Source organism: Vibrio sp. LQ2, from assembly GCF_023920125.1.
GTDB lineage: Bacteria > Pseudomonadota > Gammaproteobacteria > Enterobacterales > Vibrionaceae > Vibrio > Vibrio fluvialis.
Genome location: NZ_CP085308.1, coordinates 514,662 through 572,332, shown reverse-complemented (window position 1 = coordinate 572,332; position 57,671 = coordinate 514,662). Strand labels below are relative to the sequence as shown.

The window sequence follows — 57,671 nt, the reverse complement described above, 5'->3', positions numbered from 1 at the left end:
AATCCGGCCCGCACGTAGCCACCGTGAGCGCCGACTTACTGCCCGCGCAGTTCCGGCAGGAAAGCATTAAGTCACTGATTCAGCAGTGGAAAAAAAATGTCGGACCGTTCGCCGACGTCTTGTCACTCAAATTTACCGACAAAGAGCGTGGTGTTGCCGGCAACGGCATCGACATCCGTATTCAGGGCCCCAACCCAGAAACACTCTATGCAGTGAGCCTAAACTTAGGTAAATGGCTCAAACAATTTGACGGCGTGTTTAACCTTTCCTCCGATTTACGCTATGGCCGGGAAGAAATTGTCGTTTCTCTCAAAGATCAGGCTGGGGTACTCGGTGTCACCGCCAGTACAGTGGCTCAAACACTGCGCAATGCATTTAAAGGCAACAATGAGTTGAATGTCTATCAGAACGGTGAAATTCTCGACATCCGCGTTCGTCAGCGCGATTTTCAACACCACGCGACGCTGGAAGAGATGAAGGATCTGATGATCACCGCCAGCAACGGCCGGCTGATACCGCTGGTCAGTGTGGCCAATTTTACCCAGCACCGCACATTTTCCCGCCTGAACCTGGTGAATGGCCTGCCGACTGTAACCGTACAAGGCAATATCAACACCCAAGTTGCGAATGCCTTTGACATCATGCAGCAGTTCTACAAAGTCTACGTTCCAGAGCTGAACAAGAAGTACCCGGATGTGACGTTTGTTTCCCAAGGCCAGGATAAAGAAAGCGCAGATACCGGTGCATCGCTGCTGCACTATTTTCTGATGGGCGTTATCGGCGTGTATCTGGTACTGGTATTGTTGTTTCGTAGTTTCACTCAGCCGCTGGCCGTATTGATTGCGATCCCGATGGCGTGGATTGGCGTGGTATGGGGACATTTGGCACTCAACCTAGATCTGACCATTCCAAGCCTGGTCGGCTTTGCCACACTGGCCGGGATCGTGGTCAACGATAACATCCTATTGGTCACATTCATCAAAGAGAAAGTGGCTGGCGGAGCGGATCTGAAACAGGCCTGTACGTTGGCAGTTCGCGACCGTTTCCGCGCGATAATGATTACCTCACTCACCACGTTCGCCGGCCTGCTACCGCTGCTGACTGAAACCAGCACGCAGGCACAGTTTCTGATCCCGTTAATCGCCAGCATCGCGTTTGGATTAATCAGTGCCACTTTGCTCGCCGCTGTGGTCGTCGCCTGCGTATTGCTGATCCTGAATGATATCAATCCGGCACTGTGCGGAGAAAAGTTAAACGCTTGATGTCGTGCTTTTCACCCCTGTAAAAGTCGCCGCACGGCGACTTTTTATTGCCCTTTAGCCTATCCCGCCCTTGACGAGGGTTGCAGGGTTAAGAATACGTTCCAGCTCAGCGCGGCTGAGTGCGGTGTTCTCCAGCGCAACATCAATTATCGGTCGCCCCTGTTGATAAGCCAGTTTGGCAATTTCCGCCGCTTTGAGATAGCCAATCACCGGATTGAGCGCAGTGACCAGAATCGGATTCTTGCCCAGCGCAATATTGATATGATCTTCACGTACGATGAATCCCGTGATCGCTTTGTCCGCCAATGCTCTTGCGCTGTTGGCGAGCAACTCAATGCTCTCCAGAATGTTATGCGCAATCACGGGCAACATCACGTTAAGCTGGAAATTCCCCGCCTGCCCGGCCACGGTGATGGTGGTGTCATTGCCGATGACCTGCGCGCACGCCATCGCAGCCGCTTCCGGGATCACCGGATTCACTTTCCCCGGCATGATGGAGCTGCCTGGTTGCAATGCTGGCAATTCAATGTCACCAATGCCCGCCAGTGGGCCAGAGTTCATCCAGCGCAGATCGTTGGCGATTTTCATCATCGCCACCGCCGCGGTTTTCAATTGGCCAGACAACCCCACAATCGCATCCTGACTGCTGAGGTTAAAAAAGAAGTTCTCACTTGGCACAAACGATAAACGCGTGGCCTGAGATAAATTGTCTGCAAACGCTGCGGCGAAACGCGGATCCGCATTGATGCCAGTCCCCACCGCCGTGCCGCCCTGTGCGAGCGCTTTCACCGCTTTCATTGCGTGAACAATACTGTTTCTCGCGTGGTCAATCTGCGCCTGCCATCCCCCCAATTCTTGCTCAAAGGTAATCGGCATCGCATCCATCAAGTGCGTGCGCCCTGTTTTCACCACGTTCGCTAAACTCTGTTTTTTTGCGGCCAGTTGTGTGCTGAGATGTTCCAGCGCGGGCAATAAGCGCTGCTCCACTTCCATAGTGCAGCTCACCTGAATGGCGGTGGGCACCACATCGTTGCTGCTTTGCCCCATATTGACGTGATCATTTGGACTTACCGTGCTGTGCAAATGCTGGGAAGCCAATGTCGCAATCACTTCGTTAGCGTTCATATTGGAACTGGTGCCAGAACCAGTCTGGAATACATCAATGGGAAACTGGTCTAGATGCTGCCCATCAATGATGCTTTGTGCAGCCTCATCGATCGCCGATGCGATATCCCCTTCGAGTAAGCCCAACTGGGCATTGGTCACCGCCGCGGCTTGCTTAATGTACGCTAGTGCCTGAACAAATGACGGCGGCATGCTGTAACGGCTGATGGCGAAATTATCCACCGCCCGCTGCGTTTGCGCCTGATACAGGGCATCTTTAGGAACCAGCACCTCGCCCATGCTGTCTTTTTCGGTCCGAAATTCTCGTGTCATGTCAGATTCCTTAACTTCTCGTGAAGGCGATTTATCGTCATTTAATGATAATAGCTATCATTTAAATAAAATAAGAGCAAGCACTTAGAATCTGTATCCATTCGGTTTGTAAAGCAAAAAAGCCACTGGGCTTCCCCAAGTGGCTTTTCATTGAAATCTCGTCGTGTTTACGCGAAGAACACCAGGAGCATCAGCACCGGACATACCAGGCGCACGTACACTGGCCAGATTTTCCAGAACCAGCTGTTTTCGATTTCCGGACAGCCTTGTTTCAGCTCATTCAGAATCTGGTTGCGGTTCCAAATCCAACCAACGATCAGAGTAATCAGCAGTGCAATGATCGGTTGCGAGTAAACGGTTGTGAACTGAATCACCAGGCCAAACAGGCTTGAGAAGTTCATCACGATAACAGCGGATACAATCGTAACCAGGCCACCGATCCACAACACGGCTGTCGTGCGACTCTGTTTTAGCTCTTCTGTTGCACACGCAACAGGCACTTCAAGCATTGAGATGGACGACGTCAGCGCCGCAATAATCATCAGCAGGAAGAACACCAGGCCAATCACCGCCCCCATGGCACCCATGGTATCAAACATCGCCGGCAATACCGTAAACACCAGCGTGTCAGAGTTCAGCAGTTCACCGCTGTCAGAGAAGATCTGAACGCCATTGTGTTTAGCAACAAACATAGCTGGCAGAATCATCAGACCTGCGATGAACGCAACACCCGTGTCGATCAGTGCGACCTGAGCGGCAGTTTTAGGCAGGTTGGTATCTTTCTTCAGGTAAGAACCGTACGTCGTCATTACGCACACACCCAGAGACAGAGAGAAGAACGCTTGCCCCATTGCACTGACGATAAGTTTTGGTGTCAGGTGAGAAATATCCGGGATCAGATACATCTTCAGGCCTTCCCATGCACCTTCTTGAGTGAATATGTACACCGTCAGCAGGCCAAACAGCACGAACAGTAACGGCATCAAACGGGTTGACCACTTCTCGATGCCGTTCGCTACGCCATTGCGCACCACGAACATTGTCAGTGCCATGAAAGCAATCATCAGCACGAGATTACGTTCAGTACCGAATGTTGTCAGCCAGTGGCCTGCACTATTTAAGCCAAGCAGATCCAGACCGCTACTAAAGAAGGAGCCGACCAACCAGCCAGCAACAATCGCGTAGAAGCTCAGGATCAGTGACACCACGATCATACCGACCACGCCAAGCAGAATCGCACCCGCTTTACCTTTTGGCCATGCAGCGTGGAATGAGCGGATTGGGTTTGACTGCCCATAACGGCCGATCGTCAGTTCCGCCACCAGCATTGGAAATGCCAGCAGGAACACCATCAGCAGATAAACGATCAAAAAGACTGCACCACCGTTACTAGCAGCCTGAGTTGGGAAACCCCAAACGTTACCAAGACCTACAGCGGAACCCGCTGCTGCCATAATAAAGCCAAATCGGGACGTGAATTGACTTCGTGAACTACTCGCCATGTTACTTATACCAATATGTTGTGTTTACCTGAGTGGCGTCCAAAAGTGAGTGTAAATTAATTTGTACACACATTAAAAATTAGAGTGACACCAAGAGTGTGGCAAGTAGACCAGTTTGAGAATAAAATTGGAAGCCCGAACAGTCCATTTTGCGGCTATAAATCTATTTTTGTAGATTATCTGATGCTTTTTTAAGCTCACCATCACCATAAACCCCCACATTTACACTTAATTAACAACTATTCTGCGGTTTTTGTTTCATATTATTTTCCGCCGTTCCCTTTCTTCCCTTATGCTTTCGATTTACTATCCCAAAAGATGTTTTCTACTGTAGTTGGCGCATGGATAAGGTTTATCACTTCTTAACGCTCGCGAGCATCGCGATCTATTGGTTCTTGGTAGCAGGTGTGACACTTCGCGTCGTATTGAAGCGACGTGCAGTCAGTGTTTCTCTCGCCTGGCTGATGGTTATCTATATTCTTCCCATTGTTGGCGTCATTTGTTACTTCCTGTTTGGCGAGCTCAACTTAGGTCGCAAACGCGCCGAACGTGCCAAAGAGATGTTTAAACCCTTCGGTACTTGGTTCCGTTCACTCAATGATTGCCAGGCACACATGCCAGAAGGTATGGGCGCGCACATCTACAAAATTGACGAACTGTGCAACCATCGCATGGGCATTCCCGCATTAAGCGGCAATACCCTGTCGCTGCAAAACTCACCGAATGAAATCCTGCACTCGATCATCGAAGACATCGAACAGGCGCAGGAAAGCATTCGCATGGTGTTCTACATCTGGCATCCGGGTGGACTGGCCGATTCCGTCGCGTCCTCACTAATTCAGGCGGCAAAGCGTGGCGTTGATGTGAAGCTGCTGCTCGATTCAGCGGGCAGCCCGAGATTCTTTCGCAGCCACTGGCTGAAGATGATGCAAGATGCAGGCATTCATGTGGTTCAGGCACTGGAAGTGAGTCCGTGGCGTATTTTCCTACGTCGCCTCGATCTGCGTCAGCATCGAAAGATTATCGTGATTGATGATGCGATTGCGTATACCGGTTCGATGAACATGGTCGATCCCGCCTACTTCAAGCAAGATTCCGGGGTCGGTCAGTGGATTGATATTATGGTGCGTATTACCGGTCCGTCGGTCAACGTGCTGTCGGCAATTCATTGCTGGGACTGGGAGTTTGAAACCGGAGAGCGTCAGATGCCGACCGTGCCGGAATGCCGTTTGGATGCAAACGCGCCGCAGCATCCGATTCAGGTGGTCCCGTCTGGCCCTGGCATGCCGGAAAACTTAATCTCACAGGTACTGACTCTGGCTATCAACCAAGCCAATGAGTCGGTTCGCATAACCACGCCGTATTTTGTGCCAAGTGCCGATCTGCTGGCGACGCTTAAAATGACCGCGCAACGGGGTATCAACGTTGAGCTGATCATCCCGCAGAAGAACGATTCTTTTATGGTGCAATGGGCATCTAGGGCGTTCTATGGTGAACTGCTTGAGGCGGGAGTGAAGATTCACGAATTTTATGGCGGCCTTTTGCATACTAAATCGGTCGTGATTGACCGTCAGTTCTGTCTGGTGGGTACCGTCAACCTCGACATGCGCAGCCTGTGGCTCAACTTCGAAGTGACGCTCGCGGTTGACGATCAGGAGTTCACCCAACAGCTTTACTGGCAGCAACAGAACTACATTGAACAGTCACGCTCTGTTGATTATGACATCTGGGAAACGCGCTCGCTCGGTCATCGTTTTATGGAACGCTTGTTCTACCTTTTCAATCCGCTTCTGTAATCTTTTTGTGACCATGGGGTTGCATTTAAATGCAGCTCCATGTTTTAAATAGGGCATTCGTATTTCCAGACAAGGATCGCAAATGTCAGAAGGCAAAAAGACCAAACTCATTACCGCCGGCCGCAACAAAAAATGGACGAACGGCGTGGTCAACCCGCCCGTGCAACGGGCTTCAACCGTCGTATTTGATACGGTAGCGCAAAAAAATCACGCTGCTGTTAACCGCGCAAACAAGACGCTGTTCTACGGACGTCGCGGCACAACGACTCACTTTGCCTTTCAGGAAGCCATGGTTGAGATTGAAGGTGGTGCTGGTTGCGCACTCTACCCATGTGGTACCGCTGCCATCAGTAACGCGATTCTTTCATTCGTTGAATCAGGCGATCACCTGTTAATGGTCGATACCTGTTATGAACCTACCCGCGACTTTTGTGACAAAATTCTGAAGAAATTTGGCGTTGAGACGACGTATTACGACCCGATGATCGGTGAAGATATCCGCTCGTTAATCAAACCCAATACCAAGATACTGTTTACCGAATCTCCCGGCTCGATCACGATGGAAGTGCAGGATGTGCCGACGCTGGCACGCATCGCCCATGAGCACGACATCATTGTGATGCTGGATAACACCTGGGGTGCGGGGGTGAACTTCTCTCCATTTGAGCACGGTGTGGATATTTCGATTCAGGCCGCGACCAAATATATCGTCGGCCACTCTGATGTCATGCTGGGTACTGCTGTCGCCAGTGAGAAATACTGGGATCAACTGCGTGAGCAAAGCTATCTGATGGGTCAGTGTGTGTCGCCGGATGATGCTTATCTGGGTCTGCGTGGTATTCGTACACTCGACGTGCGCCTGCGTCAGCACGCTGAAAACAGCCTCAAAGTGGCCCAGTGGCTGGCAACACGTCCTGAGGTGGATCATGTTCGCCACCCTGCTCTGCCAACCTGCCCGGGCCACGAAATCTTCAAACGTGATTTCACCGGCGGTAACGGCCTGTTCTCATTCGTGTTAAAAAGCAGCTATCCGAAAGCAACCACGGCGCTGCTCGATGGCATGCAGCATTTCAGTATGGGTTACTCTTGGGGAGGGTTTGAAAGCCTGATCCTGGCCAATGAACCAAAGAGTTTTAACAGCCTGCGTACCATCGCTAATCCAAATTTTGAAGGTACACTGATTCGCCTCCACATTGGTCTTGAAGACGTCAACGACCTGATTGCCGACCTGGAAGCAGGCCTTGCGCGCTACAACGCGGTCATTCTGGAACACGAAGCAACGGCGTAATACGGCGCTGTAACATTGCTTTAGCATACGAAAAAGCCCTGAATAATCAGGGCTTCTTTATTACTTCTAAGCTAGGAACCCAATTTGGCTTTGATCAGCTCTTCGAGCTGTTCGAGTGGCAGATAACCGGGAATGACATCATCACCAATCAGCATCGCGGGTGTTCCACGCATACCCAATTCACTAAACAGCAGATAGTTTTCCTCTATCTGTGCCGCGCTTTTCGGCTGGGCGTTCACCGCATTTAAGGTGTTCGTTTTCTTCGCTACCTGCACCAGAGACATCGGATTATGTGCCCCCGGTTTGGCAACCAACAGTGACTCGACTTGGGTAAATTTATCCGGCGCAGTATGCCACACATTGAGGGCAAAACTGGCCGAGTTACTCTCCGCAGCTAACTCTTTGAGTGGAACCAAAACAGAAACCACTTTGATTTGTGGATACTTCTCACTCAGTTGGCGCAGTACCGGATCCAATTTCTTACACCACGGACAGCTGTAGTCAGTGAAAAATATGATCGTCAGTGCAGGTTTATCGGCCCCAAAACTCGGATGATCAGGGTTGAAAAACAAATATTGTTGGTTCTCACTCAGGACACGGTCAAAACGCGTCTGCTGCTGCTCATAGCGCAGCAAAGTGGCATAGAGATTCTCAATCAACTGCGGGTTGTTCTTCAGCATAGTATTGATTTCATCGAGCTGTTGGACCTGCCCGGCATTCAGTTGTGCTTGTGCACTCCCCACCACGATAAGTAGTACCAGGATAAACCTGTGTACAGTGCGTTTGATACGTTGTGGTACATTCTTCATAGTCATCGAAATTTCCTTATGCCAGCCACAGGCGGGCCAGCAGTCCCCACGGCGTAGTAAAGCCACTGGTCACTGATTGAATTTGCCCGTTGCGGACAATCATGAAAGTCGGGGTGTAGCGAATCTGCCAATCTCGCCCCAGTTGATTACGTTCGTCGTTCACGGTACGAAACGTGATGTCGTGTGCTGTCATATAGCGCTGCACTCGATCATTGTTGCCAGAAGTGAGCGCGATGCTAAGCACGGTATGGTCGCCACTCACCCATTCAACGATCGGTGTCGTCACCCGGCAGACGCCGCACCAAGTGGCCCAGACATACACCAGAACGGGCTTATCCTGACTCATCTCAACCAAATCGACCGTCTGCCCCTGCAAGTCATACAGCGTCGGTGTAAAAACTTGGCTCTTCAGCGCTTCGGGTTGGCGCCACCAATCAAGAGCGGTAGCAATTACAAGCATCAGCAATGCGAATACCACACCTTCTTTCAACCCTCTTGTCATCCTTGCTCTCCCCTTGCCTGCTGTATGGCTTCCATCACCGCGCGATCGCTTAAAATTACCGGTAATGCAATGCCATCCGGCGCTCCCGGTCCATAAACAATATTAAACGGAACACCAAATCGACCGTTCTGTTGCAGATATTGCGTCACACTGGCATTTGGTAAGCTCCAGTCTCCCCGTACACGTACCACATCGTCATCCTGCAACGCCTGATAGACGGGTTGCTGTAGCAACACACCAATTTTGTTGGCTTTACAGGTAATGCACCACTCAGCAGTGACATCGACAAACACCACTTTTCCCTGCGCAGCGCTCTCATCGATGATTGTTGCGTTCAGTGGCTGCCAGCTCAGCTCTTGCGGCAACGGTGTCGACCATTTCTCCGCCGTCAGACTACCCACAACTAACACAGCCGAAAGCCCCAAGAGACTGACACAGGCCACTATCCCTATCTGACGTCCTCCATAAACACGGGCGCCACGCCACAACAGCAGGAGTGCTGCCGTCAGCAGATAAGCGAAAATACCCCACGTCGGCCAGTGCGCGGTCAACAATGTTGCGAGCCAAACCGTGGTTGCCAACATCATTGCACCAAACAACAACTTAGTCCGATTCATCCATTGCCCGGGAGCCGGCAGTTTGGTCGCTAAACTCGGAAACAGAGCGATGATTAGCCAAGGCAGCGCAAATCCGACACCCAACCCGCTGAAAATCACCCACAACGTAACGTTATCGGCGGCCAGTGCAAAGGCCACTGCGGTACCAAGAAACGGGGCCGAACATGGGGTGGCCAGCAGAGTGGCAAACAGCCCTTGTACATAATGCCCGACGTAACCATTACCGCCGCGCGCAGCTAACCAAGTATTGAGAGTTGAGGGCAAACGCAACTCAAACAGCCCGAGCATGTTGGCGCCAAAAAGCGTCGTTACCAACAGCATAAGCGCTAGAAATCCGTCGCTTTGAAACTGAATGCCCCATCCCACCGCTTCGCCACTCGCTTTGAGGATCATCAACCCCAGCGCGATCATCCAAAAAGCACTGATAATCCCAGCGCTCGATGCGAGAAACTGCGCTCGGACTTTGCGCCGCTCTCGATGTGGTGTGTTCACGATTGAGGCGAGCTTCATCCCCAGCACAGGCAACACGCACGGCATCAGATTCAGTATCAATCCGCCAATAAGCGCCATCAGCAACATCGTCACCAACGGCCACTGGGCTTGGGGCGAAATGGTACCGTCGGTAACGTTCAGCGAAATTTCACTTAGATAGTTCTGATCGGAGATAGTGACGTCTACACGTTCTCCACTCAGATCGGCTTGCCCCAACCAATGAGTGACGTCATAAGTCACACGCAGCATTTGACCATCGACCTGAGTTTTAGGGTGAATAAAACTGCTGTCGACGACGGCCGCGGATTGTCCGTCCACCAGAACCACGGGCAATGACCATCCTGTAGAACGGTTTAACGTCAGCTCAAGTTGCTGCGCCGAACTATCCCACACCGCAGACACGTCCGTCATCGACGCATCCGCTTGCGGCACTCGACTCATGGCTTCGGCAAAGCGACGCATTGCGTCAGGCTCAGGAGAAAGCTCCGTTGGGGTAAACGCCAACATAAACGGATAGTCGTTAATGACACACACAGTTGAACAACTCGACAGGCTGAGATTGGCCTTCAGTTCAACGGGAGCCGTTAGGTCATGTACGCGCAAGGTTATCGGAAAGATGGTATCCCCGCGGTAACCCAGCGTTTCGATTCCCAGAACAGAGAAACGTTGCGGAAATGGCCAATGCCAATCGACAGTGTCCAGATTTGTCGAACCTTGCCAGTTGATCTCCGGTGCTACCCCCCCTTCTCCGGGAGAGCGCCAATAGGTTTTCCATGGCTGTTCAAGTTTGACGTCTAAATAGCCGGCAAGTTGCTGAGTGTCAGAGTCTATTTGTCCCGTCAGCACAAAACGCACAGACACGGGAGGATGGTTCGGATCAGTCATCCAAGAGGTTGAGATTGGCTGGGCTGCTGTGGTGAATGAGAGCATCGCCAAAAGCGCCCATGGCCTGAATAGCCATTGAGCCAATGGTTGTAATAATCGGTACATATTTTTCCTTTCAATAAGTTAATAACAGTCACAAACGGATGTGAACGTTCAACTCATTCTCGGAAAACGCACAATTGCAAATGAGGGCGCCGTTTCGGCACCTTGGGATCTCTGAATCTGGGGATCAATGACCAAGACAATGGCTTTGCTGCCAGTACGAGCAGAACCAGCGTGATCAGGGGGATAAACAGGTCAATCAGGTGATTGAGATGATGTTGCAGCAACTTACCGGAGAGATGGCAAGCAGAACTGGTTTGCTTGAGTTGTTCGGTATCGGTTGGCGCAGGCTGGGCAGCCTGCCACTCAACAGAGTGTTCGCTTACTTGGGCATAGGGACAAGCAAAAGTCAGCCCCATATTTTTCGTCGCACACAGCACCACGACCCAGACGATCAACATCAGGGCAAACGGCGCAAGTTGTCGGCGACGTAAACAATGCAACAGAACGAACCTCATGAGTAGCGTTTAATGAAACGGATAGGTTTGCTGAAAACAAGCCATGTTCATAGTGCGCAACAGCTTAACCGTCTAAAAAATAAAAGGAAACAATTCGGCTTGATATTTTAATTTGAATCATTATATTAGCAATAACTACTTTAGTTTATGGTTAATAACATGAGATCCTACAGCGACATTCTCAAAGATCAGAACACTCTTGGCCGCAGCTTTAAACAACAAAGCCCGGATACCCTCTCCGCCTTCATGCAGCTGCATAAAGCCGCGATGTCTCCGGGCGAACTGGATGTAAAAACCAAAGAGATGATTGCGTTGGCAATTGGCATTGCTGCTCGCTGCGATGGTTGTATCGCCGCTCACGTCGCCGCTTCACTCAAAGCTGGCGCCACCAAAGCTCAATTGGTTGAAGTCATCAACGTCGCCGTTCTGATGGGGGGCGGCCCTTCTTTTACCTATGGCACACTTGCATTAGGCGCCATTGAAGAGTTTGAAGCGCAAAACCGCTAACCACATAAGAGAATGAGGGAGCAAAACTCCCTCATTTTTTTGGACATCCTTGCAGATGGTCGTTCACCAGCCCCATCGCCTGCATGAATGAATAACAGATAGTTTCACCCACAAATTTAAAGCCGCGCTTTTTCAAAAACTTGCTCATCGCTTTGGATTCTTCTGTCGACACCGGTACCTGGCTCATTTCTGCCCAGTGATTAACTTGGGGTTTACCATCAACAAACTGCCACAACGCGGCATCCAAAGAACCGAACTCCTCTTGCAGTGCTAACGTTGCCCGAGCGTTAGAAAACACCGATGCAATTTTGCCGCGATGTTTAACCACATCATAACCAGCGATGATAGCTTCCACTCGCGCTTCGTCGTACTGCGCCAGTTTGGCAATATCATAATCTTCAAACGCCTGACGGTAGCCTTCTCGCTTACGCAAAATGGTAATCCAACTGAGCCCGGCTTGCGCCCCTTCCAAAGTGAGAAATTCAAACAGCGTTTTATCGTCGTGCACTGGCTTGCCCCATTCTGCATCGTGATATTCACGTTCGAGTGGATGGTTCATCGCCCACGCGCAGGTAGTATCTTGTGTTGTCATTGTTATCCTTCTGCCACTGACAAAAACGGCCTCCGAAGAGGCCGTTTGGATTACCTTTCATCAAGCAGGTACTTTGACATGGTGGAACAATCTGTACAACACCGGAACCACGATCAGTGTCAATACGGTCGCAAAACCAAGACCAAACATGATGGTGACGGCCATCGGGCGGAAGAAGATATCCGGCAACAACGGAATCATACCCAAAATCGTGGTGATGGCCGCCATGCATACCGGACGAACACGACTGAGCGACGCATCGACCACCGCCAGATACGGGTCTTTGCCCGAGTGCATTTCAATCTCGATCTGGTCCAGCAGCACGATGCCGTTTTTCAGCAGCATTCCTGACAAGCTGAGAAAGCCCAGCAGCGCCATAAAGCCAAACGGCGTATTGAGGGCCAGCAACCCTGTGGTTACCCCGATCACCGCCAGCGGCACCGTCAGCCACACAATCAGCGGCTCTTTGACAGAATTGAACAGGAAAACGGTGATTAAGAACATGAACAGATAACCCATCGGCATGGTCTGAAACAGCGATTCCTGTGCATCGTGAGACGATTCATATTCCCCGCCCCATTCCAGCGAATAGCCCGGTGGCAGTGCAATCGCCTCAATCTGTGGTTGCAGACGTTTTTGCAAAGTAGCGGCGGTCTCTTCACCCAGCAGATCCGGATCCGCCATCACGGTCAAAATGCGCTTACGATTTTTACGCACCACCAGCGGATCTTCCCACAACATTTCATAGCCCAAGGTGACCTGTTGCAGCGGAATGTACTCACTCAGCGCCGGGCTCCAGATCTTCATCCCTTCGATATTACGAATATCGATGCGCTCGGCTTCCGGCAGGCGCGCGACAATCGGCATAAGCGTCGTACCATCGCGATAAACACCAATGGTTTTGCCCGAAAACGACATCGCCAGAAACTCATCCACATCCGATTTGGTAATGCCGTAACGTCTGGCCTGACTTTCGTTAAACTGCGGCTCCAGCACTTTGGTGCGTTCACGCCAGTCGTGACGAACGTTGTACGCACCAGGATCGGCGTACATGATGTCCATGACTTGCGCCGCTATACCTCGCAACACCGTCGGATCAGAGCCGACCAAACGCGCTTCAATCTTAGCGCCACCGCCAGGGCCCAATTCAATCTGTTTCAGCTTGTAGTTAATTTCTGGATAGCTGGCATCCAGATGCTCGCGAAAACGCTTCATCAACGGCGCTAAACTGTCGTAGCTTTTCGCCCGCGTGGTGATCTCACCGTAGGCGGCATAACTTTTTTCCGGAGAATAAGTCAGCATGAAACGCTGCAACCCTTTACCTGCGGTTGTGGTAACCGTGTCCGCTTCCTCCTGTTTCGCCAACCAATGCTCCAACTCCTGTAACTTATCGTTGGTCGCGCGAATGTCCGTCCCTTCCGGCATCCACACATCCACCATAAACATCGGTGTGGTTGATGACGGAAAAAACGCTTGTTTTACCTTGGTAAAGCCATAGAGACTCACCACCAGACCAATCACCAGCACAATCATGGTCATCCAGGCGCGTTTCATACAAAACTCAAGAAATGATTTATAGACGACAAACAACATACCCTTATAGGGATCCGTTTCTTCGCCGCTGTCACTTTGCGCGACTTTCTGACCACGGAAAAAGATGTCAGCAAAGAATGGGGTCAGTGAGATCGCAGTAAACCAGCTGAGCATGAGTGAGATAAGCAGTACAGTAAACAGCGTGCCACAATACTCACCGGTCGAATCTTGTGACAAACCAATCGGAGCAAAGGCGGTAACGGCAATCACCGTCGCACCAAGCAGCGGCCACTTGGTCTGCGTTACAATGTCGGTGGCAGCCTGCAATCGCGTTCGGCCTTTTTGAGTGCCTATCAGTATGCCTTCCACCACCACTATCGCATTGTCCACCAGCATCCCGAGTGCAATAACCAACGCCCCCAACGAGATTCGTTGAAGGTCGATTTTGAAATACTGCATAAAGATAAAGGTACCCAGCACCGTCAGCAGCAATATCAAGCCGATCAGGAGTCCGGAACGCAGTCCCATAAAGAACAACAGCACAATGATAACGATAGCCACCGCCTGACCAAGGCTGACCACAAACCCGCTGACGGATTTATCTACTTCTTGCGGCTGGCTATAGATGGCAGAAATGTCGATGCCGACGGGTTGTTGATACTTGAGTTCCGCCAAGCGGCGATCAAAGCGCTCACCCACTTCAACAACGTTGACCCCCTGGGCAAACGACACCCCGACGTTGAGCGCCAGTTTGCCGTTGAAGTTGATGATATTGCTCGGCACTTCCACATAACCGCGTTTCACTTCGGCGACATCACGCAGGTAAATCAGCCCCTTCGAACCACCTTCATTGAGGATCAGATCGCCCAGTTTATCCACATCGTCAAACTCGCCTGTCGGATGAATACGAATGTACTCGCTGCCAATACGGATTGCCCCGGCATCCGACACTACATTCTGCGTCGACAGCAGATTGAATACCGTCTGCGGTGAAATCCCCAGCGCGCTGATGCGTTTCATGGAAATTTCAATGAATACCTGTTGTTGCTGCTGCCCGGAGACTGAGACTTTGCTGACACCATCAATCAGTTCCAGCTCTCGGCGCAGATAATCGACGTAATCCAGCAGCTCCTTGTAGCTGTATCCATCCCCAGTCACGGCGAGCAAGATGCCATACACATCGCCAAAATCATCAATGACCTGAGGCATATTTACGCCGGGGGGAAACGAGCCATTCAGATCGTTGACCTTGCGGCGCAGTTCGTCCCAGATTTGCGGCAGGTCGTTCGGGCCATATTTGTTTTTCATCGTCACGGTAATTTGTGACAGGCCACGGCTGGATATCGAATTCACCTCATCAACATACGTTAATTGTTGAATCGCTTTTTCCAACGGATAGGTTACCTCTTCTTCGACCTGCTGCGGTGTTGCCCCCGGATAGGACGTCACCACCATCGCATCTTTGATGGTGAATGCCGGGTCTTCGAGTCTGCCAAGATTGAAGAATGCAGCGGTGCCGCCAATCAGAAAAATCAGCGACACCATCCAACTGATCACCCGATTTCTGATAAAGTAAGCGGCCACGCCTTGAATTTCATCATCGGTTTGCGGCTTGTTATTTTGCTCACTCATGGACCATCTCCTTCACCACACTCACAGTCATTCCGTCACGCAATCGGGAAAGCCCCGCCACCACTACCGAATCCTCAGCCGTAATCCCTTCAACAATTTGTACCTGAGTTTTAGAGGCGTTACCCAGGCGTACTAAATGCTTCGACACACTGTTGTCTGCATTCAGAACCCAGACAAATTTTTGCGTGCGGTTCAGCTCATCTCCGTCGCCATTAAAAACGGCTTCCACCGGAACCACTGCGGTGCCGGTCGGATTTAGATGTTCAACCCCTTGCTTTGCCGTGACTTCTACCGCCATTCCATCCAGAATCAATTCATTTTCTGGCATCGGCAGTGTCAACGTGACAGTGAACGTGCCCGTTGAAGGATCCGGCTCGGTAGTAAACTCTTTGACCTGAGCTTCATATTCATTACCGCTTGGCACTCTGACCAGCGCTCGGATCTTTGACAGTTCTTTGGTGGTCGGTTGAGTCGCATGGTAACGATCAGGCAGTTGAATCAGCACTTCGATATTGTCGAGGCTGTGGATATTGACCACTTGCTGCCCCACCTGAACGTTTTCGAACTGATCGACATTAACGCGAGATATGATCCCTTCCACTGGTGCTTTGAGTTGAGTAAACGACAAACGCAGTTTGGCCAGTTCGAGCTCTGCCATCGCAATTTGCCGCTGAGCCGCAATTTCATCAAACTGCGACTTGGCTAGTAAGCCTTTCTCCACCAACGGACTGGAGCGGCGATACTGACTGTCAATCACCGAATAGCGCGCTTGGGCATTATCCACATTTAGCTGGTAATCGGTCGGGTCCAACTCGGCAATCACATCGCCCGCCTTCACTCGGTCCCCTTCTTTCACATTGATTTTACGAATTTCGCCATTCACCCGAAAACTAAGATGCGAACGCTCTGCCGCATTCGCCACCGCAGGGAAATAAAGGCTGTCCTTGCTGCTATTTCCGAGATTGGTGACTTTGACTTTGGGAGTCATGTCACGCGGCGAAGAGTCAGGATGCCCACAGCCAGCAAGTAACACCAGCGAAGTCATAAGATAGGTTTGCCACTGTTTCATGTTATAGCCCCCGCTCTTTGACCCATTCACGAACTTTGATGCCCGCCTGAATGCTGCTCACGCCTGAAATGACAATACGATCGCCATCGTTGAGCCCGCTTAATACCTGACGTTTATCGTTCAGCTCCACTGGCACCTGACTGACAATGCCCTCGTTATCCACGCGCCAGACAAACTGTTTTCCGTCTTGTTCAAACAGCGCAGTCAGCGGCACGGTTGAAGCACTGCCTTTTGCGACCGACGCTCTGACCGTGCCCGCCATCCCCGGCAAAATGCCAACATCGGCGGGACGTTCCATTGCCATGGTCACTTTGTAGGACCCCGTTTGAGGGTCAGCTTCGGTATCAATTTCCTGAAACTGGAGGGGAAAAGTCATATCGGGGAAGGAATCGAAGACCATGGTTGCCTGCACATCATTGCCATCACCTCGCGCAAAACGGTTGAGCAAGTGGTCTGGCAACAAGAAAATCACTTTCAGAATCTGATTGGTCTGAATGTTCATCACACCCTGTTTTGCCGCAACGTACTCGAAGTTTTCCGCAGGAATGATGGAGATAGTGCCGTCATAGGGTGCCTGCAACTGGGTGTAACTGAGATTAGCTTTAGCTTGTTCCCAGGTTGCTTTGGCAGAATTGTGGTTGGCTTGCGCCTGATCGAAATCCTGCTCTGATACCACCTTATCCTCACGCAGCTTCTGATATCGCTTGTACTGCACATCCGCCAACAAAAAGTTGGCTTTGGCTTGCTTTTCTAGCAATGCATATTCGTCAGGATTGATTTGCGCCAGCACATCACCCTTTTTAACCGCTTGCCCGGCATTGACGTCGATTGACTGCAGCTGTCCGGGGACACGAAACGCAAGTACAGCGCGATCGCCAGCTTCACTGGTAGCAGGAAATTGACGGGAAAATTCATTGTTGCCGACTGACACGGTGGTCAATTTAGCAGGCCGGGAATCCGGCTCAGGCACAGGGGGGAGCTCTCTGCTGCATCCATGAAGAAAGGCAGAAGAAACCAATAAAAAAGTTATCGTTTTACGCATATTCATCACCTATGATGATTAATAGATCAAACATAGGCGAATCAGCGAGTTATCGCTACGTAAAAGACACAGAAAATTCAGGGAAATGAGAGCGGCATCCAATACCGCTCAGAAGTGAGAATATCGCTTACAGTTTGCTGAATTCCCGATTGACCTTAAACGCCTCGGAGGTCACGTACGCCTCCATTTTACGGACGCGGGATTCCACGTTGGTCAGGTCTTGGTCCAGCGTTTGTAGCAACGCCTGAGCCGTCTGCCCCTGCTCCCAAGGCTTGCTTTTAAGCGTATGAGATTGCTGGCTGCGTAACGAATCGCGATATTGTTCGGGCTGTTTTTCCAGCATCAGTGACAGCGCAAGGTAGGCAATGATGACCAGAGCGAAGCCACCAAGCAGGGCCACTGTAATCACCAGAATGCGTACCAGCCACACTTCCAGTCCAAAGTAATTCGCCAGACCCGCACACACACCCGTCAACTTACCGTTGACCGGATCGCGATATAATTCTCGGCTACTCATAGTTGCGTCTCCAGTTTGGTGATTCCGCATCCAGAATACGCTCTAGTGTGTCAATTCGTGCTTCGAGGCCTTTGGCTTTTTGTGACAGCGACTGCAGCGCATCGAAATCTTCCTGCGACAGACCGTTTTCCATTTTGCGTTTGTTGCGGTAATGCAGCAGCAGCCAGAGTGGCGCCACAAATATCAAAAAGACAACCAAAGGTCCTGCAATGAAAAATGAGGCCATAGCTCGCTCCTAAATTCTTGAACTGGTGTTTATTAGTCTTGTTTCATCTGTTCTTTGAGCTTTGCCAACTCTTGTTCAATTTCATCCTGCGCTTGCAGTTCGGCAAACTCTTGCTCTAATGACTTCCCTTTGCCGGATTGCGCATACAAATCCGCTTCCGCTTCAAGCTCATCCACCTTGCGTGAATATTGCTCAAACTTAGCCATCGCTTCATCCGTGCGGCTGGTGTGCAGATGACGTTGCACGTCACGGCGATTGCTGGCAGCTTGACTGCGAATCGCCAGCGCTTGTTGTTTAGCGCGCGTTTCGGTGATTTTGCTTTCCAGCTTGGCAATTTCGCCAGTGAGTTTATCAATGGTCTCTTCCACCAAAGTCTGCTCAGTATGCAAACCTTTGAGTAGGTTTTGCAATTTTTGTTTCTCAATCAAGGCTGCACGTGCCAGATCTTCACGTTGTTTGTTCAGCGCCAATGTGGCCTTGACCTGCCAATCTTCGATTTGTTGGTCAATGGCATCCACCTTGCGCGCCAGCTCTTTCTTATCAGCAATGGCTTTCGCGGAATTGGTGCGAACTTCCACCAATGTGTCTTCCATTTCCTGAATGATCAGACGAATCATTTTTTCCGGGTCTTCTGCCTTATCGAGCAGAGCACTGATGTTGGAATTCACAATATCGGCAAAACGAGAAAAAATACCCATGGTGATGCTCCTTCTAATGACTGTAGATTCGCGACGCGGCAAAGTGGTTTACACACAAGGCTAACTTTCCGAATTGCCTGTCGCGGTTCATCGTGGTTATCTGTCGATAGTTCTCCAATAATCGTGCCAATTCTTCGTTCTTTATTTTTCAGTCACTTAGATTGCTAATGGATTGAAGCTTCACTATGCTAATAACGATTTCGCTAACTGTTGGCAAATTTCGCCAAGTCGATAACTGAACGCGAGGAGCGCATCATGCAGCATAATTTAATCGGTGAATCTCCGGCTTTTCTCGCCGTACTGGATAAGGTGTCGCGCCTGGCGCCGATAGAAAGGCCTGTGCTGGTGATTGGTGAACGCGGAACCGGTAAAGAGCTGATCGCCCAACGATTGCACTATTTATCCAAACGTTGGGATCAGCCGTTGGTGGCGTTGAACTGCTCGACCCTCAGCGAGGGACTGATTGACTCTGAGCTGTTTGGTCATGAATCAGGATCCTTTACCGGCTCAAAAGGTCGACATCAGGGACGTTTTGAGCGTGCAGAAGGCGGCACACTGTTTCTCGATGAGCTGGCGACCGCTCCGCTTGCGGTGCAGGAGAAGCTGTTACGGGTCATTGAATATGGTCAGTACGAACGTGTTGGCGGAAGCCAGGTTTTAAATGCCAATGTGCGTTTGGTGTGTGCCACAAATGCAGATTTACCTCAACTGGCAGAGCAAGGCGAGTTTCGTGCTGACCTGCTCGACCGTTTAGCGTTTGATGTCATTCATCTGCCACCGCTGCGTGAACGCCGCGAAGATATTTTGCTGCTGGCCGAATATTTTGCGATTCGCATGTGCCGTGAACTGTCGTTACCGATGTTTGTCGGGTTTACCGAGCACGCGGTGAGTGCATTACTCAACTACGCCTGGCCGGGTAACGTGCGTGAACTGAAAAACGTCATTGAGCGTGCGGTCTATCAACATGGCAATGAAGAGTTCCCCATCGATCAACTGGTGTTTAACCCGTTTGGCCGCTCAAGCTCAATCGCTCAGACAGGTAAATCTGATTCAACCACTATCAGAGCGACGGAGTTTTCTCTACCGATGGATTACAAGCAGTGGCAGGAAGACCAGGACAAGGCATTGTTGAATCATGCGCTTAACAGTGCAAAGTTTAACCAACGCCAGGCCGCACAGCTGCTGGGTTTGAGCTATCATCAATTTCGAGGCATGGTAAGAAAATACCAGTTGCTGAACGATCAACAGGAATGAGCGCAACTTCCTTGGCTATTTAGCTAGTTAGATCAACCTTTTCACTTGGTTTCAAACCTCAAAGAATGGTAAATTAGCGGGATTTTGAGGCACAAATGCGCTGAATTTGCCTCGTTTCTCACACTCATTTTCAATATGAAAACTTTATTACGACTCACGCTGGGATTATGCGGCCTCAGCCTGCTTGCAGGTTGTGGAGAGAAAATCGATCATAGCAAAATTCGCCAGAGCGGATTCGTTTACTGTGGTCAGGGAAGCCCGAGCACGTTTAACCCTCAGCTCGTCGATAGCGGCATCACCTCTGAGGCTCTCAGCCCACAGATTTACGACACGCTGCTCAAACTCGATCCTGAAACTCATCTGCCGATTGCCAATCTGGCCACCGAATGGACGGTAAACAGCAGCGGAACGGAATACATATTCAAGCTGCGTAAAGGGGTTCAGTTCCAGACAACCCAATGGTTTACGCCGACTCGTGCAATGAATGCGCAGGATGTGGTGTTCAGTTTCCGCCGCATTATCGACACCACAAACCCTTACCACTACGTGAGCAACGGCAGTTACCCTTGGTTTGCCGGCATTGATTTCTCCAACCTTCTGGTTGATGTGCAGGCATTGGACGATGACACCGTCAAATTCACTCTGAGCCGTGCTGACAACAGTTTCCTCTCCAACATCTCCACCACCCACGCAGTGATTTTATCGGACGAGTATGCCCAGAAGCTCGCTTCACGTGACGAAAAGTCACTGATTGATACTCACCCGGTCGGGACGGGGCCGTTTTATCTCGATGAATTCCAGATTCGCGACTTAATCCGCCTGCGCCGTCATCCGGCCTATTGGAATGGCCCGGCGAAGATGCAGCAGGTGGTGTTTGATATTTCCCAACGCGGGACAGGCACGCTGGCGAAATTGCTGCGAAACGAATGTGACGTGCTCAGCTCACCTATTTCGAGTCAAATTCCAATCATCGAAAAACAGCCAAATATTATCCTCAACGCGAAGCCAGCAATGAACGTAGCGTTTATTGCAGTGAACACCTCGCACCCGGCACTGAACGATGTACGTGTGCGCAAAGCGCTTAACTTTGCCATCAACCGACAGAACATTCTTGATTCGGTTTACTACGGCACGGGGAGTATTGCTTACAACATTCTGCCACCAACATCCTGGGCGTATCAGAAAGACAGCATTCAGGTTCGTTACGATCGTAACTACGCGATGGCGTTGCTGCGCGATGCGGGTTTTGAATCAGGGCTGGAACTGAGTATGTCCGTACCACTAGAGCCACGCGCTTATAACCCGAGTCCGCGTAAAACGGCCGAGCTGATTCAATCCAATCTGGCTGATATTGGCGTAACTCTGCATCTGATTCCGGAAGACCGACTGGATCGTACCGAGCTGTCCGAACGTTCGCACATCGATCTCTTCCTGACGGGCTGGACAGGCGATACCGGGGACCCGGATAACTTCCTGCGCCCGTTATTGTCGTGTGATTCCAACCGCGCCGGACTGAACGTGGCGATGTGGTGTAACAGTGATTTTGACTTCCTGCTTGATCTGGCGCTGGAAGTGGAACGTCCGCGCTATCGTCTCAACCTGTATAAACAGGCACAGAACATTTTGAATCAGGAGTTTCCTGTGATTCCTTTGGCTCACGGTATGCAGTTTAAAGCGTACAACAAAACGCTGACTGGTTTTCGTCTCAGCCCGTTTAATGTTGAACCATTCAATATCGTTGAGAGGGTGACGGAATAATGCTGAATTACACCATCCGCCGCTTTAACCTGTTCGTGATCACCCTGCTGATCCTGACCATGGTTGGCTACAGTCTGCTGCGCCTTGATCCCCAGTCTCCTTGGGCAATTCAGGACTTCTGGCAGGGCTGGCTGGAATACATTACCGAGCTGATGCAATTCAACTTCGGGGTGAACAAAAACGGGGTACCGATTGCCCATGAACTGGTTCTCGTCTTCCCAGCCACACTTGAGCTGTGTTTGATTGCGTTCATTTTGTCACTGTTGGTGGGTATTCCGATTGGCACCGTCGCAGGCATGAAGCAGGGGAAATGGCTGGATACCATCATTTCGTTCACTTCCATGTCCGGCTATTCGGCTCCGCTGTTCTGGGTAGCAATGATGATGATTATGGTCTTCTCGCTGCACTACGAAATGCTGCCGGTTTCCGGCCGTTACGATCTGCTTTACCAAGTGGAACACGTGACAGGTTTTGCTCTGATTGACGCGTTTCTGGCAGAAGGCGCTTACCGTAGTTACGCGCTGCAGAGCGTGATTGAGCACATGATTCTGCCGTGTCTGGTTCTCGCTCTCGCACCTACCACACAAGTTATTCGCCTGATGCGCGCTTCGGTCGCTGACATCATGGGCCAGAACTACATACGCGCCGCGCGGATCAAAGGTCTCTCCTACTACGAGATCGTGATTCAACACGTGCTGCGCAATGCCATTCCCCCCATCATTCCTAAATTCGGGGTGCAGTTATCCAGCATGCTGACGCTCGCCATTATTACCGAGTCGATATTTAACTGGCCGGGGATTGGTCGCTGGCTGTTAGACGCATTGTCCAATCAGGATTACGTTTCGATTCAAGCAGGTGTGATTGCGGTCGGCGCATTGGTACTTACCGCCAATATTCTCTCAGATCTGATCGGCGCGATGATCAACCCGCTGGTAAGGAAGGAATGGTATGCTAACAAATAACGTTTATCAGGAAGAGCATATCCCGACTCAGTTCGAGCGCTTCTGGCGCAGTTACAAAGCGAACAATCTGGCGATGTTTGGCTTATGGTGCCTGATTCTGATTCTGGTGGTCACCCTAACCTCGTACTGGATTACTCCACACGATCCGCACATGCAATCGGGCGAATTGCTGATTCCACCATCATGGGATCCATCCGGCACCGTTGAATACTTCCTTGGTACGGACGATTTGGGACGCGACATTCTGTCACGTCTGATTGATGGTTCGCGCCTCACTTTCGGCGCGGCAATCATCATTACCGTGATTGCAACGGTGATTGGTTGCGGCATCGGCATTCTGGCAGGCATGACCCGAGGTTTGCTGTCGAGTACTTTGAACCACCTGTTAGATACCGTGATGTCTATTCCGTCACTGCTGCTAGCGATTATATTCGTCGCTTTCCTCGGCTTTGGTGAATTCAACGTTTTATTGGCTATTTGCCTGGCATTAATTCCTAGATTCATCCGTTCGCTCTACATTGCCGTACATAATGAAGTAGAGAAAGATTACGTGATGGCCGCACGTCTCGACGGTGCAAATGACTCGTATCTGTTGTGGCATTCCATTTTACCTAACGTGCTGCCGGTCATTGCATCTGAAGTGACCATGGCACTGTCCATCGCGATTCTGGATATCACGGCTCTGGGCTTTCTCGGTCTGGGTGCCCAAGCACCGAGCACCGAATGGGGCGCTATTCTGGGTGACTCAGTAGAACTGATTTATCTGGCGCCGTGGACAGTAACACTGCCGGGTATCGCAATTATGTATACCGTGGTAATGATTAACCTGGTGGGCGAAGGTGTCCGTCAGGCGTTAAATGCAGGAGTCGAATAATGCCGTTACTCGATATTCGTCACCTCACGATTGAGATTGATACGCCTCAGGGTCTGGTGAAAGCGGTTGACCGCATGAGCATGACCATGAACGAAGGCGAAATCCGTGGTCTGGTGGGTGAATCAGGCTCGGGTAAGAGTTTGGTCGCCAAGGCCATTGTTGGCGTGGGCAAAGAGAACTGGCGTATTACCGCTGACCGTATGCGTCTTGGTAATATAGACCTGCTGCAACTCACACCACGTGAACGTCGCCGGGTCATTGCCCGCGATGTTGCGATGATTTTCCAGGAACCGTCAACCTGTCTTGATCCATCGGAAGAGGTAGGCAAACAGCTGATTGAGTCAATCCCGTTCCGGACATTTGAAGGCCGCTGGTGGGAGCGCTTTACCTGGCGTAAACGCCAAGCCATTGCCCTACTTCACAAAGTCGGCATCAAAGATCACCGCCGCGTGATGGGCAGCTATCCGTATGAACTGACCGACGGCGAGTGTCAGAAAATCATGATTGCCATGGCGATTGCCGCCAAGCCAAAACTATTGATTGCCGATGAACCGACCAACGACCTTGACCCTATTACTCAGTCACAAATTCTGCGTCTGTTGAGTCGCATGAATCAGGTCAACAACACGTCGATTCTGCTGATCGGACACGACCTGACCACCATCACTCAGTGGGCTAACCGCATCACGGTGATGTACTGTGGTCAGTCGGTTGAATCTGCCGATACACAGAAAATCATGACCGAGCCGAAACACCCATATACCGTGGCTCTGCTGCGTGCTATGCCGGATTTCAGTGACTGGATTCCACACAAAGAGAAATTGCAGTCTCTGCCGGGTTCGATTCCTCCGCTGCAGCACTTGCCGATCGGCTGTCGCTTAGGCCCTCGTTGCCCTTACGCACAGCGTCAATGTGTTGAAGTTCCGCAAACCCGCTGGGTGAAAACTCATAAGTTTGCCTGCCACTTCCCGCTGAACATGGAGCAGCAGTAATGAGTGATTCACTGTTAGAAGTCAGAGACTTATCCAAAGACTTCATTACCCGATCCGGTCTGTTCCGCAGAAAGGTCCAGCACGCCGTTAAACCGGTCAGCTTCACGCTGGAACCAGGCCAAACCATTGGTTTTATCGGTCAGAACGGCTCGGGTAAATCGACACTGGCACGCATGCTGGCAGGCATGGTTGAGCCCACCAGCGGCGAGATTCGCGTCAACGGTGAACGCCTTGAACATGAAGATTACGCGACTCGTTGTAAGCTGATTCGAATGATTTTTCAGGATCCGAATACGTCGCTGAACCCGCGAATTCAGATTGGCCGCATTCTGGAAGGCCCACTGAAACGAAACACCAACATGACGCCGGAAGCGCGCATGAAGCGGGTTAAAGATACTCTGCTTCGTGTCGGCCTGTTGCCAGAGCATGCCTATTTCTATCCGCAAATGCTGGCAACTGGTCAAAAACAACGTGTCTGTCTGGCGCGCGCGCTGATTCTTCAGCCGTCGATTATTATTGCAGACGAAGCGTTGAATGGTCTTGATATGGCGATGCGCTCGCAGATCATTAACTTGTTTCTGGAATTGCAGGAAGAGATGGGCGTCTCGTTCATCTACGTGTCGCAGCACATCGGCGTGATCAAGCACATTACCGATAAAGTGATGGTGATGCACGAAGGTGAAGTCGTGGAATTTGGTGATACGCTGGAAGTCCTTTCTGAGCCGCAACATCCCATCACGCAACGTATGGTAGAAAGTCACTTCAACAAAGCGCCGTGCTTTAAATAATGCGCATCTGGCCTGTTCTTACTGCCCTGCTGTTTTCCCCGCTGGCGCAAAGCGCCAATAACTGGGAAAACCCGGCATTTGTAGAGCAGGCTTTTGTGCAGGTTGCGCTGCGCAACGAATATTCAGCAGGTTCAAAACCGCTGGTTAAATGGAACAAGCCCGTCAAAGTCTGGATCGAGCACAAAGTCTCGGATAGTGATCTTCATGAAGCGCTCGCGTTAGCGCAACTTAATCATCTGGCCGCAATGACGGGCCACACCGTCACGCGTGTTGCCAAGCGTGAAGAGGCCAATCTGATTTGGGTGTTCACTCAGCAATCCGATTGGAAAAACGATGTGCGACGTGAAATGGGCGCCGCGGCTGCAAAGCACATCTATGGTGCGGTGTGTCTCGGCAACTATCGAATCAGTAGCAGCACTCATGAGATCGTGTCTGCGTCTGTCGTTATTCCGGTGGATCAGGCGCGCAGTCACGGCAAATTACTCGCGTGTGTGGTCGAAGAAGTGACGCAGGTGATGGGGTTACCCAACGATTCTGAAAAGGCTTACCCATCGATATTCAATGACAAAACACCGGACGATCTGCTGTCACCGCTGGATGTCATTCTGCTCAAACTGCTTTATGAGCCTGAACTCAAAACGGGTATGAGTGAGCAGCAGGTACGGCCTATCGTGAAAACGATATTAAAACGGTACAAAAAAGACGGCGTGCTTGCGCAGGCCGTCCGAATGTCACATTCATCAGAATTGTATGACTGGATGCCGTAATCAGCGGCGAGCGTTTTGTTTTTCCAGTTCCATATCAAATTCGTCAGGAAACAGTACTACGCCTTCCTCATTGTCGTTTGGAAACACCACAACAGAAAGATCGTCTTGCTCCAGACCGCTGGTCCAGCGGCTGCGCCATTTATTCAGTGAAATCGCTTCCGCTTCGCATTCAGCCCAGTCACCTGTAGCCCATGCTTCAGCAAACTCGCGGTTTGGCCATACAGGCACGCAGTCGTCATCTTCGGTATTGAGCATCACACAGCCGTGTTCATCTTTGAGAATCCACACCTGTTGATTAGCTACGATTTCTTTGATGCAGTAAGTAAAACGCTGCTCTTGATCGTACTGATTAATGGTCGCGATTTGTTCCGCGCTCAATGCATTGGCCATGTTGGTCTCCAAATAAAAACGCTCCCAGCAACAGGCTGCGAGCGTTCAAACCGTCAATTTACCCGGGCATGATACCCGAATTGAACAATTAAGCCAGTTCGCCTTGCAGCCAAGGCCAACCCTGTTTCTTGCGGCTAAGGGTGTTTTCCATCATCAGCTCGCCGTCAACCAAGTGTTTTTCCAGCTTCTCAGCCCATTCGCCTTTAAACAGTAGACGAGTTTGCGCTGTGGTGATGTCAGTCAGCATCAGCGCTGCCAACGCCAGTTGCTCTTCATCACAGCGACGCTGCAAATCCGCTTCCAGCGCATCAATCATGCCATTAACCTGATCCAGGGTTGCCAGTTCAACCTGACCGACCACCAGATCGCGGCCATTAAAAGGATAGGCTTTCAGATCTTTTTCGACCAGTTCAGCGGCGCTCAGGCCGTCAATATCCGTCTTGGCAATCAGCAGCGCACGAATAAAACCATCGAGATCCTCAACACCCGCCAGCGGAGCCAGTTCAGCGACGGCGTCTTTGTCTTTCTGGGTGCAGGTTGGCGATGCAAAGCCGACAGTGTCTGACAAAATCGCTGACATCATCAGTACCGCCATTGGCTGGCTGATCGTCGCGTCTTCCATCTTAAACAGGTTAAACAAAATTGTACTGGTGCAACCAACTGGCCAAATCCATGCTTCCAGTGGGTTAACGGTCATCACATCACCCAGACGATGGTGATCGACGATACCCAGAATTTCAGCTTCGTTTAAGTCGTCGGGTGCCTGGGCAAGATCGGTGTAATCCACCAGCCAGACTTTTTCACCCGCAACACGGGTGCGCAGTTCCGGTTGTTCCACCCCCGCAGAGGCAAGTATGTGCTGGGTTTCGCGGTTAATGTCACCCTGGCGAATCGCTTTCGCGTCCAGACCACGAGCTTTCAACAACTCAGCGGCAACCAAGGCACTACAAATACTGTCACTGTCCGGGTTCTTATGACCTACTACTAAAATCATTGTCTTTCCTATTATTTTTCCCGTATTGAGGGCATCACTCACAAAGGCAGTCACTCTACTCAACTCAATGATTTGTGCATGGAGCTAAATCAAAAAAGATGGAGTTTCATCGCAATCCACCCTATTGCGAATCATTCTTATTTGCATATAATGAGAATTGTTCGCATTTTCATGGTGGCTATGATGTTTTCAATTAAACTGCCCGACTTCTCTTCCGCTTCCCAGCAATGGATTCCACTGCGCTTGGGTTATAAACGCCTGTTGCTGCCCGTCGCCTTAATGATGTTGCTGCTGAGTAATAACACCCGTGAACTGACCGTCCAGACGCTGTCAGACTCCTTCTGGGCCGTCTCCACCTATGTCGCACTGACGCTGGCGATTTACCATTATCTTTCCCGATGGGTGAACGGCACTAACCGCTTCGTCGTGGCATTTCATCAGTCACGTAACCTTCAGGTAGTGATTGCGTCATTACTCGGCGCATTGCCCGGGTGCGGTGGCGCGATTGTCGTCACCACCCAGTTCGTCAGCGGTAAAGTCGGTTTTGGTTCACTGGTCGCGGTGCTGACGGCAACCATGGGGGATGCCGCGTTTCTGCTATTGGCGAGTAAACCTCTGACCGGGCTTGGTGTGATTGGCATAGGTATCGTCACTGGCTGTATCACTGGCCTGATTGTCAATGCGCTGCACAATGATGATTTCATGCGCCCAGCGGCAAACCAAGATCAGGTAGAGAGAACCAGAACACCAGACGCCCCCCTGTCACAAACTGCACTGAACTTACAAGGTACATTCTGGAAATGGTTGTTGCTGCCCGCTTCTGTGGTGGCATTCGCTCAGTCGTTTCAGATAGATATTAACGCGCAGCTTGGCCTGCCAGCGCTGACGATCGAATGGCTCGGGGCGTTGTTGGCGGTGGTGAGCATGTTGTTGTGGGCACTAACCCGCGAGTTGGATACGTATCAGGATGCGGTGAGTGAGGATTGCAAAACCCGTCAGGCACACCCGCTACAAAAAGCCGCGCAGGACACCAATTTTGTCAGTGCGTGGGTGATCCTGGCTTTTCTGGCGTTTGAACTGGCCCACCATTTTACCGGCTGGGAAGTAAGCCAGGAGTGGCAGCACTGGGGCATCTGGATGCCGGCAATCGGCATTGTTGTTGGCATGTTGCCCGGCTGTGGTCCACAGATTTTGATCACCAGTTTATATCTGGCTGGCAGCGTGCCGCTGTCGACTCAGCTTGCGAATGCGATATCCAACGACGGCGACGCATTATTCCCTGCCATCGCACTGGCTCCCAAAGCGGCGCTGTTCGCCACGCTCTACACCTCAGTGCCAGCCATCGTGGTTGGCTACGGCTATTACTGGCTGTTCGAGCTGTAAAAAAGGGAGCCGCGCTCCCCTTTTCTTCAGCATGCGGTCACAATTGCCCGGCTGCATAATCCACCGGGCAGAGTCATCATCAACACTTGAGAAGGCTCTTCACTCAGCGGCTCGCCGCTCCAGAAGTCATACCAATGCACTGGTGTGTCGGCAATCAATGTAAATTCACATTCATCCCCGCCATAGTTAAACAGGCAGTGCAGGTCATTGACTTCGTTGAGTTTTAAAAAAGCACGATTCAGCGATAACGACGTCATTTTCGCCGCTTCCTGCGTCTGCCTGTGACGAGCCAGCAGTTTGTGCAGACTGTTCTTGGTGAAAGCCGTCAGTTCGGGCAGCGGGTCGCCGGATAACAGCAAGCCACCGCTGGCAAGAATCACATTGCGATGAAACTCATACGCACTGCGGTCAGTCGCTTGATTCGGCAAAGAGGTGAGGGTCAGACAATCGGGATCAATCTGCCACAGCTGGCGATGCTGCCAACTGCGATAGAAGGTCTCACGTGCGATCTGATTAAAGCGATGGGGATGACGTTCCACGTCATCAGAAACGCGCATGGCATCCACCAATCCGAGCGATGGCCACATCGGTGCGTTGCACCCCAATAGCCAGGCGTCCTGAGCCCCTTCAGCGATTGCCTGCATGCCCATTCGGTAAGCTTCCACACCCGTTACGCCCTGTTGGTAGCGTCTGCCCTTGAGGGTTCCCCAGTAGTTCGCATCGAGCTTAAACAGCTCAATTCCCCACTCTTCACGCATGGTGCGAACCACACGCGTCAGATGTTCCTGCACATGCGGATTAGAACAGTCGAGAACGTACCAAGGGGGGCAACGCCAGCCACCATAAGTGACATCTTCAGCTTTGAGCAGAGTGCCGTCCGTGTGACGGACAAACCATTCCGGATGTTCACGAAACAGCTGAGATCCCGGCTCGGCAATGAATGGTGCCATCCAGATTGCCGGCTTCTTGCCACGGCGACGTATTTCGGCCACCAAGGACTGTACTCCGGCACTGAACTTGGCCGACGGGGTCAGCCAATCTCCCATAAACGCCTGATAACCATCATCGAGCAGTACCCATTCAAGGTGTTCCAGCTCATCCTGCATCACATCGACATTATCGAGAATATTCTGTTCACTCACGTCAGCATAGTAGGCATACCAAGAACACCAGCCCACGGGTGCCTCTGACTGACAATGTGGACGGTTTTCGTGATGCAGATGGATGTATTCGACGTAATCGTGATACAGCTTCGACAGCGATTCACCTTCCAGCATCACCAACGATTCAAGGCGGTTGGACGACCAGGATTGAGGCTCGCTCAGTTCACCATCCACAAACGCGGTGACAATGTAACTTCCATCAAACTCGCTTAGCTCAAAATACCCGGCAAAACGGTGACAAGAAGAAAAGCCAAACAGCAGATAGCCATTCGAGCTTTCCACCACCAGATAGTTATAAAAGCGCTTTGGCGCATTCGCATCGTAAATTCGATAGCTGAGATTATTGTCCGGGCAGCGGCCTACGTCACTCAGTTGACTGAGCGTACCCGCCGTTTGCGCCAACATTTGAAAACCATCGCCAAGAATTCGGGCATCCGGTTCTACATCAAGTTGAGTGCGACACAGCGGAAAGTGTTCACTGAGCGGCGTATTGTGCAGACCAATGTAATCGAACCGGAGCTCATCGTGGTGCACGGACACACCGACATCCAGTGGTTGCAGGAGCTCGACATCTCTCAGATTACGGAGTGTTAACCGGGTCATGTCATCCTCAAATATTTATCTGTTTAACGTATTGAGTATCTTATTATCAGCTTACGCCATAAGTTAGCTAAGTCACGAATTGCAGACCGCTCTGACTCGTTTGCTTAAAAAGCAGGCGGTGATTGCAATCACAATCCGATACGGGAAATACGCCGCCGTCAGAGCAAATGAACTACACTCTGCTTCATATATTTCGATTGGGAATATGTCTTGTCACTCTTTACTCGTTTCTTATTCTCCGGTGTCTGGATTTTCGCAACTTGCAACGCGCTCGCCTCCCCCGTTATTCATGCGGTTCAGGACGTGTGGCCACCATACATTATCGACACCTCAGACTATCCCGGCATCTCGGTTGAAATTGCGCAGCGCGCATACGCCAGCCAAGGTTATCAGTTGGAAATGGACATTCGCCCGTGGTCGCGCGCTTTTAAAGAGATTCAGCACGGACGGGATCAAATAGTGATCGCGGCCTGGTATTCCGCCAGCCGGGAACCCCAATTGCGCTTTTCCAATCCTTATCTGTACACCGAGATCAGTCTGATTTCGCGTAAAGACCATCCGGTACCGTTCGGCAATTTTGAAGATCTGAAGGGCAAAACAGTCGGCATCGTGGAGCACTATGCCTACGACGACGACTTTATGGCCAGTAAATGGTTTCAGCGCGTTCCGGCCAGCGATCTCATCACCAACATCCGCAAGGTTCTTGTAGGTCGCGTCGATCTGTTTATTGAGGATGCGCGAGTGGCACGATGGACGATGGTGGAAAACAGCATTTCTCCCGAGGAGTTTACCTACATCCACCCACCCGTCTCGATAAGTCCGCTTTACGTGATGGTCGCGAGAGACAATCCTAACGCGCAGGTGTATCTGGAGGCGTTCAATCGTGGGTTGGAAGCGATCAAAGCCAATGGTGAATATGACGCCATCTTGCACAAATACGATAGCGGTTTACCATTGGTAAAAAAGCCAGCTCAATGAGCTGGCTTTCATCTTTAGGCGACTTCGATTGGCCCACCGAATGACGTCACAGGCGGTACCTTGCCAGTGAACTTCTCAAAGTCCACGATACAGGTGTTGGCTGAAGTTGCCTGCGCCAACTCTGACGTACCGAGGTCAAGCGTTAACGTATTTGGGTCACCGTAAGTACAGATCGCACCTTCTTTCTCAGATAACGGGCCGTACCACGCCCCCTCTTCAATGCGAATCACACCGCGTGGGTAACTGTCCGATAACACCGCACCCGCCAGTAGCTGACCACGACCATTGAACACGCGCACCAAGTCGCCCTCTTTGATGCCTTTGGCTTTGGCATCCATCGGGTTGATGTAAACCGGCTCACGACCTTGCACCGCGTAGGTGGCACGGAACGCTTCCGATTCACACATCTGCGAGTGCAGGCGTTTATCCGGGTGGCAAGATTGCAACCAGAACGGATACTTGTCTGAACCCGGGCCACCGTGTGAACGTTCGGTTTTCTCAAACCACATCGGGTGTTCCTGACAGTGTTCGTAACCGTAGCGACCAATCTTGCGAGAGGTGATTTCGATAAAGCCAGACGGCGTACCCAACGCGTTGATCTCTGGATCTTTACGGAAATCAGCATGGCGAACCCACGGTTTACCTTCGCCAAATTCCAGCACGCTTTGTTCCCAGAACTCATCGAATTCTGGCATCTCAAACTTGCCTTCGTTGGCTTTTTTACAGTCGTTGTAGAGCGAGCGTACCCACTCCATTTCGTCCATACCACGCGTAAACTCTTCATGGCGGCCGAAACGACGTGTCAGCTCGGTCATGATTTCAAAGTCGGTACGCGACTGGAACATCGGATCCACCAAGCGGTGCATCGCAATCAGACCTTTGCCGGAATACGAACCATACGAGTCAATGTCGTTTCGCTCCCACTGCGTACAGGCTGGCAGCACGATGTCGGAGAAGCGACAAGTCGCCGTCCAGTTGAAATCAATCGTGACCACGGTTTCCAGTTTCTGGAACGCGCGTTTCATCTTGTTGCGATCTTGATGGTGATGCCACGGGTTATTGCCCGAAATCACCATCATTTTGAAACCAGGCAGCGTCACGGTATTGCCGTTGTGATTGATTTTCTTACCCGGTTCGAGAATCGCATCAATCCAGCGCGCGACCGGAATCGTGCGGCTGTAACCGTTGAAATCGTTGTTGTCCCATTTCGGTTTTGCGCCTTGATCCAAGTTGCGCGGGAACCCGCCCGGGCCAGCAAAACCGGTCGAAGGTACGCCGATGCCCGAATAGTGGTGACCGTACGAAATACCGCCGCCCGGCAGGCCGATCTGACCAATCATCGCCGCCAGCACCGCACCCATCCAGTACGGCTGTTCACCGTGTTCCTGACGCTGAATACACCAGCCAAACAGCAACTGCGTGCGACCTTTCACCAACATACGGGCGAAATCGCGAATGGACTCCGGCGTCACGCCACAAATCTTCGCCGCCCATTCCGGCGTGCGTTCAATCTTGTCTTTGGTGTTCCCCAACACGTATTGAATGAAGTCATCAAAACCCAGACAGTAAGTGCTGATGAACTTCTTGTCGTAGAGATCTTCGGTGTACAGCACATGCGCGACCGCCAACATAAACGCCACATCGGTCTGTGGGTTGATGTACAGGTGATCGTTCTGCAGGAAACGCTGAGTTTTGTTCTTCACCGGATCGACAGAAACCACATTCACTTCGCCCTTGGCGATTTTTTCTTTCAGTTGATCGAGATAGCCAAAGGATTGGTGCGTCTCACAGTTCCAACCCACTTGCAGGTTTTTCACCGGATCGTTTGCCCACAGAATGATGTTGTCGGAATGCTTAAGAATCTCCGTCCATGAGGTACCCTGCGCATACACTTCAGTCGAACCCAGCACGTAAGGCATGATGGTTTGGCCGGCACCCGTCGAGTAGTCGCCCACTTTGGTGATGTAGTTGCCGTGCATGCCTACCGCGCGCTGCATCATCGCCGTACAGTTGTGGAACGCGCCGGTTTGGTTCCAACCGGTTTGACCCGCGTGCAGTGCCCACGGCCCATATTGCTTCTGTACGCGTTCCAACTCGCGGTAGAACAAGTCAATCGCTTCATCCCAAGTGACACGGATGAAACGGTTATTGCCACGCGTTTCAGCGCTGTATTTATGTTTTTTCAGCCAGTCAAGACGCACCATGGGGTAACGTACACGAGACGGGCTGTAAATAATGCCTTTAATGCCGTTGAGCATATCGGTCGGATGTTTGTCGGTCTCCAGCGGTTTAATTGCCTGAACCTTGCCCCCGTAGATCTGGGCGCGAAACGCGCCCCAGTGTGAACCCGACACTTTCCAGGTACCGGTGGTTTCGGCTGCCTGAGCCGTGATTGGTGTCAGCAAGCTTGGGCCAATAATCGACGCCGCACTGGTAGTTGCCACACCTTTTAGAAAACTTCTTCGTGTAATCGCCATCGTGTTTACTCCGTAAAACGCAGATTAATGGTGGCCTTCAGCAAAATCTGAAGAGTGTTTTTGCAGATACTTCAGTACCAGGGCTTCACTGTCGGTATCGAAGTTAACGAATGCCAGCATACCGTCGAACATGCCCGGCCAAGTGTTGGCATCGAAGTGCGCTTCATCAGGTTGGGTGTGACATACCGAACAGTTGGTTTTGTAAGCTTCACGCGCTTTTTCCCACACCGGCTGCGCATCGTTGAGCATGGCTTCTTTCTTCATCCACACTTTGGCCGTCACTTGTTCCCAAGGCAGACCTGTCAGGTCGTCGACTTTCTTCTCGCCTACCGTCACAATTTGATCCGACAGCGCGGCGTCTTTCAGCAGTGAACCGACAGCGATGTTCATACCGAAATCTTCCTGAATCACGCGGCCAAAGCCTTTCGCTTTACGCCAGCCAGAGATTTCGACCTGCATCATGTCGCCTTGCTCAGCCAACACCTTCACTTCCGATGCCGGGTTGAGCAGACCCGCTTCAACTTGGGCTTGCACATCTTCATACAGTGGCAGATGACGCACACTGACCAGCGTTTCGCCGTCGGCATAATCGGTATTCGATGCCATGCCTTCCAGTTCACCAATCAAGCCTCCGGAGCTGTCCATATTTTTCGGCAGGTTGTGCGCGATACCTTTGTGACAATCGATACAGCTTTGATCCCGCTCCGCCGCTTGCTTCATCTGAATGCGAGCCGTTGGTGACATCTGCTCAAAGTCCATCGAGTCGTAGTTGTGACAGTTTTTACATTCGAGGGATTTGTTGGCGGAGAAGCGGTCCCATTCGTGCTTGGCTAACTCAATGCGACGCTCTTCGAATTTCTCGGACGTGCCCAGATCGCCAAAGACTTGAGCGAACACCTCTTTAGAAGCCTGCATCTTACGGGCGATTTTAGAGGTCCAGTCGTGTGGTACGTGACAATCCGGACAAGTGGCGCGTACGCCGGAATGGTTCTTCCAGTGCACGGTCTCTTGCAGCTCAACATACACGTTGTCACGCATGGTATGGCAGCTAATACAAAACTCCTCGGTGTTGGTGGCTTCCAGCGCGGTGTTGAAACCACCCCAGAAAATCACCCCGGCAATAAAACCACCCATGGTCAGTACACCCAAACTGATGTGTACTGCTGGTCGCGTCATGGTACGCCACATTTTCACTATCAAAGATTTCATGTTTCGTTCTCTTAAAATGTCGTTGAGCAGAGGAGAGGGTGAACGACCATTAGCCGTGCGCACCTGGTGGTCCAAAGACGAACATCTGAAGCATCCAAACGATGAATCCATATCCGCCGACAAACGCGACACTTAAAATCGGAAACAGAACTACAGTGATGAAGAGGAATGACTTCCACTCCAGAGAGCGTTTTTCGACGCCCTCAACTTTATTAACATCACTCATACATTTGCCTATTTAAATTGAAGGTATTTTGACCAAGTGAAATTGTTTCTTTCCACTCGTTCGTTATTAATTAGGCAAAATGCTAAACCATAAAATTAGTAAGGTTCAATCGAATTACTGCTTTCACCCCTTGTTATTCAATGCTTTTTTGAGTTAGAACGGAGATGTGTTCAATTAAAAAATCGTGTTAAAGAATATGAACAGTTATGAAAAAATAATATTATTTCCAATATGTAAAAATCGATCATAAAAATTAACTTTCCACATATTTAAATGGCTAAAAGTAATTTGAATAATTCTCTTCTCACTCGAAATATCGAGCCATTTGTTAGCAACTCTTTGCCGTTATGTTTCAAAAACATCACTGATAAACCGGACCATTTCCTGCTAAATTAAACAGAAAAAATTGAGGAGAAAAATATGAGCAGTGTCGTCGATATTTCGTGGTGGCAATTAGGGCTATTCAGCATGTTGCTGGCCATCCCGCTGGCTGTGAACGCCTACCACCAACTGGATATCGGTAAAGAGATGTTGTGGTCAGTTGCCAGAATGGCGCTACAACTGCTTCTGGTCGGGGTCTATCTGGAATATCTGTTTGCCCATAACAATCTGTGGGTCAACTTAGCGTGGCTGATGGTAATGATTGGCGTCGGCGCAAGCTCGATTGTGTCGAAAGCCAAGCTGCCCGTTAAACTGCTCATCGGGCCGATTATTGCGGGTTTAGCCGTCGGGTTGTTTCCTCTCATTATCCTGCTGTGTGTGGCAGTTGTGCAGCCCACGCCATGGTACAGCGCGCAATATATGATTCCCCTTGCGGGGATGCTACTGGGCAACAGTCTGAGTGGCAACATCGTCGCCTTGCAGAACCTGTTTACGGCGTATAAAGAGCGACGTAGCGAATATGAAGGAGCCCTGTCACTGGGCGCATCGCCTATATATGCTTCGCGCGGTTTTGTACGCAGTGCACTGCGTAAAGCCAGTGCGCCACTGCTGGCGTCGATGGCGGCAACGGGTTTGGTCACCCTCCCCGGAATGATGACTGGTCAAATTTTAGGCGGCACTTCACCTCTCATTGCTATTAAGTATCAATTGCTGATCATGATCGCCATTTTCGTGATGATGAATATTTCTCTGACTTTATCGGTTCATCTCACGCTACGCGTGGCCTTGAGCAAAGAAGGACGGGTAAAAGTCCGTTTTACTGACGAAAACAGTGAATAAAGCCTTGTTGGCATGGAGGCCACGGCACGCGCCAATCCAGTGCAGTTGTCGCACGATGTTTGTGCGCTTTTTGCAACAAAAATCATTCATTTAAGGTTACTCACTCCCTTTGAAACAAGTTATCCACAGAAAATGTGGATAACCGTGAAAAACAAAAAACGCCACAAAGTGGCGTTTTCAGTGAAAATTGCAGTTAACACGCGATTATCGCATCAGTCTTTCAGGTAAATCAGCCAGTACCACATACCGACAAATACCCCGCCGCCAACGATGTTGCCCAGCGTCACCGGAATCAGGTTGTTCACGAAGAAGGTCATAAAGTTCAGATCCGCGTAATGCGCGATATCAGCACCTGTCATTTGCCAGAACGATTCCGGAGCGAAGTATTTGATACCAATCGCCATCGGCACCTGGAACATGTTGGCAATGCAGTGCTCAAAACCTGAAGAAACAAACATCGCTACCGGCAGAATCATCACCATGACTTTGTCGGTCAGAGAGCGGGCGCTGAACGTCATCCACACCGCCAGACACACCAGAATGTTACACATCAGGCCAAGAGAAAACGCCTGAATAAAGGTGTGATGCAACTTATGCTGAGAAATCGCCATCGCATTCAGACCAAGCTGACCACCGTCTTCCATATACTGCTTGGTCGACAGCATGATGATCACCAACAGAATGGATCCCGCCATATTACCGAAATAGACTACTATCCAGTTTTTGACCAACTGCATCCAGGAGATCTTACCACTGGCTTTAGCCACCAGCGTCAGCACCGTGCTGGTAAACAGTTCACCACCTGTGATAACCACCAGAATTAGGCCCAGACTGAAGGCAAGACCGCCAAGCAGTTTGGTCACACCGTAAGGCATATCGTGTGCACCGGTCGTGACGACGGTGTAAAAGACAAAGGCGATACCGATATGAATGCCAGCCGAGATAGCAAGAAGAAAAGATTTGTAAGCCGGCTTAGTGGCTTTGCTGACACCAGTGTCTGCGGCGCGTTCTGCCATTTGCGGCGGCAGCAGTGAGTCGAATTGGTTGAGGTCCATAGTCGTTGTTACATTTCGATACAAATACAAAGAGTGGCGGATAATCGCTCTATTTCCCCGTTAATTCAAGGGCTATTTCTTATGTTTACCAAATTTGTTTTTATCGTGACATGAGACGGTCAAATTGATAAACATCTGATTTCGTATTATTTACAAATCAGCAAAAGAGCGACACGGTTTATAGCATTGATATTAAAGATAATTCATTACAGCCCGAAAACAATGTCGTCGTTTGGATTTTGTTATGAATAATATTCATAAGTTTGAATATTTTTATTTCGAAATCCTCTATTAATCTGCTGAAAAAATCATCATAACAGTTCGATATAACACTTCTGTTTCTATGGGATTGCATGATTGAATTTGCCCGCCTATTGTGAACCTAAATCAACCATTAATAAGGGCTTACGATGAAATTTTCTCAACAGCATCTCGACGAACTGAATCTGCTTCTCCAGTTCGATATCGGCAGTGCCGCGACGGGAATCAAAGTTCACACCGATGCCTCTGAAGCGGCACAAGGTGCCGTTCAGCGTTTATATGATAAAGGACTGTGCACCCTGCCCGATGGTGGTTATCTGACCAATGAAGGGATTGAGATGGCCGAGCAGGCCGACCGACTGTTACGCGTGCTGAGCGCATAACTGACAAGAGCGCCAATCGGCGCTCTTTTTGTTTCTACTGCATTTTGGTGGCAACCACCCAGCGCTGATAAGGCTGAAGTTTGTCGTAACACCAGTTGAACGCAATCGTATAGAAGAAGAAAAAAGTCAGAAATCCGGCTTCCAGCAGTAGCGCGGTAGCCCACGAGACTTGTAAGAACCATGCGATCACAGGCACGGTGACAAACACCAGGCTCCCTTCAAAACCCACCGCATGTAACACTCGGATTTTTGCCCCACGCTGACTGCGATCGGCCCCAAACAGGCGATCAAACCCTACGTTGTAGACATAATTCCACACCACAGTGAATAAGCTCAAGCCAACACCAATTAATGCCAAGCTACCGCTGCTTTTACCTGACAGTAACGCGCCAAGCGGCACCACAAATAGCAAGGCAATCAGCTCAAAACTTACCGCATGAAATAAACGTTCTTTGTTCGACATTATCCGTTGCTCCACATCTGGACATGGAGCTATTTTCATCTAGTATTACGATAGATATAAGTTAGATACCATCAGTAAAAACGATATGTTTAGTATTGAACAACTCGAAGCCTTTATCGCTACCGTGGAATGCGGATCATTTTCCAGTGCCGCACGCAAATTAGGCAAGGTGCAGTCGGCGATAAGCCAACATGTGATGAATCTGGAAATTGACTGTAACAGCCAGTTGTTTGAACGCCAGGGACGTTACCCCGTGCTTACTCCCGCAGGTCATAAGTTACTGCCTTACGCGCAAGCCACCGTTCAGCAGCATAAGCGCCTCATCCAACAAGCGACAGGTCTCTCGAACGAAGGCAATCAGCAACTGACACTGGCTCTCGATGAAGGTATTTTGCTCTCCGGACTGACATCCTTGCTGGCCAAACTCGAAGTGGAATTTCCACTCATTGAGCTGGAGTGTCTGAGCGCCTCCAGTAAAGATGTGATAGAGATGATTGAAAGTGGCCGTGCGACATGTGGGCTGATCTTCAGTGAACTGGTGCTGCCGGACACGTTGGATTTTGAGTCCATCGGCTCAATTAAATTTGATGTGTACGTCTCCAGTCAACATGCCCTCGCCCAGTCCGTCGCCCCACACATTGATGCGCTGCGGCTGCACAGGCAACTTGCGATTCGTTCCCGCAACCACACCGCCAGCAGCTTTCATCAGCCACACAGCCCGGATGTATGGTACGCTGACAATTATTATTTGTTGCTGGATTTAGCTATCCATGGTTTTGGCTGGTGTTTGCTGCCCACCCATCTTGCTCACGCAGAAGTGCACAGCGGCAGACTCGTGCGGGTTCCGGTCGCGTTCGAACAACTGGCCTGGTACACCAATGTCGATGTCATTCAACATCATCAATACGCTCAGGATTCGATTCATCGGCGCACTCGTGAACTGCTGCGCCAACTGTTTAAAGGACAATCACAATGAAGCATATCGCCATCATCGGCGCTGGTTGGCTTGGTCTGCCACTGGCAAAGCATCTTCAGTCGCTTGGTTATCAGGTCAGTGCCAGCCGTACTTCGCAGCAAGGTGTCGACGAACTCAAACAGCACGACATAGACGGTTTCATCTGCGATCTCAGCCAATCGGATCATTTCGCTGACACATTAGCGTCATTGCATTGCGATACTGTGGTCGGTAGCTTTCCACCCGGTTTTCGACGCGGACAAGGTGCAGAATACGCCACGCAGTGGCAACAACTGGTGAATACAGCCAAAGCGGCGCACTGCAAGAAAGTGGTGATGGTCAGTTCCACTACCGTATACCCGGACAGAGCAGAAACCATGGACGAAACAAAAGCGACACTTGCGTTGGCCCTCTCTCAGCCCGATTTCTCAGCCAACGCAAAAGTGATGTTGCAAGCCGAGCAAAGCGTCATAGACTCAGGGCTGGAGTATGCGATCGTCCGTTGCAGCGGCCTGATTGGCCCAAGCCGTCACCCGGCCCGTTTTGCCGCAAGGTTGAAACAAGTCAGCACTCTGGCGCCAGCCAACATGCTGCATCAGGCAGACGCTGTTGGTGCCGTCGCTTTTGCGGTTGAACATTTTGATCATGATGTGGTCAACGCGACGACGCCGCATACTGTCAGCAAAGCCGAATTCTATCAAGCCGCGTTGCAAGCTGTTTCTTCCGACGAGGCTCTGCCGCCAGTCGTCGAGATTGCCGACAAGTTGATTGTCAGCGATAAATTGGCGAAGGCGGGATATCAGTTTCACTATTCACACACTCTGGAGGCCTTAAATGGCGATGAGTAAACATCTATACCAGCATCTCGAAACGCTTTGGCAATACATGCAAATGGGACATCAGCTCAACGCCGCGGATGTCATTTTCGTCCCGGGCAGTAATGATACCCGAGTCGCCGAAGTCGCCGCCGCGCTGTATCACAAAGGTCTGGCCCCGCTGATTGTGTTCTCTGGTGGCCATGGTCGTTTTACCGACGGTATTTTCGAACACAGTGAAGCGGTCACGTTCGCTCAGGTCGCCAAAGATTGCGGCGTGCCTTCGGACGCATTGTTGCTGGAGCCACGTTCAACCAACAGTGGTGAGAACGTGCAGTTCACTTATGAACTGCTGAAGAAAAAAGGCATTGAGGTACGCAAAGTCATTCTGGTGCAAAAGCCATATATGGAACGCAGAGCCTACGCCACATTTATGAAACAGTGGCCGGGCGAAATTGAATCGCTTCAGGTTACCTCAACCGGTGACAACTTCTTCGATTACCTGACCGAAGATCTCACACTGGATTTCGTGCTGGGCGCTCTGATTGGTGATTTCGAGCGTATCCAACACTACCCGGAAAAAGGTTACCAAATCGAGCAACCGATCCCGCCAGAAGTGGAAGCCGCATATCAGGCGCTGAAACCACTCGCCGCTTAAACTTCAAGAAAAAAGGATGGGTTGCCCCATCCTTTTATGTTTGATTGTCAAACGCAGTCTTAACGACCCAGCGCCTCTTTATAATGCTGGCGGCACACCGACACATATTTGTCATTGCCACCAATAGCGACCTGATCGCCCTCTGAAATCGCATTGCCGTGCTCGTCGGTGCGAATCACCATATTTGCTTTGCGACCACAATGACAGATGGTTTTCAGCTCAATCAGTTTATCGGCCCACGACAACAGGTACTTACTGCCTTCAAACAGCTCCCCCAGAAAGTCGGTGCGCAAGCCGTAACACAGAACCGGAATATCCAATTTATCCACGACTTCCGTCAGTTGGTAAACCTGCTCTTTAGAGAGAAACTGGCACTCATCCACCAGCACACAGTGGCGTTTTTCATTCTGATGCAGCTGTTTAATGCTATCAAACAGATTGGTATCCGAGGTGAACAGGTGTGCGTCCGCTTCAAGGCCAATTCGCGAACTGACTTTGCCCACGCCAAAACGATCGTCGATCGCGGCCGTGAAGATCACAGGCGTCATGCCGCGTTCCTGATAGTTAAACGATGATTGAAGCAGTGTGGTCGACTTACCCGCATTCATTGCCGAGTAATAAAAATACATCTGAGCCAAAAGTGCTGTTTCCTGTCTAAAACTAAAATTCGCGCAATTATAAGCGGCTTGGCGTAGTGATTGCCTTAACTCGCTTCGCAATTGCGCGATAAGAAATAAAAAAGGGTGGCTAAGCCACCCTGTAAAACGCTTATTCTGCTTTTTCTTTTGCCACGGTAACCGCAATCGCCAGCTCTTCCAGAGCCGCTGGGTTTGCCAGGCTCGGCGCATCGGTGAGCAGACACGCAGCCGCTGTGGTTTTCGGGAACGCGATAACATCACGGATGTTTTCGGTGCCACACAACAGCATCACCAGACGGTCTAGGCCGAACGCCAGACCCGCATGCGGAGGCGTACCGAACTTCAGCGCATCCAGCAGGAAGCCAAACTTAAGTTGTTGTTCTTCAGCTTCAATGCCCAGCAGGTCAAAGACTGCTGCCTGCATTTTCGCATCGTGAATACGTACAGAACCACCGCCCACTTCGTAGCCGTTCAGAACCATGTCGTAAGCATTCGATAGCGCGCCTTCTGGGTTCGCTTTCAGCTCTTCCGGAGTCATGTTCAGAGGAGAAGTGAATGGGTGGTGCATCGCTGCTACATTACCTTCGTCATCCGATTCAAACATTGGGAAATCAACCACCCACAGCGGTGCCCATGTTGAGTCGTTGGTGATGCCCAGATCTTTACCCACTTTCAGACGCAGTGCGCCAATAGCTTCCGCCACTACGTTGGCTTTGTCTGCGCCAAACAGAATGATGTCGCCAGATTGTGCACCAGTGCGTTCGATAATCGCAGTAACGATCTCTTCAGTCAGGAACTTCGCCACTGGAGACTGAATGCCTTCCATACCGGCAGCCAGGTCGTTAACTTTCAGCCATGCCAGACCTTTCGCGCCGTAAATTGCAACAAAAGACGTGTATTCATCGATTTGTTTACGAGTCAGAGCCGCACCACCAGGAACGCGCAGCGCCGCAACGCGACCTTTTTCATCGTTCGCCGGGCCAGAGAAGACTTTGAAATCCACCTCTTTCAGCAGGTCAGCCACATCAACCAGTTCCATTGGGTTACGAAGATCTGGTTTGTCGCTACCGAAACGACGCATCGCTTCGCTGTATGGCATCACAGGGAAATCACCCAGATCCACGTCCAGCAGCTCCAGCCACATTTCGCGAATCATTTTTTCGGTGATGGCACGTACTTCATCAGACGTCATGAATGACGTTTCAATATCGATCTGAGTGAATTCAGGCTGACGGTCAGCACGCAGGTCTTCGTCGCGGAAACATTTTACGATTTGGTAGTAACGGTCAAAGCCAGACATCATCAGCAGCTGTTTAAACAACTGAGGTGACTGTGGCAGTGCGTAGAAGCTGCCTTTGTGAACACGGCTTGGTACCAGGTAGTCACGCGCGCCTTCTGGCGTTGCTTTGGTCAGTACTGGTGTTTCGATATCCAGGAAGCCGTTAGTATCTAAGAAACGACGAACGAAGCTTGATGCTTTTGCGCGCAGTTTAATGCGGTCGCTCATTTCCGGACGACGCAGGTCCAGGTAACGGTATTTCAGACGTTGCTCTTCTGAGTTCTTCTGGTTGAAGTCCAGTGGCAATACGTCAGAACGGTTAATGATCTGCAGGCGTTTTGCCAGTACTTCTACTTCACCGGTTGCCATATCTTTGTTGATTTGGCTCTCTGGACGAGTGCGTACTTCGCCAGTCAGTTTGATACAGAATTCATTGCGAAGCTGGTTTGCCACTTCAAAAACGTCTGCCATATCGGGATCAACAACCACCTGAACGACGCCTTCACGATCTCGCATATCAATGAAGATCAGTCCGCCTAAATCACGACGGCGGTTTACCCAGCCGCAAAGCTCTACAGTTTGTCCTGCGAGGGACTTGTTCAGGTGACCACAATAATGGCTACGCATAATGAAATTCCCAATCTCTAATTAGTCATCAAATTCTAAGCTGCAGATTCGTGCTCCGACCTGCAGCGCAAAGTTCCATTTATACGCTGAAAGGCGCTTAAGATCGACCTTCCAGAATACAATTTGTTGTGTTTTATCAAGCGCCGCTGTTTTTTAGTACAATAATCCGCCAAATCAGCGATTAAAGCGCCTTCAGCCCGCAAAATTGGCGCTGATTATATACCCAAGTGTTCGCAAAATGCGAGGTCACTTGGGTCAAGAGATAATCTGTCGTATCCTGCCTTTTGCAAATCACCGAAAAATGGAAAAGTTGAGTACTTCGCAATGACCCACCTTCCTCTTCGATTGGGGCTGACCATGTGGTCTCATCCGGCATGGCAAAGCAGCTTTTATGGCAGTGGCACACAAGCCGCGGAACGTTTAGCAAAATACGCTCAAGTCTTTCATACCGTGGAAGGCAACACCACTTTTTACGCTTCCCCTTCTCCGTCCACCGTGCAGAACTGGAAGTCAGCCACGCACGATGCGTTTCGCTTCACGTTTAAATTGCCCAAAAGCATTACCCATCAAAACCTGCTGGTGGGCTGTCAGGATGAGTTAAAGGCGTTTATGACACTGATGGAGCCGCTGCACGACCGGGTCGGGATGTGGACAATTCAACTGCCAGCCGCTTTTGGGCCGGAACATCTCGAACAGCTGAAAAAATTTCGTGCTTATTTCCCTTCAGAGTTCCCACTTGGGGTCGAAGTGCGCCACCTGGCCTACTTTGCCAAAGGCGAAGCCGAACGTGCACTCAACCAGTGGTTAATCGAGGAACGCATCGATCGCATCATCATGGATAGCCGTCCCGTGTTTGCGGCCGAACCGTGCAATGAAGTGATCATCGATGCGCAGATGAAAAAACCCAAAGTGCCGGTGCACGCGATTGCGACAGCAGAGAAGCCGATGATTCGCTTTATCGGCCATCCGGATATGGATGCCAACCTGCCCTTTTTCACGCCCTGGTTGCATAAGCTGCCACAGTGGATAAATGAAGGAAAGCAACCTTACGTGATGATTCATACTCCCGACAATAACTTCGCACCAGAACTGGCAGTCAAGCTCTATCAATCTTTGCAGGCATCCCTGACCCTGCCTGACCTAGCGCCGTTTCCGGCTCAGGATGGTAACAATCAACTGGCCATGTTTTAGGCATTGATTCCAGCGTTCACCACGGCTTAAGAATTTACCGGGAGGAAAGGCCGCCTGTTTAATGACAGAAGGCGAAATTTTTCATAAAATACGCGCCTTTTCTTGAGCCTGATGCATTGTTCAGGCTGACGCTAACCGCCGTGAGGTTACCATGAGCAACAAAGACACTATCTTCTCAGCCCCTATCGACAAGATCGGAGACTTTACGTTTGATGAACGTGTGGTCGAAGTCTTTCCGGATATGATTCAGCGATCGGTACCCGGTTACGCCAATATCATTTCCGCCATTGGCATGCTGGCTGAGCGCTTTGCCAAGCCTCACAGTAACTTGTACGACCTAGGCTGTTCGTTGGGAGCGGCAACCCTGTCGATGCGTCGCAACATCAAGCAGGAAGGCTGTAAAATTATCGGCGTCGATAACTCTGCGGCCATGGTTGAGCGTTGCAAGCTGCACGTCAACGCTTACCGTTCAGATACGCCGGTTGAGATCATCGAAGCGGACATTCGAAACATCGACATCAAAAATGCTTCCGTGGTGGTGCTGAACTTCACGCTGCAATTTCTGTCACCCGAAGATCGCTATACACTGCTGGAAAAAATCTATGCCGGACTGCGTCCGGGTGGCATTTTGATCCTGTCTGAAAAGTTTGTCTTTGAAAATCAGGTAGCCAACGAGTTGCTGATTGATCTGCACCACGACTTTAAACGTGCCAACGGCTACAGCGAGCTGGAAATCAGCCAGAAACGCAGTGCGATTGAAAACGTGATGCGTCCGGATTCTGTCGAAACACACAAAGCTCGTTTTGAGCAGCTGGGCTTTTCCAGCTATGAAGTCTGGTTCCAGTGCTTTAACTTCGGCTCGATGTTCGCCATTAAATAATTGGTTTTAGCAACGTGTTCCCTGCCCTGACGGAACTCATGTTGCCTTTTTGATGACGTCAGGGCGCAGATGTCGCTATTTAGGAAACCCGCCATGTTTGACTTTGGTAACGTTTATTCACTGCTGGCCCAGGACACCCGTCTTCAGCCTTGGCTCAAAATTCTGCCGCAGCAACTGTCTGACTGGCAAGAACAAAGCCATGGAGATATGGACCGCTGGTTACGTGCCTTAAAGAAAATCCCCGATTTCAAACCAGACAATATTGACCTGAAAGATTCGGTGAGCGTGAGCAACAGCGAACCGCTGCCATTGGGCGAGCAGAAGAAGCTGGAAAGCCTGCTGAAAATGTTCCACCCGTGGCGTAAAGGCCCTTATCACCTGCACGGCATTCATATTGACACGGAATGGCGTTCAGACTGGAAATGGGACCGATTGTTGCCACACATCTCACCTCTGAAAGGCCGTAGTGTGCTGGATGTGGGCTGCGGCAACGGTTACCACATGTGGCGTATGCTGGGTGAAGGCGCGCATCAGGTCATTGGTATCGACCCTTCTGAACTGTTTTTGATCCAGTTCGAAGCGGTGCGCAAATTAATGGGCAATAATCAGAACATTCACCTGCTCCCATTGGGCATTGAACAGCTTCCGGAACTGGAAGCCTTTGACACCGTATTCAGCATGGGCGTACTGTATCACCGTCGCTCTCCACTCGACCATCTTATCCAGTTGAAAAATCAACTGATTTCTGGTGGCGAACTGATTCTGGAAACGCTCGTCATCGAAGGGGATGAAAACGCTGTGCTGGTACCGTTCGACCGATACGCACAAATGCGCAATGTGTACTTCTTCCCTTCGGCTCTCGCTCTGAAAGTGTGGTTGGAAAAAGTCGGTTTTGAAGACGTTCGTATTGTCGATGAAAACGTGACATCGCTGGGTGAGCAACGTACGACCGAATGGATGACTCATAATTCACTGCCAGACTACATTGACTCGAATGATCCAACGAAGACAGTGGAAGGCTACCCGGCACCGCGCCGCGCGATTTTGGTCGCTAAAAAGCCATAATTGACACAGTTTTAACTCGCCTTTAGGCCGATAAGACTACCCTAGCACGGGATGCTTGCTGCATCCTTTGCTAAATTTGATAAATCAACTGATAACCAAGAATAAGGTCGCAAATGTTTAAGCGAATCGCACCCGTTGTTGCACTTAGCATGCTTTCCGGTTGCACATTATTGAAGGGTGATGAATACCATCAAGCTACGCTGGACGCGATTCAACAGTCCGAATCCAACCTTGCCAACAAATTCACCAATCTTGAACTTCAAATCAGTAATCAGCTCGATTACATCGATAGCCTGGAAAGTCAGGTCGTTTCCCTCAAATCTGAAGTCAAAGAACTCAAAGTTATTGCAGCAAAACCCCAGCCTGCGACTCAAGCACAACCTAAAGCCGCTCCGCCGATCATCGTAGAAGCGACGCCTCGTCACGAAGTGGTGCTCGGTGAGATTGAAAAAGTCACCATTGATGCCATTAAGAAAGGTTTTGATGCCCGTATTGATACTGGCGCGGCAACCTCTTCGCTGAATGCGGTCGACATCGAAGAGTTCGAGCGCAACGGCAAGAACTGGGTTCGTTTCCATCTTACGGATGAAACCGGTGCCAAGGACGAGAACAGTTGGATTGAAGCTCCGATCCTACGCTACGTGCGTATTCGCCAATCCACCAGTGAGCAAACCGAACGCCGGGCCGTGGTGGAATTGTGGGTAAAATTGGGCTCTATTCACGAAAAAACACAGTTCACGCTAGCAGACCGCTCACAGATGAGCCATCCTATTCTTCTTGGCCGCGAGTTTATCCGCGACATCGCGGTTGTTGATGTAAGTCGCAAGTATATTCAGACAGAAACCAAATAATAATAAGGCCACTTATGACGTCACGAGTTCCGTTTTATCTATCTATATTTTTGTTGGTAGCGGCTGGCATTACTTTGAGTGTCATGCGCCACCAAAGCTATGGAGTACCTTGGACGCCGGGTGAAACGCGTCAGGTTTGGGATGTAGAGGCTCGCATTGAGTTCATCGCCCAGGGTAAAGAAGCCAAAGTCTCTCTCGCTGCTCCTCATACCCAAGATGGTTACACGCTGGTCGGTGAAAACGCCTCTTCTCCGGGTTACGGCATCTCTTACGTCACCACCGAATCCGGCCGCCGCGCCGAATGGTCAATCCGTCACGCCAGTGGTCCTCAGACAATCTATTACAAAGCGCAATTTTTGGTAGACCCACAGGCTAAGAGCACACCGATTCCACCGAATGGTGAAATTGTTAAGCCAACGTTTGATGGGCCGGAAGAAGCCGCCGCCGTCGCTGTCATTGAACGCGCCAATCGCCTGTCTGCCGATCACGTAACCTTTGCCCGCGAACTGATCAAAACGTTGAACGATTCTGAAAGCCAGAATGCGTCACTGCTGCTGAACAACAAATCCAAAGTGGATACCGCTCAGAAACTGCTGTCTTACGCGCAGGTTCCGAACAAAGTTGTTGGTGTTATTCAACTGGAAGACGGCCGTCGTCGTCAAACGATTCAACACATGAACGAAGTGTGGAACGGCAAGAAATGGGTACTGTTTAACCCGGAAACCGGCACTCAGCCGACGCATCCAAACCTGCTGGTGTGGGATGAATCAAATGTGTCTCTGTTGGATGTCGTGGGCGGTCAGAACAGCCAGGTGCACTTCAGCATGATTGCTCAGGATGTCACACCACAGCAGGCAACCAACAGTAAAGTAGAATCGGATGGACTGCTGAACCTGTCCATTCACAGCCTGCCTCTTGAAGAACAGGCGATGTTCAAAACTATCATGTTGATCCCAATTGGCGCGCTCATCGTCGTATTCCTGCGCGTGATTATCGGTTTGAAAACATCCGGTACCTTTATGCCAGTGCTGATTGCGGTCGCGTTTGTACAGACTCAGTTAACCACGGGTATTGTCGGCTTCCTGCTGATTGTCGGTACTGGTTTGATCATTCGCAGCTACCTGTCGAAGCTCAACTTATTGCTGGTCGCCCGGATTTCGGCGGTAATCATCTCGGTTATCCTGATCATCTCTATTTTCACCGTTGTCGCGTTTAAAGTCGGTCTGACGGAAGGCCTGACCATCACATTCTTCCCGATGATCATTCTGTCTTGGACCATCGAACGCATGTCGATTCTGTGGGAAGAAGAAGGCGCGAAAGAAGTCATTCTTCAGGGTGGTGGTTCGCTGTTCACCGCAATACTGATTTATCTGGCGATGACAAACTCTTACGTTCAGCATCTGACCTTTAACTTTATCGGCCTGCAACTGATCGTTCTGGCAGCTATTCTGCTTCTGGGTACTTACACCGGATACCGCATTACAGAGCTGCGTCGCTTCAAACCACTAGCAGACGGAGATTAATATGTTTTTCTCTCTTTCTGAGTACACCTCCCCTTTTAAGCTACGCCATAAGGGGATCATGGGCATGAACAAGCGAAACCATAGCTACATTGGCCGCTACAATGATCGTTCAAAATTTCCGCTGGTGGATGACAAGCTCAAAACCAAACTGATCGCCCAGCGGGCCGGATGTACCGTCCCTCAACTGATTGGCGTGATCAGCAATCAGGGTGACGTGAAACGCATCCACGACATGGTCAAAGAGTGGCCGGGGTTTGTGATCAAACCTGCCCGTGGCAGCGGTGGTAAAGGTATTCTGGTGGTGGTTTCACATAAAGATGGTGTCTACACCAAACCATCCGGTTCGACAATCGGCAAAGAGGATGTCGAACGCCACATCAGTAATGCGCTGGCCGGGCTTTTCTCTCTTGGCGGCAAAAACGATGTGGCCGTGGTGGAAAACCTGATTAAGTTTGATGACTGCTTTGATGGCTTCAGCTACGAAGGTGTGCCTGACGTACGTATCATCGTGTTTAAAGGTTATCCGGTCATGGCGATGATGCGCTTATCAACGTCGGCATCAGACGGTAAAGCGAACCTTCACCAAGGCGCTGTCGGTGTCGGAATTGATATCGCGACCGGTAAAGCTGTGCGCGCTGTACAGTTCAACCGTCCGGTCACGCATCACCCAGATACAGGTAAAGAACTCAACACGCTGCAGGTTCCTCACTGGGAACGCTTACTGACTCTGGCGGCCAGTGCCTGGGAAATGACAGGTCTTGGCTACATCGGCACTGATATGGTGCTGGATAAAGAAGAAGGTCCTATGGTTCTGGAACTCAATGCGCGTCCGGGCTTGGCGATTCAAATTGCCAACGGTGCGGGCTTGCTGCCACGTTTGCATCATATTGAAAGTTTGGGCACACCATTGATCGCGCCAACGCCAGCGGAGCGCGTGGCCTATGCCGCTAAGCAATTTGGCCTGTGAGACAACGAATCGGGGCGCGCAAAGCGCCCTTTTTTATCTCGTCATCAAAATTCAGCGCTTCAGGTATCCCAGATTCAACAGCGTCAATCCAACAACAAAACAGACAAGTTGAAAAGTCGGTAGCACACCCGCCACTGCGCCTGACATCAATCCTGAACCTGAACTCACAGCGACAAGTTTGTACATCCTGACCTCCTCAATTCAATCGCTGCATTTGAAATCTCAACCGCTTGAAAAGCAAACACCGTGACATTGATTGCGAGTCAATTCTCAGCGCATGACGAAGCCTGCATCTGTCGCTGACCGATGGCAGGCACAAAAAAACGCCTTCACAAGGAAGGCGCTTTATCACGGGTTCACAGTCAACCAGTTCGAATGTTAGCTTAGCTCTTCAGCCAATAACTGCTCATCCGTTTTAGGCTTATCAGTCTGACCAAAGCCACGCAGACCCACGACGTGTACGTGCTCGTGATCTTTGAACACTTTACGCACCAGTTTGTAGGTGGTGCCTTTTTCCGGGCTGATGTTCTCTGGTGCCGCAATCAAAAGCTGCATATCCAGACGTTCACACAGCTCGAACAACGTGGCGATGGATTTGGCATCCAGACGCGCAGCTTCATCGAGGAACAACAGACGACATGGCATGATGTCTTTACTACGCAGACGGCGGGATTCTTCTTCCCAGCTCTGCACCACCATCAGCAGAATCGACTGACCCGTACCGATCGCTTCACCTGTCGACAGTGCGCCTGATTCCGCTTGCAGCCAACCGTCTGAGCCACGGTTCACTTCCACACTCAGTTCCAGGTAGTTGCGGTAATCCAGCAGCTCTTCACCGAGTACTTGCGGCGAACGCTGCCCCATGTCGATGTGTGGGTTCACGCGTTGGAACAGTTTTGCCATCGCTTCTGAGAAGGTGTAGCGCGCAGTTTCGAACAAGTCTTTATGCTGAGCTTGATGCTCAGACAGGCCAGCCAGCAGAATCTCATGGCTTTCACGCACTTTGACATTCAAGCGCACGCCTTTCACCTGACCAAAAGCGATGTTCGACAAGCCTTGGTTCAACATGCGAATGCGGTTCTGCTCGCGCTGAATGGTTTTACGAATGATGCTCGCCACTGAATCAGAACTGATCGCCAAGCGGTTTTCACGTTGTGTCAGCTCTTCCGTCAGACGCGCCAGTTCCACTTCCATCTCTTCAATCGCTTCAACCGGATCGTCGGTACGAATGATGTCTTGGCGGATACGTTCACGCAGGTGCTGATACACTGCGATATAGAACAGTACTTTGCGCTCTGGGCGCGAGTTATCTTCAGACTGGCGCAGCGAATCACGCAGATCTTCGTTGTTTGCCACTGCAAGACGCAGCGCACCCAAGGATTTATCCGACATGGAACGTAGTTCATCGGCCGACAAATACGCCAGTTCACGTTTGTGCAGGCGACGTTCTACATCGTTTTCACGCGCCAGACGCAGTACCGAGCACCAACCCGCTTTCGCATTGACGACAAACGTGCGCAGATCTTTATAGTCTTTCTCGACTTTCTTCATGCGCTTCGCCAGCGCTTTCATTTCCAGCTCTGTCGAAGTGATCGTGCGCTCGTATTCGCTCTTACGGCCACGAGACGCATGCAAACGCTCTTGCAATTCATCACGGCGACGTTGAGCACGCTCCAGCGCGCCTTCGTCCGCATGAACACCAAAATCTTGCAGCTCTTGTTTGAACTCTTGAACCGTTTCCAGTTTCGCTTGGTGAGAACTCTTCAACGATGCCAATACCTGATTGTACTGGTTCATCTGCGCCTGAGCTTGTTTGAGCTCTTCACGGCTGCGGTTACGCAGGTTTTCTGCCTGCACCAGCTTCGCTTTGAGCTGTTCGCTCAGTTCACTGCTCTGGCTCAACAGATCGACAGAATCGGAATACGCGAAGTGGTGACGACGCTCAACCAGATCCGACAAGGCAAAGATCTGTTTCTTAAGTTGCTGCAGCGCGATATCCGCTTGCTGGTATTGCGCTTCCAGCGCATCAAACTGCTCTGGATCGGCTTCCAATGCGGACGCAATTTTTTCCAGCTGTTCAATCGCTTTACCGTGCGCTGCCAAGAACGATTTGGCTTCTGACAGTTGTGCAATCTTGGCTTCAATCTCGTCAAAGCGAGCCTGAAGCGAATCGTCTTCAAGCAGCAGCATGTTTGGCGCGATCTTATCCAGCGAAGAAATCGCCTGCTTACTCAGTTGCAGTTGGCTGCGCTGTTGCTGCTCCTGACCGTCCAGTTCGGCCAGCGTGCGGCTGAGCTGGTTGCGTTTATCGCGGACTTGTTGCAGTGCTTGTTCTGGATCGGCGTCAAACGCGACTTGCAGATGCTGCGCCACAAACTGGTTAAAGTTGCTGTACAAGCGTTGCAGTTTTTGTGAATCGAATGCCGCTTTCGCGTGCTCTTCAACCACTTCTTCGCGTTCATTGCGCAGCAGTTCCAGACGCTGTTCACGCGCTGCGCGGCCAAACAGTGGGATTTTCGGAAAACGCGAATAGCGCATCTGGCGATCATTAAGCTGAACGCACACCGCCCCTTCCAACTCTTCGGCATTGATGGAGCTGTCATCGAACGCGTCGATGTCGCCTTCGATCAGGTACAAGTCTTCCGGACAGTCGTCCAGTTCAACCAACTTCTCTTTGATGCCAGACAGATCCGATACCACAATCGCATGACGTGCCGGACCGTACATCGCACTGAAGTAAGGCGCATCGTCGATGGTAATGTCATCGTAGATTTCCGACAGCAAAACGCCGCCCAGTGTATCCGCCAGACCTTTCAGACGCGGGTCGTTTGAACCACCCGGAGAAGCCAGACGCTCAATCTCACCTTCCAATTTTGCTCGGCGTTCAGCCAGCTTATCTTTGGCGATTGACTGCGCTTTCTCTTCTTCCAGCACCTGCTGCATTTGCGACATCACGGACTGGCTGTCGGCCAGTTCTGCGCTACTTTGCTCACGCAGTACTTCCAGTGCGTCGTTGGCTTTGATCCACGCGGGCGCAATGGCTTCCAGACGCGCGATTTCGGCCTGATAATCCTGCTCACTACGGCGTTGCTGACTGCGTTTTTCACGCAGCTCTTCCTGGCTCATTTCCAGACTTTCAATCAACTCTTCGTGGCGCTCACGCTCTTGCTCCAGCGTGATGTCATCTGCCAGCGTAACCTGATGCTGTTTCTGGTAGCTGTCAGCCAGCTGGCGCACGTTGCGTTGCTGCTCGATGCGACGTTCCAGATCGCGCTGCTGCGCGTACCATTGGTGTTCGTTTTGCGTGATTTGCTCTGCATCGCGCGCCTGACGAATCAGTTGCTGTGCTTTGTTGGCGGCATCGTTGCGCTCAACCTCACCCAGCACACTTTTCACCAACGTAAACGCGTTGTCGAACTGCTCGGCAGCCGCGGAGGACATGTCCAGTTTGTGTTTCAGTGCCAGCAGTTCAGAAGTGCGTTCGTCCTGCTGATCTTTAAGCTGCGCCACCAAAGCTTGCGCACTGTCAGCGCTGATGGTGTCATCGCCCAACAGTTGCTGCGCTTTTGTAAGCGCGTTCAGAGCCTGTTGGTATTGCAGTGCGCGAGTTTGCTGCACGTCGAGTGCTTGCTGATAATCGGCCAACTGCGTTTTCAGGCTGTCGACTTCTTCTTCCGCTATCGTCGCCTGCTCTTCAGTCATCATCACGCGCTCTTGCGCTTCTTCGACGACCATCATCTGCTCTTCGAGACGAACACTCAGCTCTTCCAAATCATCTTGGTAGCGTTCAATCTTCTCCTGCTGACGCAGTGCATTCTGCACCAGTTGCAGGTGGTCAGATGCGCCTTGGTAATCCTGCTCCAGCGCCGCTTCCGTCTCAACCAGTATTTCCAGCTCTTCGTGAACACGGTTCAGTAAGCTGTTTTGCTCAATCAAGGTTTCACGCGCGCTGAACAGCTCACTGCGCAGCGCCAGCGTTTGACCCATTTTATTGCGACGATCGTTGGCGTGACGCATGTAGTCCGCCGCCACGTAGTTGGTCGATTCGGTGATCAAATGTTTGAACAGATCACGGTCAGCCTGAGTGGTTTTGATCGCTTCCAGCGTCATGCGGTTTTCACGCAGCGCCGATTCCATATCCTGGAACGCTTTTTTCACGCCGCCATTTTGTGGCAGCAGATAATCACGCAGGGAGCGGGTAATCGCACTGGATATACCGCCGTACAGCGATGCTTCAATCAGACGATAGAATTTGGAGCGGTCGCTGCTGTTACGCAGTTTCTTCGGAATGACACCGAATTCAAACATTTGGTTGTGGTAATCCACGATGGACGGAAACGCTTTGAAGTGCGCCCCTTCGATGGCTGCCACAGAATCTTTAACTTCATTGATTTGACGTACGCGCGCATGTTTATCCGAGACGCTTTCAATCAACACATCGGTTGGTTTGATGTGGCTTGGCAAGCCCTGAATCACAAACGGTTTGATGTCGACTTTTTTGTCACGGCCAGCCACTTGCTGCAGCTTCACCACAAACAGCAAACGCTGCTTACGCGAGTTGACCACATCCAGCGCGGCATAACATGCGCCCGGCTGTAGCTTACCGTACAGGCCTTTATCACGTGATGCCTGCGAGCTGCCCGCTTCCGTCGTGTTACGGAAATGCAGTAGCGTTTGGTCCGGGATCAGTGCGGTAATAAACGCAGCCATCGTGGTCGATTTACCAGCGCCGTTACCACCAGAAAGCGTAGTCACCAAATTATCGATATCAAAAGTACGCGCAAAGAAGCCGTTCCAATTGATCATGGTCAGCGATTGATATTTACCTCTTTCAATCATGCTCATGCTTCACCTTCCAGCTCTGTTTGCTCGTCATAATCGTGTTGTTCTGTGTCTTCGTCGTTGTCGAGCAGGCTTTGCTGACTTGGCTCCTGAGTATGCACCACGGCCTCACCATCGCGGATCAAACGCAGCTGCGCTTCACGCATATCGTCACCCACACGCACATCGGCACCAAAACGGAAAACCGCTTCAGTAATGCGGAATTTTGCGGTTTCACCAATGTTGATGATCATGCCAAGGCGGCGCAGACGGCGCAGCGAAGTCCGCACTTTTTCAAACAGCTTCTCTTTGTCGAGGTCTGAACCATTGGCACGGTTCGTCACCAGCTTCATCAGTTTTTTCTCGTCCGACAGGGTCAGCAGCTCGTCGTACAGTTCCTGATTAGTAAAAATACCTTCATGCGCCAGACGTTCCGGGCTCAGGTAAAGGAAACACAGCACTTTGCCCACCAGCATGTCGAGTTCCGACAGTACACTGCGGTTTATGAGGGATGTCGAGCGCGGACGCAGATAGAAGAAACCTTCCGGTGCACGCACCAGTTCCGTGTTGTAACGCTGATAAAACAGAGCCAGTTCCGGCTCAAAATCAGACAAAAATGCATGGTTGTCCATGTCGTCGCTCGAGATATGACGACCTGCGCGCAGCAGGCTATCGAGCGCCGGGAAAAGCGGGTTTACAATCGCTTTGGCCAGATTCTCTGGCATGTATTCATTAATATCGGTCGATGACATTTGCTTGTACCTTTGCGCCAAAATCGTTAATCGCTTGCCAGTCTGGCTGAATGGCTCGGTAATCCGAGTCTGAGTAACCCAGACGCACGGCCTGGTCGACAACGATTCGGGCTAAATCGAAATGATGAGTTCGCGGATGGGTCGCGAGGTAATCACGCAGCACGCTGCCAAGGTCTATCGGTTGACCTTGGTCTTTATGCACTTTCAGCATATTACCGATGCGCTCTGCCAACTCATCATTGACCTGTTTAAATTCCTCGTACTCGACTTCGGCCGGAACATGACCAGTAACTTCATCATCACGCAGCACCAATGCTTCATCACGCAAATCGCTCAGGCGTTCTGCATCGGCGTACGTCAGATACCAGGGTTGGTCGAAGTAATCGTTCACCGATTGACGCAGACGCTGGCTGAAAGCGCGGTTCTGGTCCATATCGATGGCGGTACGAATGAATTTGTGTACGTGACGGTCGTAGCCAATCCACAGGTCAATAGCCTGTTGGCCCCAACTGGTAATGCGGTCAAGCTTCATCTGCAACGCAAACAGCGTCTCTTCAATGAATTCCAGTTCCGCATCACCGTACACAATTTCCTGAATATCGAGAATTTGAGTCTGCAACTCATCACCCGCTGCCTGCAAGGTATCCTGCAGTTCACGCAGCGTCGAAGAGGTCTCAGAAAGCAGAGCTTCACAGTTGTTGATCGCATCGCGCCAGTCTTTGTTCAGCAGCTCTGCAATTTGCTGCTTCACCGACTGTTGCTGTTCGTCCATCACACGTTGGTTGAGGTCGATGCGGTCAAAAATTTCGCTCACAGAGTATTTCAGCACGCCATAAACGTTCTTTTTCCAGTGGCCTGGGGTTCCGCCCTGCTGAGCAGATTCCACGGCTTTGGCCATTTCATCCGCCACCATGGATAGCTGAATAGAAAGTTTAAGCTTGGAAAACTCACGGTGGCGCACGTAGTAGTCGGTAATGCCGACTGCCAGTGGCGATAATCGGTAAATACTAGCACCGTCCGTGACTTCGCTGGTGAAGCGGCTAATCAAGCGTTGCTTCACCAGTTCGTTAATCGCGTTATTAGCACGGAATGCAGACGCTTCACCCGTGTCTTCAAACATTCGAGTCACGATGACAAATGCATCGTGCAACTCTCCTTCACCTAGCTCTTCGTCGAACCGTTCGTTGCTCAGCACCGCGATAGCGATAAGAAACGCGAGTCGCTCAGTCGTCAGGTTCAATGAGAAATCATGCTGCTTGACCCAGCTGACCAATTCATCGATTGGCTGCTCTGCAGCGTTCTGAGTTAACTCACTCATTGTTATTCCTGTTATTGTTTCTTCTTGGCCCATACGTGAATGTATCGGCCTAATGAGAGGTACGGCTCTTGGCGACAGAATTTTTGTTCTAAAGCCAGTACATCTTCATATTGGTATTCGCCCATATTTTTCATGTTACCAATGTAATCACTGAAACAACGGAT

52 protein-coding genes (2 of these 52 cut by a window edge) are annotated in these 57,671 nt (G+C 50.8%); 24 read left to right on the top strand and 28 right to left on the bottom strand.

The window, feature by feature from the left end; translation table 11 throughout:
* Positions 1 to 1,262, top strand: the 3' portion of a protein-coding gene (locus LGV68_RS02785; RefSeq protein ID WP_252536192.1) for an efflux RND transporter permease subunit. Its footprint begins 1,822 nt before the window's first position; the window shows 1,262 of its 3,084 coding nt (coding positions 1,823-3,084); its start codon lies off the left edge, out of view; the stop codon is at positions 1,260 to 1,262.
* A 54-nt stretch (positions 1,263 to 1,316) separates the two neighbouring features.
* On the opposite strand, the gene LGV68_RS02780 is transcribed toward LGV68_RS02785, so the two are convergent.
* Together LGV68_RS02780 and LGV68_RS02775 are read right to left on the bottom strand one after the other, a co-directional pair.
* Positions 1,317 to 2,699, bottom strand: coding sequence for a class II fumarate hydratase (locus tag LGV68_RS02780; RefSeq protein ID WP_252536186.1), 1,383 nt, complete (start codon positions 2,697 to 2,699; stop codon positions 1,317 to 1,319).
* Between the two features lie 167 nt (positions 2,700 to 2,866).
* Positions 2,867 to 4,201, bottom strand: a complete 1,335-nt coding sequence (locus LGV68_RS02775; RefSeq protein WP_032079951.1) for a sodium-dependent transporter — start codon at positions 4,199 to 4,201, stop codon at positions 2,867 to 2,869.
* Between the two features lie 341 nt (positions 4,202 to 4,542).
* Between LGV68_RS02775 and cls the strand changes: the two genes are divergently transcribed.
* Positions 4,543 to 5,997, top strand: a complete 1,455-nt coding sequence (gene cls, locus LGV68_RS02770; protein ID WP_075988473.1) for a cardiolipin synthase — start codon at positions 4,543 to 4,545, stop codon at positions 5,995 to 5,997.
* 82 nt (positions 5,998 to 6,079) lie between these two features.
* On the top strand, positions 6,080 to 7,285 hold the full coding sequence (locus tag LGV68_RS02765; RefSeq protein WP_020330296.1) for a cystathionine beta-lyase: 1,206 nt from the start codon (positions 6,080 to 6,082) through the stop codon (positions 7,283 to 7,285).
* Between the two features lie 71 nt (positions 7,286 to 7,356).
* Here the strand turns inward: LGV68_RS02765 and LGV68_RS02760 are convergent, their stop codons facing one another.
* Genes LGV68_RS02760 through LGV68_RS02745 form a run of 4 tightly spaced genes read right to left on the bottom strand, consistent with a single transcriptional unit; the run spans position 7,357 to position 11,135 of the window.
* Positions 7,357 to 8,100, bottom strand: coding sequence for a DsbA family protein (locus LGV68_RS02760; RefSeq protein WP_252536185.1), 744 nt, complete (start codon positions 8,098 to 8,100; stop codon positions 7,357 to 7,359).
* A gap of 10 nt (positions 8,101 to 8,110) precedes the next feature.
* The gene (locus LGV68_RS02755; RefSeq protein WP_038128239.1) at positions 8,111 to 8,596 is read right to left on the bottom strand and encodes a protein disulfide oxidoreductase; all 486 of its coding nucleotides are present in this window, start codon (positions 8,594 to 8,596) and stop codon (positions 8,111 to 8,113) included.
* Positions 8,593 to 10,695, bottom strand: a complete 2,103-nt coding sequence (locus LGV68_RS02750; RefSeq protein WP_252536183.1) for a protein-disulfide reductase DsbD domain-containing protein — start codon at positions 10,693 to 10,695, stop codon at positions 8,593 to 8,595. The genes LGV68_RS02755 and LGV68_RS02750 overlap by 4 nt, the downstream gene beginning before the upstream one ends.
* A gap of 53 nt (positions 10,696 to 10,748) precedes the next feature.
* Positions 10,749 to 11,135, bottom strand: coding sequence for a hypothetical protein (locus LGV68_RS02745; protein WP_020428648.1), 387 nt, complete (start codon positions 11,133 to 11,135; stop codon positions 10,749 to 10,751).
* 174 nt (positions 11,136 to 11,309) lie between these two features.
* Here LGV68_RS02745 and LGV68_RS02740 point away from each other — a divergent pair, with 174 nt between their 5' ends.
* Positions 11,310 to 11,657, top strand: coding sequence for a carboxymuconolactone decarboxylase family protein (locus LGV68_RS02740; RefSeq protein ID WP_233977381.1), 348 nt, complete (start codon positions 11,310 to 11,312; stop codon positions 11,655 to 11,657).
* Positions 11,658 to 11,688: 31 nt separating this feature from the next.
* On the opposite strand, the gene LGV68_RS02735 is transcribed toward LGV68_RS02740, so the two are convergent.
* The 7 genes from LGV68_RS02735 to pspA all read right to left on the bottom strand — a co-directional run bounded on the left by LGV68_RS02735 (position 11,689) and on the right by pspA (position 18,966).
* A complete protein-coding gene (locus LGV68_RS02735; protein ID WP_020330289.1) occupies positions 11,689 to 12,249 on the bottom strand; it encodes a DNA-3-methyladenine glycosylase I in 561 nt (186 codons plus the stop codon).
* 60 nt (positions 12,250 to 12,309) lie between these two features.
* Entirely contained in the window at positions 12,310 to 15,414 is a 3,105-nt protein-coding gene (locus tag LGV68_RS02730; protein WP_222737434.1) for an efflux RND transporter permease subunit, read from the bottom strand.
* On the bottom strand, positions 15,407 to 16,483 hold the full coding sequence (locus LGV68_RS02725; protein WP_289781583.1) for an efflux RND transporter periplasmic adaptor subunit: 1,077 nt from the start codon (positions 16,481 to 16,483) through the stop codon (positions 15,407 to 15,409). Before LGV68_RS02725 ends, LGV68_RS02730 begins: the two co-directional genes overlap by 8 nt.
* A gap of 1 nt (position 16,484) precedes the next feature.
* Positions 16,485 to 17,525 (bottom strand): efflux RND transporter periplasmic adaptor subunit, encoded by a 1,041-nt coding sequence (locus LGV68_RS02720; RefSeq protein WP_061056425.1) that lies wholly within the window; start codon positions 17,523 to 17,525, stop codon positions 16,485 to 16,487.
* A 127-nt stretch (positions 17,526 to 17,652) separates the two neighbouring features.
* Positions 17,653 to 18,042, bottom strand: coding sequence for an envelope stress response membrane protein PspC (gene pspC, locus LGV68_RS02715; RefSeq protein WP_020330282.1), 390 nt, complete (start codon positions 18,040 to 18,042; stop codon positions 17,653 to 17,655).
* Complete coding sequence (pspB, locus tag LGV68_RS02710) at positions 18,035 to 18,268, bottom strand: envelope stress response membrane protein PspB (RefSeq protein WP_020330281.1); 234 nt, start codon at positions 18,266 to 18,268, stop codon at positions 18,035 to 18,037. Before pspB ends, pspC begins: the two co-directional genes overlap by 8 nt.
* Positions 18,269 to 18,300: 32 nt before the next feature.
* Positions 18,301 to 18,966: a phage shock protein PspA gene (gene pspA, locus LGV68_RS02705; RefSeq protein WP_024373996.1), complete on the bottom strand. Its 666-nt coding sequence runs from the start codon at positions 18,964 to 18,966 to the stop codon at positions 18,301 to 18,303.
* Positions 18,967 to 19,221: 255 nt separating this feature from the next.
* On the opposite strand from pspA, the gene pspF reads away from it, so the two are divergent.
* The 7 genes from pspF to LGV68_RS02670 all read left to right on the top strand — a co-directional run bounded on the left by pspF (position 19,222) and on the right by LGV68_RS02670 (position 26,361).
* The gene (gene pspF / locus LGV68_RS02700; protein ID WP_222762130.1) at positions 19,222 to 20,220 is read left to right on the top strand and encodes a phage shock protein operon transcriptional activator; all 999 of its coding nucleotides are present in this window, start codon (positions 19,222 to 19,224) and stop codon (positions 20,218 to 20,220) included.
* A 135-nt stretch (positions 20,221 to 20,355) separates the two neighbouring features.
* On the top strand, positions 20,356 to 21,978 hold the full coding sequence (sapA, locus tag LGV68_RS02695; RefSeq protein WP_252536182.1) for an ABC transporter substrate-binding protein SapA: 1,623 nt from the start codon (positions 20,356 to 20,358) through the stop codon (positions 21,976 to 21,978).
* Positions 21,978 to 22,940: an ABC transporter permease subunit gene (locus tag LGV68_RS02690; protein WP_020330276.1), complete on the top strand. Its 963-nt coding sequence runs from the start codon at positions 21,978 to 21,980 to the stop codon at positions 22,938 to 22,940. The genes sapA and LGV68_RS02690 overlap by 1 nt, the downstream gene beginning before the upstream one ends.
* Positions 22,927 to 23,814, top strand: a complete 888-nt coding sequence (locus tag LGV68_RS02685) for an ABC transporter permease subunit (RefSeq protein ID WP_020428661.1) — start codon at positions 22,927 to 22,929, stop codon at positions 23,812 to 23,814. Before LGV68_RS02690 ends, LGV68_RS02685 begins: the two co-directional genes overlap by 14 nt.
* Positions 23,814 to 24,806: an oligopeptide/dipeptide ABC transporter ATP-binding protein gene (locus tag LGV68_RS02680; RefSeq protein WP_020330273.1), complete on the top strand. Its 993-nt coding sequence runs from the start codon at positions 23,814 to 23,816 to the stop codon at positions 24,804 to 24,806. Before LGV68_RS02685 ends, LGV68_RS02680 begins: the two co-directional genes overlap by 1 nt.
* A complete protein-coding gene (locus LGV68_RS02675) occupies positions 24,806 to 25,594 on the top strand; it encodes an ATP-binding cassette domain-containing protein (protein WP_020330272.1) in 789 nt (262 codons plus the stop codon). The genes LGV68_RS02680 and LGV68_RS02675 overlap by 1 nt, the downstream gene beginning before the upstream one ends.
* Positions 25,594 to 26,361, top strand: a complete 768-nt coding sequence (locus tag LGV68_RS02670; protein WP_032079960.1) for a DUF2927 domain-containing protein — start codon at positions 25,594 to 25,596, stop codon at positions 26,359 to 26,361. The genes LGV68_RS02675 and LGV68_RS02670 overlap by 1 nt, the downstream gene beginning before the upstream one ends.
* Here the strand turns inward: LGV68_RS02670 and LGV68_RS02665 are convergent, their stop codons facing one another.
* Both LGV68_RS02665 and LGV68_RS02660 read right to left on the bottom strand, forming a co-directional pair.
* Entirely contained in the window at positions 26,362 to 26,751 is a 390-nt protein-coding gene (locus LGV68_RS02665) for a DUF2750 domain-containing protein (protein WP_020330270.1), read from the bottom strand. It lies immediately after the preceding gene.
* Between the two features lie 88 nt (positions 26,752 to 26,839).
* Positions 26,840 to 27,745, bottom strand: coding sequence for a manganese-dependent inorganic pyrophosphatase (locus LGV68_RS02660; protein WP_020428669.1), 906 nt, complete (start codon positions 27,743 to 27,745; stop codon positions 26,840 to 26,842).
* A 183-nt stretch (positions 27,746 to 27,928) separates the two neighbouring features.
* Here LGV68_RS02660 and LGV68_RS02655 point away from each other — a divergent pair, with 183 nt between their 5' ends.
* Positions 27,929 to 29,128 carry a putative manganese transporter gene (locus LGV68_RS02655; RefSeq protein WP_158151853.1) on the top strand — a complete coding sequence of 400 codons (1,200 nt, stop codon included), beginning with the start codon at positions 27,929 to 27,931 and terminating at the stop codon, positions 29,126 to 29,128.
* Between the two features lie 26 nt (positions 29,129 to 29,154).
* On the opposite strand, the gene LGV68_RS02650 is transcribed toward LGV68_RS02655, so the two are convergent.
* Positions 29,155 to 30,894 carry an alpha-galactosidase gene (locus LGV68_RS02650; RefSeq protein WP_252536180.1) on the bottom strand — a complete coding sequence of 580 codons (1,740 nt, stop codon included), beginning with the start codon at positions 30,892 to 30,894 and terminating at the stop codon, positions 29,155 to 29,157.
* 303 nt (positions 30,895 to 31,197) lie between these two features.
* Here LGV68_RS02650 and LGV68_RS02645 point away from each other — a divergent pair, with 303 nt between their 5' ends.
* Entirely contained in the window at positions 31,198 to 31,872 is a 675-nt protein-coding gene (locus LGV68_RS02645; RefSeq protein ID WP_233927390.1) for a transporter substrate-binding domain-containing protein, read from the top strand.
* A 14-nt stretch (positions 31,873 to 31,886) separates the two neighbouring features.
* On the opposite strand, the gene torA is transcribed toward LGV68_RS02645, so the two are convergent.
* Genes torA through torE form a run of 3 tightly spaced genes read right to left on the bottom strand, consistent with a single transcriptional unit; the run spans position 31,887 to position 35,784 of the window.
* On the bottom strand, positions 31,887 to 34,349 hold the full coding sequence (torA, locus tag LGV68_RS02640; protein ID WP_075988465.1) for a trimethylamine-N-oxide reductase TorA: 2,463 nt from the start codon (positions 34,347 to 34,349) through the stop codon (positions 31,887 to 31,889).
* Positions 34,350 to 34,373: 24 nt separating this feature from the next.
* Positions 34,374 to 35,558, bottom strand: a complete 1,185-nt coding sequence (torC, locus tag LGV68_RS02635) for a pentaheme c-type cytochrome TorC (RefSeq protein WP_252536179.1) — start codon at positions 35,556 to 35,558, stop codon at positions 34,374 to 34,376.
* A 49-nt stretch (positions 35,559 to 35,607) separates the two neighbouring features.
* The gene (torE, locus tag LGV68_RS02630) at positions 35,608 to 35,784 is read right to left on the bottom strand and encodes a trimethylamine N-oxide reductase system protein TorE (protein WP_222764424.1); all 177 of its coding nucleotides are present in this window, start codon (positions 35,782 to 35,784) and stop codon (positions 35,608 to 35,610) included.
* Between the two features lie 420 nt (positions 35,785 to 36,204).
* On the opposite strand from torE, the gene LGV68_RS02625 reads away from it, so the two are divergent.
* Complete coding sequence (locus tag LGV68_RS02625; protein ID WP_020428679.1) at positions 36,205 to 37,005, top strand: ABC transporter permease; 801 nt, start codon at positions 36,205 to 36,207, stop codon at positions 37,003 to 37,005.
* Positions 37,006 to 37,217: 212 nt separating this feature from the next.
* Here LGV68_RS02625 and focA read toward each other — a convergent pair whose 3' ends face one another.
* The gene (gene focA, locus LGV68_RS02620; RefSeq protein WP_020330258.1) at positions 37,218 to 38,060 is read right to left on the bottom strand and encodes a formate transporter FocA; all 843 of its coding nucleotides are present in this window, start codon (positions 38,058 to 38,060) and stop codon (positions 37,218 to 37,220) included.
* 410 nt (positions 38,061 to 38,470) lie between these two features.
* On the opposite strand from focA, the gene LGV68_RS02615 reads away from it, so the two are divergent.
* The gene (locus tag LGV68_RS02615) at positions 38,471 to 38,704 is read left to right on the top strand and encodes a TIGR02647 family protein (RefSeq protein WP_020330257.1); all 234 of its coding nucleotides are present in this window, start codon (positions 38,471 to 38,473) and stop codon (positions 38,702 to 38,704) included.
* A gap of 34 nt (positions 38,705 to 38,738) precedes the next feature.
* On the opposite strand, the gene LGV68_RS02610 is transcribed toward LGV68_RS02615, so the two are convergent.
* On the bottom strand, positions 38,739 to 39,167 hold the full coding sequence (locus LGV68_RS02610; RefSeq protein WP_032082004.1) for a PACE efflux transporter: 429 nt from the start codon (positions 39,165 to 39,167) through the stop codon (positions 38,739 to 38,741).
* 85 nt (positions 39,168 to 39,252) lie between these two features.
* On the opposite strand from LGV68_RS02610, the gene LGV68_RS02605 reads away from it, so the two are divergent.
* From LGV68_RS02605 to LGV68_RS02595, 3 genes are read left to right on the top strand one after another with little or no spacing between them, the layout of a single operon-like run.
* On the top strand, positions 39,253 to 40,143 hold the full coding sequence (locus tag LGV68_RS02605; RefSeq protein ID WP_061056417.1) for a LysR family transcriptional regulator: 891 nt from the start codon (positions 39,253 to 39,255) through the stop codon (positions 40,141 to 40,143).
* Entirely contained in the window at positions 40,140 to 40,970 is an 831-nt protein-coding gene (locus tag LGV68_RS02600) for an NAD(P)H-binding protein (protein ID WP_047457524.1), read from the top strand. Before LGV68_RS02605 ends, LGV68_RS02600 begins: the two co-directional genes overlap by 4 nt.
* Positions 40,963 to 41,595: a YdcF family protein gene (locus tag LGV68_RS02595; protein ID WP_032082008.1), complete on the top strand. Its 633-nt coding sequence runs from the start codon at positions 40,963 to 40,965 to the stop codon at positions 41,593 to 41,595. The genes LGV68_RS02600 and LGV68_RS02595 overlap by 8 nt, the downstream gene beginning before the upstream one ends.
* A gap of 59 nt (positions 41,596 to 41,654) precedes the next feature.
* Here LGV68_RS02595 and LGV68_RS02590 read toward each other — a convergent pair whose 3' ends face one another.
* Together LGV68_RS02590 and aspS are read right to left on the bottom strand one after the other, a co-directional pair.
* Positions 41,655 to 42,233 (bottom strand): thymidine kinase, encoded by a 579-nt coding sequence (locus LGV68_RS02590; RefSeq protein ID WP_020428687.1) that lies wholly within the window; start codon positions 42,231 to 42,233, stop codon positions 41,655 to 41,657.
* Between the two features lie 130 nt (positions 42,234 to 42,363).
* Positions 42,364 to 44,139: an aspartate--tRNA ligase gene (gene aspS / locus LGV68_RS02585; RefSeq protein WP_233977364.1), complete on the bottom strand. Its 1,776-nt coding sequence runs from the start codon at positions 44,137 to 44,139 to the stop codon at positions 42,364 to 42,366.
* Positions 44,140 to 44,463: 324 nt separating this feature from the next.
* Between aspS and LGV68_RS02580 the strand changes: the two genes are divergently transcribed.
* The 6 genes from LGV68_RS02580 (at position 44,464) to LGV68_RS02555 (ending at position 50,616) form a co-directional block, all read left to right on the top strand.
* Entirely contained in the window at positions 44,464 to 45,330 is an 867-nt protein-coding gene (locus tag LGV68_RS02580; RefSeq protein ID WP_024374681.1) for a DUF72 domain-containing protein, read from the top strand.
* A 151-nt stretch (positions 45,331 to 45,481) separates the two neighbouring features.
* Positions 45,482 to 46,210: a carboxy-S-adenosyl-L-methionine synthase CmoA gene (gene cmoA, locus LGV68_RS02575; RefSeq protein WP_020330249.1), complete on the top strand. Its 729-nt coding sequence runs from the start codon at positions 45,482 to 45,484 to the stop codon at positions 46,208 to 46,210.
* A gap of 93 nt (positions 46,211 to 46,303) precedes the next feature.
* Positions 46,304 to 47,275, top strand: a complete 972-nt coding sequence (gene cmoB, locus LGV68_RS02570; RefSeq protein WP_222800835.1) for a tRNA 5-methoxyuridine(34)/uridine 5-oxyacetic acid(34) synthase CmoB — start codon at positions 46,304 to 46,306, stop codon at positions 47,273 to 47,275.
* Between the two features lie 113 nt (positions 47,276 to 47,388).
* Positions 47,389 to 48,126: an ATP-dependent zinc protease gene (locus LGV68_RS02565; RefSeq protein WP_020330246.1), complete on the top strand. Its 738-nt coding sequence runs from the start codon at positions 47,389 to 47,391 to the stop codon at positions 48,124 to 48,126.
* Positions 48,127 to 48,140: 14 nt separating this feature from the next.
* On the top strand, positions 48,141 to 49,649 hold the full coding sequence (locus LGV68_RS02560) for an inactive transglutaminase family protein (protein WP_020330245.1): 1,509 nt from the start codon (positions 48,141 to 48,143) through the stop codon (positions 49,647 to 49,649).
* Positions 49,645 to 50,616: an alpha-L-glutamate ligase-like protein gene (locus LGV68_RS02555; RefSeq protein WP_171934077.1), complete on the top strand. Its 972-nt coding sequence runs from the start codon at positions 49,645 to 49,647 to the stop codon at positions 50,614 to 50,616. The genes LGV68_RS02560 and LGV68_RS02555 overlap by 5 nt, the downstream gene beginning before the upstream one ends.
* A gap of 51 nt (positions 50,617 to 50,667) precedes the next feature.
* Here the strand turns inward: LGV68_RS02555 and LGV68_RS21435 are convergent, their stop codons facing one another.
* The 5 genes from LGV68_RS21435 to cmoM form a co-directional block, all read right to left on the bottom strand.
* Positions 50,668 to 50,802: a hypothetical protein gene (locus LGV68_RS21435; RefSeq protein ID WP_255283833.1), complete on the bottom strand. Its 135-nt coding sequence runs from the start codon at positions 50,800 to 50,802 to the stop codon at positions 50,668 to 50,670.
* Positions 50,803 to 50,994: 192 nt separating this feature from the next.
* Positions 50,995 to 55,455 carry a chromosome partition protein MukB gene (gene mukB / locus LGV68_RS02550; RefSeq protein ID WP_252536725.1) on the bottom strand — a complete coding sequence of 1,487 codons (4,461 nt, stop codon included), beginning with the start codon at positions 55,453 to 55,455 and terminating at the stop codon, positions 50,995 to 50,997.
* A 2-nt stretch (positions 55,456 to 55,457) separates the two neighbouring features.
* Positions 55,458 to 56,189 carry a chromosome partition protein MukE gene (gene mukE / locus LGV68_RS02545; RefSeq protein WP_020330241.1) on the bottom strand — a complete coding sequence of 244 codons (732 nt, stop codon included), beginning with the start codon at positions 56,187 to 56,189 and terminating at the stop codon, positions 55,458 to 55,460.
* A complete protein-coding gene (gene mukF / locus LGV68_RS02540; protein WP_222734232.1) occupies positions 56,170 to 57,507 on the bottom strand; it encodes a chromosome partition protein MukF in 1,338 nt (445 codons plus the stop codon). The genes mukE and mukF overlap by 20 nt, the downstream gene beginning before the upstream one ends.
* A gap of 11 nt (positions 57,508 to 57,518) precedes the next feature.
* Positions 57,519 to 57,671: the final stretch of a tRNA uridine 5-oxyacetic acid(34) methyltransferase CmoM gene (gene cmoM / locus LGV68_RS02535; protein ID WP_020428706.1), read on the bottom strand. Its footprint extends 630 nt past the window's final position; 153 of the gene's 783 nt are visible here — the last part of the coding sequence; its start codon lies off the right edge, out of view — the gene reads right to left on this strand; it ends in the stop codon at positions 57,519 to 57,521.

Excerpts from the sequence above, each read along its gene's own strand:
- LGV68_RS02780 (WP_252536186.1), bottom strand. The coding sequence starts at position 2,699 with ATGACACGAGAATTTCGGACCGAAAAAGACAGCATGGGCGAGGTGCTG.
- LGV68_RS02775 (WP_032079951.1), bottom strand. The coding sequence starts at position 4,201 with ATGGCGAGTAGTTCACGAAGTCAATTCACGTCCCGATTTGGCTTTATT.
- cls (WP_075988473.1), top strand. The coding sequence starts at position 4,543 with ATGGATAAGGTTTATCACTTCTTAACGCTCGCGAGCATCGCGATCTAT.
- LGV68_RS02765 (WP_020330296.1), top strand. The coding sequence starts at position 6,080 with ATGTCAGAAGGCAAAAAGACCAAACTCATTACCGCCGGCCGCAACAAA.
- LGV68_RS02760 (WP_252536185.1), bottom strand. The coding sequence starts at position 8,100 with ATGACTATGAAGAATGTACCACAACGTATCAAACGCACTGTACACAGG.
- LGV68_RS02755 (WP_038128239.1), bottom strand. The coding sequence starts at position 8,596 with ATGACAAGAGGGTTGAAAGAAGGTGTGGTATTCGCATTGCTGATGCTT.
- LGV68_RS02750 (WP_252536183.1), bottom strand. The coding sequence starts at position 10,695 with ATGTACCGATTATTACAACCATTGGCTCAATGGCTATTCAGGCCATGG.
- LGV68_RS02740 (WP_233977381.1), top strand. The coding sequence starts at position 11,310 with ATGAGATCCTACAGCGACATTCTCAAAGATCAGAACACTCTTGGCCGC.
- LGV68_RS02735 (WP_020330289.1), bottom strand. The coding sequence starts at position 12,249 with ATGACAACACAAGATACTACCTGCGCGTGGGCGATGAACCATCCACTC.
- LGV68_RS02730 (WP_222737434.1), bottom strand. The coding sequence starts at position 15,414 with ATGAGTGAGCAAAATAACAAGCCGCAAACCGATGATGAAATTCAAGGC.
- LGV68_RS02725 (WP_289781583.1), bottom strand. The coding sequence starts at position 16,483 with ATGAAACAGTGGCAAACCTATCTTATGACTTCGCTGGTGTTACTTGCT.
- LGV68_RS02720 (WP_061056425.1), bottom strand. The coding sequence starts at position 17,525 with ATGCGTAAAACGATAACTTTTTTATTGGTTTCTTCTGCCTTTCTTCAT.
- pspC (WP_020330282.1), bottom strand. The coding sequence starts at position 18,042 with ATGAGTAGCCGAGAATTATATCGCGATCCGGTCAACGGTAAGTTGACG.
- pspB (WP_020330281.1), bottom strand. The coding sequence starts at position 18,268 with ATGGCCTCATTTTTCATTGCAGGACCTTTGGTTGTCTTTTTGATATTT.
- pspA (WP_024373996.1), bottom strand. The coding sequence starts at position 18,966 with ATGGGTATTTTTTCTCGTTTTGCCGATATTGTGAATTCCAACATCAGT.
- pspF (WP_222762130.1), top strand. The coding sequence starts at position 19,222 with ATGCAGCATAATTTAATCGGTGAATCTCCGGCTTTTCTCGCCGTACTG.
- sapA (WP_252536182.1), top strand. The coding sequence starts at position 20,356 with ATGAAAACTTTATTACGACTCACGCTGGGATTATGCGGCCTCAGCCTG.
- LGV68_RS02690 (WP_020330276.1), top strand. The coding sequence starts at position 21,978 with ATGCTGAATTACACCATCCGCCGCTTTAACCTGTTCGTGATCACCCTG.
- LGV68_RS02685 (WP_020428661.1), top strand. The coding sequence starts at position 22,927 with ATGCTAACAAATAACGTTTATCAGGAAGAGCATATCCCGACTCAGTTC.
- LGV68_RS02680 (WP_020330273.1), top strand. The coding sequence starts at position 23,814 with ATGCCGTTACTCGATATTCGTCACCTCACGATTGAGATTGATACGCCT.
- LGV68_RS02675 (WP_020330272.1), top strand. The coding sequence starts at position 24,806 with ATGAGTGATTCACTGTTAGAAGTCAGAGACTTATCCAAAGACTTCATT.
- LGV68_RS02670 (WP_032079960.1), top strand. The coding sequence starts at position 25,594 with ATGCGCATCTGGCCTGTTCTTACTGCCCTGCTGTTTTCCCCGCTGGCG.
- LGV68_RS02665 (WP_020330270.1), bottom strand. The coding sequence starts at position 26,751 with ATGGCCAATGCATTGAGCGCGGAACAAATCGCGACCATTAATCAGTAC.
- LGV68_RS02660 (WP_020428669.1), bottom strand. The coding sequence starts at position 27,745 with ATGATTTTAGTAGTAGGTCATAAGAACCCGGACAGTGACAGTATTTGT.
- LGV68_RS02655 (WP_158151853.1), top strand. The coding sequence starts at position 27,929 with ATGTTTTCAATTAAACTGCCCGACTTCTCTTCCGCTTCCCAGCAATGG.
- LGV68_RS02650 (WP_252536180.1), bottom strand. The coding sequence starts at position 30,894 with ATGACCCGGTTAACACTCCGTAATCTGAGAGATGTCGAGCTCCTGCAA.
- torA (WP_075988465.1), bottom strand. The coding sequence starts at position 34,349 with ATGGCGATTACACGAAGAAGTTTTCTAAAAGGTGTGGCAACTACCAGT.
- torC (WP_252536179.1), bottom strand. The coding sequence starts at position 35,558 with ATGAAATCTTTGATAGTGAAAATGTGGCGTACCATGACGCGACCAGCA.
- torE (WP_222764424.1), bottom strand. The coding sequence starts at position 35,784 with ATGAGTGATGTTAATAAAGTTGAGGGCGTCGAAAAACGCTCTCTGGAG.
- LGV68_RS02625 (WP_020428679.1), top strand. The coding sequence starts at position 36,205 with ATGAGCAGTGTCGTCGATATTTCGTGGTGGCAATTAGGGCTATTCAGC.
- focA (WP_020330258.1), bottom strand. The coding sequence starts at position 38,060 with ATGGACCTCAACCAATTCGACTCACTGCTGCCGCCGCAAATGGCAGAA.
- LGV68_RS02615 (WP_020330257.1), top strand. The coding sequence starts at position 38,471 with ATGAAATTTTCTCAACAGCATCTCGACGAACTGAATCTGCTTCTCCAG.
- LGV68_RS02610 (WP_032082004.1), bottom strand. The coding sequence starts at position 39,167 with ATGTCGAACAAAGAACGTTTATTTCATGCGGTAAGTTTTGAGCTGATT.
- LGV68_RS02605 (WP_061056417.1), top strand. The coding sequence starts at position 39,253 with ATGTTTAGTATTGAACAACTCGAAGCCTTTATCGCTACCGTGGAATGC.
- LGV68_RS02600 (WP_047457524.1), top strand. The coding sequence starts at position 40,140 with ATGAAGCATATCGCCATCATCGGCGCTGGTTGGCTTGGTCTGCCACTG.
- LGV68_RS02595 (WP_032082008.1), top strand. The coding sequence starts at position 40,963 with ATGAGTAAACATCTATACCAGCATCTCGAAACGCTTTGGCAATACATG.
- aspS (WP_233977364.1), bottom strand. The coding sequence starts at position 44,139 with ATGCGTAGCCATTATTGTGGTCACCTGAACAAGTCCCTCGCAGGACAA.
- LGV68_RS02580 (WP_024374681.1), top strand. The coding sequence starts at position 44,464 with ATGACCCACCTTCCTCTTCGATTGGGGCTGACCATGTGGTCTCATCCG.
- cmoA (WP_020330249.1), top strand. The coding sequence starts at position 45,482 with ATGAGCAACAAAGACACTATCTTCTCAGCCCCTATCGACAAGATCGGA.
- cmoB (WP_222800835.1), top strand. The coding sequence starts at position 46,304 with ATGTTTGACTTTGGTAACGTTTATTCACTGCTGGCCCAGGACACCCGT.
- LGV68_RS02565 (WP_020330246.1), top strand. The coding sequence starts at position 47,389 with ATGTTTAAGCGAATCGCACCCGTTGTTGCACTTAGCATGCTTTCCGGT.
- LGV68_RS02560 (WP_020330245.1), top strand. The coding sequence starts at position 48,141 with ATGACGTCACGAGTTCCGTTTTATCTATCTATATTTTTGTTGGTAGCG.
- LGV68_RS21435 (WP_255283833.1), bottom strand. The coding sequence starts at position 50,802 with ATGTACAAACTTGTCGCTGTGAGTTCAGGTTCAGGATTGATGTCAGGC.
- mukB (WP_252536725.1), bottom strand. The coding sequence starts at position 55,455 with ATGATTGAAAGAGGTAAATATCAATCGCTGACCATGATCAATTGGAAC.
- mukE (WP_020330241.1), bottom strand. The coding sequence starts at position 56,189 with ATGTCATCGACCGATATTAATGAATACATGCCAGAGAATCTGGCCAAA.
- mukF (WP_222734232.1), bottom strand. The coding sequence starts at position 57,507 with ATGAGTGAGTTAACTCAGAACGCTGCAGAGCAGCCAATCGATGAATTG.